The sequence below is a fragment of the Bacillus sp. BB51/4 genome, assembly GCF_008368845.1.
Classification (GTDB): Bacteria; Bacillota; Bacilli; order Bacillales; family Bacillaceae_G; genus Bacillus_A; species Bacillus_A wiedmannii.
The window spans coordinates 57,672-115,342 of the sequence record NZ_QOSC01000013.1 but is presented as its reverse complement, the minus strand read 5'-3'; the positions used below and the strand labels follow the sequence as shown (position 1 = coordinate 115,342).

57 protein-coding genes, 2 pseudogenes and 2 other annotated features (2 of these 61 cut by a window edge) are annotated in these 57,671 nt (G+C 34.1%); of the genes and pseudogenes, 12 read left to right on the top strand and 47 right to left on the bottom strand.

The genetic code is table 11. The features are described from left to right. Together DN392_RS17765 and DN392_RS17760 are read left to right on the top strand one after the other, a co-directional pair. A protein-coding gene (locus DN392_RS17765; protein WP_000426319.1) for a DUF4257 domain-containing protein crosses the window boundary here: on the top strand, window positions 1–107 show its 3' end. The gene continues 241 nt to the left of window position 1, outside the view; the window shows 107 of its 348 coding nt (coding positions 242–348); its start codon lies beyond the left edge, outside the window; it ends in the stop codon at window positions 105–107. Window positions 108–191: 84 nt separating this feature from the next. Next, window positions 192–416 (top strand): hypothetical protein, encoded by a 225-nt coding sequence (locus tag DN392_RS17760; protein WP_000162604.1) that lies wholly within the window; start codon window positions 192–194, stop codon window positions 414–416. Between the two features lie 164 nt (window positions 417–580). On the opposite strand, the gene DN392_RS17755 is transcribed toward DN392_RS17760, so the two are convergent. The 3 genes from DN392_RS17755 to DN392_RS17745 all read right to left on the bottom strand — a co-directional run bounded on the left by DN392_RS17755 (window position 581) and on the right by DN392_RS17745 (window position 3,602). Continuing rightward, complete coding sequence (locus DN392_RS17755) at window positions 581–943, bottom strand: DUF805 domain-containing protein (RefSeq protein ID WP_061671837.1); 363 nt, start codon at window positions 941–943, stop codon at window positions 581–583. Between the two features lie 498 nt (window positions 944–1,441). After that, window positions 1,442–2,617, bottom strand: coding sequence for an MFS transporter (locus DN392_RS17750; protein ID WP_016134213.1), 1,176 nt, complete (start codon window positions 2,615–2,617; stop codon window positions 1,442–1,444). A gap of 49 nt (window positions 2,618–2,666) precedes the next feature. Continuing rightward, a complete protein-coding gene (locus DN392_RS17745; RefSeq protein ID WP_048566543.1) occupies window positions 2,667–3,602 on the bottom strand; it encodes an aldo/keto reductase in 936 nt (311 codons plus the stop codon). A 107-nt stretch (window positions 3,603–3,709) separates the two neighbouring features. Between DN392_RS17745 and DN392_RS17740 the strand changes: the two genes are divergently transcribed. Continuing rightward, window positions 3,710–4,018, top strand: coding sequence for an ArsR/SmtB family transcription factor (locus tag DN392_RS17740; protein ID WP_001259916.1), 309 nt, complete (start codon window positions 3,710–3,712; stop codon window positions 4,016–4,018). A 283-nt stretch (window positions 4,019–4,301) separates the two neighbouring features. On the opposite strand, the gene galT is transcribed toward DN392_RS17740, so the two are convergent. The 4 genes from galT to DN392_RS17720 all read right to left on the bottom strand — a co-directional run bounded on the left by galT (window position 4,302) and on the right by DN392_RS17720 (window position 9,508). Next, complete coding sequence (gene galT / locus DN392_RS17735; RefSeq protein ID WP_064056293.1) at window positions 4,302–5,786, bottom strand: UDP-glucose--hexose-1-phosphate uridylyltransferase; 1,485 nt, start codon at window positions 5,784–5,786, stop codon at window positions 4,302–4,304. A gap of 213 nt (window positions 5,787–5,999) precedes the next feature. Then, window positions 6,000–6,950, bottom strand: a complete 951-nt coding sequence (locus tag DN392_RS17730; RefSeq protein WP_061671835.1) for a serine protease — start codon at window positions 6,948–6,950, stop codon at window positions 6,000–6,002. A gap of 274 nt (window positions 6,951–7,224) precedes the next feature. Then, on the bottom strand, window positions 7,225–7,512 hold the full coding sequence (locus DN392_RS17725) for an AbrB/MazE/SpoVT family DNA-binding domain-containing protein (protein WP_061671834.1): 288 nt from the start codon (window positions 7,510–7,512) through the stop codon (window positions 7,225–7,227). 115 nt (window positions 7,513–7,627) lie between these two features. After that, entirely contained in the window at window positions 7,628–9,508 is a 1,881-nt protein-coding gene (locus tag DN392_RS17720) for an ABC transporter permease (protein ID WP_061671833.1), read from the bottom strand. 270 nt (window positions 9,509–9,778) lie between these two features. Between DN392_RS17720 and nadE the strand changes: the two genes are divergently transcribed. Beyond that, window positions 9,779–10,597: an ammonia-dependent NAD(+) synthetase gene (gene nadE / locus DN392_RS17715; protein ID WP_000174908.1), complete on the top strand. Its 819-nt coding sequence runs from the start codon at window positions 9,779–9,781 to the stop codon at window positions 10,595–10,597. 10 nt (window positions 10,598–10,607) lie between these two features. Here nadE and DN392_RS17710 read toward each other — a convergent pair. From DN392_RS17710 to DN392_RS17695, 4 genes and pseudogenes are all read right to left on the bottom strand, one after another. Beyond that, window positions 10,608–11,006, bottom strand: a pseudogene (locus DN392_RS17710) (NUDIX hydrolase); the annotation flags it as partial. Between the two features lie 30 nt (window positions 11,007–11,036). Further along, window positions 11,037–11,235 (bottom strand): annotated as a pseudogene (locus tag DN392_RS17705) (DUF4083 domain-containing protein). 99 nt (window positions 11,236–11,334) lie between these two features. Continuing rightward, complete coding sequence (locus DN392_RS17700) at window positions 11,335–12,495, bottom strand: transglutaminase domain-containing protein (protein ID WP_064470646.1); 1,161 nt, start codon at window positions 12,493–12,495, stop codon at window positions 11,335–11,337. A 145-nt stretch (window positions 12,496–12,640) separates the two neighbouring features. Next, window positions 12,641–13,393 carry a YwqG family protein gene (locus tag DN392_RS17695; RefSeq protein WP_061671831.1) on the bottom strand — a complete coding sequence of 251 codons (753 nt, stop codon included), beginning with the start codon at window positions 13,391–13,393 and terminating at the stop codon, window positions 12,641–12,643. Window positions 13,394–13,617: 224 nt separating this feature from the next. On the opposite strand from DN392_RS17695, the gene DN392_RS17690 reads away from it, so the two are divergent. Next, the gene (locus DN392_RS17690; protein ID WP_000540427.1) at window positions 13,618–13,764 is read left to right on the top strand and encodes a YjcZ family sporulation protein; all 147 of its coding nucleotides are present in this window, start codon (window positions 13,618–13,620) and stop codon (window positions 13,762–13,764) included. 87 nt (window positions 13,765–13,851) lie between these two features. Continuing rightward, the gene (locus DN392_RS17685) at window positions 13,852–14,817 is read left to right on the top strand and encodes a patatin-like phospholipase family protein (RefSeq protein WP_064056288.1); all 966 of its coding nucleotides are present in this window, start codon (window positions 13,852–13,854) and stop codon (window positions 14,815–14,817) included. Between the two features lie 111 nt (window positions 14,818–14,928). Here the strand turns inward: DN392_RS17685 and DN392_RS17680 are convergent, their stop codons facing one another. Both DN392_RS17680 and DN392_RS17675 read right to left on the bottom strand, forming a co-directional pair. Continuing rightward, window positions 14,929–15,096 carry a DUF3933 family protein gene (locus DN392_RS17680; RefSeq protein WP_000816376.1) on the bottom strand — a complete coding sequence of 56 codons (168 nt, stop codon included), beginning with the start codon at window positions 15,094–15,096 and terminating at the stop codon, window positions 14,929–14,931. A 12-nt stretch (window positions 15,097–15,108) separates the two neighbouring features. Continuing rightward, window positions 15,109–16,551, bottom strand: coding sequence for an aminotransferase-like domain-containing protein (locus tag DN392_RS17675; RefSeq protein WP_064449101.1), 1,443 nt, complete (start codon window positions 16,549–16,551; stop codon window positions 15,109–15,111). A gap of 118 nt (window positions 16,552–16,669) precedes the next feature. On the opposite strand from DN392_RS17675, the gene DN392_RS17670 reads away from it, so the two are divergent. Continuing rightward, a complete protein-coding gene (locus tag DN392_RS17670) occupies window positions 16,670–17,284 on the top strand; it encodes a LysE/ArgO family amino acid transporter (protein ID WP_001287309.1) in 615 nt (204 codons plus the stop codon). 53 nt (window positions 17,285–17,337) lie between these two features. Here the strand turns inward: DN392_RS17670 and DN392_RS17665 are convergent, their stop codons facing one another. The 22 genes from DN392_RS17665 to DN392_RS17555 form a co-directional block, all read right to left on the bottom strand. After that, window positions 17,338–18,567: a bacillibactin exporter BcbE gene (locus DN392_RS17665; RefSeq protein WP_000913348.1), complete on the bottom strand. Its 1,230-nt coding sequence runs from the start codon at window positions 18,565–18,567 to the stop codon at window positions 17,338–17,340. Window positions 18,568–18,804: 237 nt separating this feature from the next. Further along, the gene (locus DN392_RS17660) at window positions 18,805–19,011 is read right to left on the bottom strand and encodes an alpha/beta-type small acid-soluble spore protein (RefSeq protein WP_000113545.1); all 207 of its coding nucleotides are present in this window, start codon (window positions 19,009–19,011) and stop codon (window positions 18,805–18,807) included. Between the two features lie 126 nt (window positions 19,012–19,137). Beyond that, window positions 19,138–19,980, bottom strand: a complete 843-nt coding sequence (gene asbF, locus DN392_RS17655) for a petrobactin biosynthesis 3-dehydroshikimate dehydratase AsbF (RefSeq protein WP_000877692.1) — start codon at window positions 19,978–19,980, stop codon at window positions 19,138–19,140. Between the two features lie 37 nt (window positions 19,981–20,017). Then, window positions 20,018–21,001 (bottom strand): petrobactin biosynthesis protein AsbE, encoded by a 984-nt coding sequence (gene asbE, locus DN392_RS17650; RefSeq protein WP_000200724.1) that lies wholly within the window; start codon window positions 20,999–21,001, stop codon window positions 20,018–20,020. 44 nt (window positions 21,002–21,045) lie between these two features. Further along, window positions 21,046–21,300 carry a petrobactin biosynthesis protein AsbD gene (asbD, locus tag DN392_RS17645; protein ID WP_000818071.1) on the bottom strand — a complete coding sequence of 85 codons (255 nt, stop codon included), beginning with the start codon at window positions 21,298–21,300 and terminating at the stop codon, window positions 21,046–21,048. Beyond that, window positions 21,297–22,535: a 3,4-dihydroxybenzoic acid-AMP ligase AsbC gene (gene asbC / locus DN392_RS17640; protein WP_000909560.1), complete on the bottom strand. Its 1,239-nt coding sequence runs from the start codon at window positions 22,533–22,535 to the stop codon at window positions 21,297–21,299. The genes asbD and asbC overlap by 4 nt, the downstream gene beginning before the upstream one ends. Beyond that, a complete protein-coding gene (locus DN392_RS17635) occupies window positions 22,522–24,360 on the bottom strand; it encodes an IucA/IucC family protein (RefSeq protein WP_142292467.1) in 1,839 nt (612 codons plus the stop codon). Before DN392_RS17635 ends, asbC begins: the two co-directional genes overlap by 14 nt. A 60-nt stretch (window positions 24,361–24,420) precedes the next feature. Further along, a complete protein-coding gene (locus tag DN392_RS17630) occupies window positions 24,421–26,229 on the bottom strand; it encodes an IucA/IucC family protein (protein WP_048566548.1) in 1,809 nt (602 codons plus the stop codon). 298 nt (window positions 26,230–26,527) lie between these two features. Then, window positions 26,528–27,049, bottom strand: coding sequence for a GNAT family N-acetyltransferase (locus tag DN392_RS17625; RefSeq protein ID WP_000402429.1), 522 nt, complete (start codon window positions 27,047–27,049; stop codon window positions 26,528–26,530). 96 nt (window positions 27,050–27,145) lie between these two features. Further along, complete coding sequence (locus tag DN392_RS17620; RefSeq protein ID WP_000119501.1) at window positions 27,146–27,826, bottom strand: MgtC/SapB family protein; 681 nt, start codon at window positions 27,824–27,826, stop codon at window positions 27,146–27,148. Between the two features lie 159 nt (window positions 27,827–27,985). Further along, window positions 27,986–28,642, bottom strand: coding sequence for a YkyA family protein (locus tag DN392_RS17615; RefSeq protein WP_000873561.1), 657 nt, complete (start codon window positions 28,640–28,642; stop codon window positions 27,986–27,988). Window positions 28,643–28,656: 14 nt separating this feature from the next. Beyond that, a complete protein-coding gene (locus tag DN392_RS17610) occupies window positions 28,657–29,478 on the bottom strand; it encodes a peptidoglycan-N-acetylglucosamine deacetylase (protein ID WP_000409393.1) in 822 nt (273 codons plus the stop codon). A gap of 101 nt (window positions 29,479–29,579) precedes the next feature. Continuing rightward, a complete protein-coding gene (locus DN392_RS17605; RefSeq protein ID WP_088321518.1) occupies window positions 29,580–30,941 on the bottom strand; it encodes a sensor histidine kinase in 1,362 nt (453 codons plus the stop codon). Then, window positions 30,938–31,627, bottom strand: a complete 690-nt coding sequence (locus DN392_RS17600) for a response regulator transcription factor (protein ID WP_001142161.1) — start codon at window positions 31,625–31,627, stop codon at window positions 30,938–30,940. The genes DN392_RS17605 and DN392_RS17600 overlap by 4 nt, the downstream gene beginning before the upstream one ends. Window positions 31,628–31,640: 13 nt before the next feature. Further along, window positions 31,641–32,888, bottom strand: coding sequence for a hypothetical protein (locus DN392_RS17595; RefSeq protein WP_001174816.1), 1,248 nt, complete (start codon window positions 32,886–32,888; stop codon window positions 31,641–31,643). A gap of 164 nt (window positions 32,889–33,052) precedes the next feature. Beyond that, complete coding sequence (locus tag DN392_RS17585; RefSeq protein WP_000093638.1) at window positions 33,053–34,054, bottom strand: LCP family protein; 1,002 nt, start codon at window positions 34,052–34,054, stop codon at window positions 33,053–33,055. Between the two features lie 283 nt (window positions 34,055–34,337). After that, complete coding sequence (locus DN392_RS17580; protein ID WP_048566550.1) at window positions 34,338–36,641, bottom strand: glycoside hydrolase; 2,304 nt, start codon at window positions 36,639–36,641, stop codon at window positions 34,338–34,340. A 210-nt stretch (window positions 36,642–36,851) separates the two neighbouring features. Next, window positions 36,852–37,061: a DUF6366 family protein gene (locus DN392_RS17575; protein WP_000712287.1), complete on the bottom strand. Its 210-nt coding sequence runs from the start codon at window positions 37,059–37,061 to the stop codon at window positions 36,852–36,854. 113 nt (window positions 37,062–37,174) lie between these two features. Further along, a complete protein-coding gene (gene thrB / locus DN392_RS17570) occupies window positions 37,175–38,068 on the bottom strand; it encodes a homoserine kinase (protein WP_000612661.1) in 894 nt (297 codons plus the stop codon). Further along, a complete protein-coding gene (thrC, locus tag DN392_RS17565) occupies window positions 38,065–39,123 on the bottom strand; it encodes a threonine synthase (protein ID WP_000276441.1) in 1,059 nt (352 codons plus the stop codon). Before thrC ends, thrB begins: the two co-directional genes overlap by 4 nt. Beyond that, the gene (locus DN392_RS17560) at window positions 39,116–40,411 is read right to left on the bottom strand and encodes a homoserine dehydrogenase (protein ID WP_048566552.1); all 1,296 of its coding nucleotides are present in this window, start codon (window positions 40,409–40,411) and stop codon (window positions 39,116–39,118) included. The genes thrC and DN392_RS17560 overlap by 8 nt, the downstream gene beginning before the upstream one ends. Before the next feature lie 151 nt (window positions 40,412–40,562). Then, window positions 40,563–40,794, bottom strand: a binding site (T-box leader). 115 nt (window positions 40,795–40,909) lie between these two features. Next, window positions 40,910–41,141: a binding site (T-box leader), on the bottom strand. A 235-nt stretch (window positions 41,142–41,376) separates the two neighbouring features. Further along, the gene (locus DN392_RS17555; RefSeq protein WP_000510736.1) at window positions 41,377–42,015 is read right to left on the bottom strand and encodes a pyridoxamine 5'-phosphate oxidase family protein; all 639 of its coding nucleotides are present in this window, start codon (window positions 42,013–42,015) and stop codon (window positions 41,377–41,379) included. Between the two features lie 82 nt (window positions 42,016–42,097). Between DN392_RS17555 and DN392_RS17550 the strand changes: the two genes are divergently transcribed. Then, window positions 42,098–42,706 (top strand): NUDIX hydrolase, encoded by a 609-nt coding sequence (locus tag DN392_RS17550; RefSeq protein ID WP_088321519.1) that lies wholly within the window; start codon window positions 42,098–42,100, stop codon window positions 42,704–42,706. 88 nt (window positions 42,707–42,794) lie between these two features. On the opposite strand, the gene DN392_RS17545 is transcribed toward DN392_RS17550, so the two are convergent. The 4 genes from DN392_RS17545 to DN392_RS17530 all read right to left on the bottom strand — a co-directional run bounded on the left by DN392_RS17545 (window position 42,795) and on the right by DN392_RS17530 (window position 46,282). After that, on the bottom strand, window positions 42,795–43,622 hold the full coding sequence (locus DN392_RS17545; protein ID WP_088321520.1) for a peptidoglycan-N-acetylglucosamine deacetylase: 828 nt from the start codon (window positions 43,620–43,622) through the stop codon (window positions 42,795–42,797). A gap of 117 nt (window positions 43,623–43,739) precedes the next feature. Next, window positions 43,740–44,612, bottom strand: coding sequence for an aminoglycoside 6-adenylyltransferase (locus tag DN392_RS17540; RefSeq protein WP_088321521.1), 873 nt, complete (start codon window positions 44,610–44,612; stop codon window positions 43,740–43,742). 131 nt (window positions 44,613–44,743) lie between these two features. Next, the gene (locus DN392_RS17535; protein ID WP_088321522.1) at window positions 44,744–45,415 is read right to left on the bottom strand and encodes an O-methyltransferase; all 672 of its coding nucleotides are present in this window, start codon (window positions 45,413–45,415) and stop codon (window positions 44,744–44,746) included. Window positions 45,416–45,562: 147 nt separating this feature from the next. Further along, window positions 45,563–46,282 carry a 3-ketoacyl-ACP reductase gene (locus DN392_RS17530; protein WP_000818988.1) on the bottom strand — a complete coding sequence of 240 codons (720 nt, stop codon included), beginning with the start codon at window positions 46,280–46,282 and terminating at the stop codon, window positions 45,563–45,565. A gap of 195 nt (window positions 46,283–46,477) precedes the next feature. On the opposite strand from DN392_RS17530, the gene DN392_RS17525 reads away from it, so the two are divergent. Continuing rightward, window positions 46,478–47,065, top strand: a complete 588-nt coding sequence (locus tag DN392_RS17525; RefSeq protein ID WP_061671822.1) for a DUF3139 domain-containing protein — start codon at window positions 46,478–46,480, stop codon at window positions 47,063–47,065. A gap of 23 nt (window positions 47,066–47,088) precedes the next feature. On the opposite strand, the gene hitS is transcribed toward DN392_RS17525, so the two are convergent. The 3 genes from hitS to DN392_RS17510 form a co-directional block, all read right to left on the bottom strand. Continuing rightward, on the bottom strand, window positions 47,089–48,162 hold the full coding sequence (gene hitS, locus DN392_RS17520) for an envelope stress sensor histidine kinase HitS (protein WP_001231636.1): 1,074 nt from the start codon (window positions 48,160–48,162) through the stop codon (window positions 47,089–47,091). Continuing rightward, window positions 48,159–48,836, bottom strand: a complete 678-nt coding sequence (gene hitR / locus DN392_RS17515) for a response regulator transcription factor (RefSeq protein WP_218824843.1) — start codon at window positions 48,834–48,836, stop codon at window positions 48,159–48,161. The genes hitS and hitR overlap by 4 nt, the downstream gene beginning before the upstream one ends. Window positions 48,837–48,924: 88 nt before the next feature. After that, the gene (locus DN392_RS17510) at window positions 48,925–50,685 is read right to left on the bottom strand and encodes an ABC transporter ATP-binding protein (RefSeq protein ID WP_048566554.1); all 1,761 of its coding nucleotides are present in this window, start codon (window positions 50,683–50,685) and stop codon (window positions 48,925–48,927) included. Window positions 50,686–50,925: 240 nt separating this feature from the next. On the opposite strand from DN392_RS17510, the gene DN392_RS17505 reads away from it, so the two are divergent. Then, window positions 50,926–51,690 (top strand): alpha/beta fold hydrolase, encoded by a 765-nt coding sequence (locus DN392_RS17505; RefSeq protein WP_001194295.1) that lies wholly within the window; start codon window positions 50,926–50,928, stop codon window positions 51,688–51,690. A 98-nt stretch (window positions 51,691–51,788) separates the two neighbouring features. On the opposite strand, the gene entFM is transcribed toward DN392_RS17505, so the two are convergent. Continuing rightward, the gene (gene entFM, locus DN392_RS17500; protein WP_000755541.1) at window positions 51,789–53,069 is read right to left on the bottom strand and encodes an enterotoxin EntFM; all 1,281 of its coding nucleotides are present in this window, start codon (window positions 53,067–53,069) and stop codon (window positions 51,789–51,791) included. Window positions 53,070–53,768: 699 nt separating this feature from the next. Between entFM and DN392_RS17495 the strand changes: the two genes are divergently transcribed. Next, entirely contained in the window at window positions 53,769–53,939 is a 171-nt protein-coding gene (locus DN392_RS17495) for a hypothetical protein (protein WP_000789341.1), read from the top strand. Window positions 53,940–53,980: 41 nt separating this feature from the next. Here DN392_RS17495 and DN392_RS17490 read toward each other — a convergent pair whose 3' ends face one another. Together DN392_RS17490 and DN392_RS17485 are read right to left on the bottom strand one after the other, a co-directional pair. After that, window positions 53,981–54,583 carry a nitroreductase family protein gene (locus tag DN392_RS17490; RefSeq protein ID WP_002108512.1) on the bottom strand — a complete coding sequence of 201 codons (603 nt, stop codon included), beginning with the start codon at window positions 54,581–54,583 and terminating at the stop codon, window positions 53,981–53,983. A gap of 235 nt (window positions 54,584–54,818) precedes the next feature. Beyond that, window positions 54,819–55,772: a D-alanyl-D-alanine carboxypeptidase family protein gene (locus DN392_RS17485; protein ID WP_000825872.1), complete on the bottom strand. Its 954-nt coding sequence runs from the start codon at window positions 55,770–55,772 to the stop codon at window positions 54,819–54,821. Between the two features lie 208 nt (window positions 55,773–55,980). Between DN392_RS17485 and DN392_RS17480 the strand changes: the two genes are divergently transcribed. Next, window positions 55,981–56,982: a S66 family peptidase gene (locus tag DN392_RS17480; protein ID WP_033658875.1), complete on the top strand. Its 1,002-nt coding sequence runs from the start codon at window positions 55,981–55,983 to the stop codon at window positions 56,980–56,982. Window positions 56,983–57,074: 92 nt separating this feature from the next. Here DN392_RS17480 and DN392_RS17475 read toward each other — a convergent pair whose 3' ends face one another. Together DN392_RS17475 and DN392_RS17470 are read right to left on the bottom strand one after the other, a co-directional pair. Beyond that, window positions 57,075–57,521, bottom strand: a complete 447-nt coding sequence (locus DN392_RS17475) for a DUF6376 family protein (RefSeq protein ID WP_000695207.1) — start codon at window positions 57,519–57,521, stop codon at window positions 57,075–57,077. 90 nt (window positions 57,522–57,611) lie between these two features. Beyond that, window positions 57,612–57,671, bottom strand: partial view of a hypothetical protein gene (locus tag DN392_RS17470; RefSeq protein WP_000459113.1) — the final stretch only. 162 nt of this gene lie beyond the right edge of the window; only the last 60 of its 222 coding nucleotides appear in the window; its start codon lies off the right edge, out of view; the stop codon is at window positions 57,612–57,614.

Sequence of the window (57,671 nt, the reverse complement as noted above, 5' to 3'; positions counted from 1 at the left end):
AGACTTTCTTACTGCACCAAGCGCTTGGTGGTGAGCAGGCTAAAAATTCACAAATTGGGAAAGCTGATGAGAAGATTCAAGAAATTGACAAATTATTACGACGTTAGTCTATACTTTCTTTAAAAATTATTGCTATAATAAACAATAAATATTTTCTATTGCGTCGTTTGTCAGAAGAAAGGGTGTTTCGTATGACAAAAAAGAAAATAGAAGATTTCTTAACAAACACTGAAAAAGAGGAACTGCTAGAAAACTATAAATGTTTACGAGAAGCCCGCACAAAAAGCGAAGCTAATTATTTTGGTGAAGCAGTAGACCATCTATTAAATAAAGCAAAACAACGAATTATTAAAGATGCAGGCATACATGATGAAAATGCAGCAACAGTTCAATCAAAGAGAAAAGCACTGTTTTAGTTACATTAGCTAAAACAGTGCTTTTTATTTAGAATTTTTTCTTCTTGCCATGCTATATTCTCTCTGCCTTTATTCTTCCCATTTTTACAGTTTCAAAAGTCATATAGGCCTAGAGATCCACTTAATAATATTAGCCCGTGCAAACCATTTTAATAATAGGTTTATTAAATCGCTTCTTTTAAATCTGAATGCGGATTTGGTCCGTATTGATTGTCACTTTCTTCACTTTCAATGATAAAAAATACAAGTAAAACAACGCTACCAAACGGTACGAAATTTAATAGTTGCCACCATCCTGTTTTCCCAATATCATGCAATCGTCGTGCACCAACCGAAAAACTTGGTATAATCATTACTAACATAAATAGCAACGCAATAATAGCAACTAACACCTCTGAAAATGATGATAAAAATAACAGTAACCAAAAAATTACGATATTCGATAAACTAAAAGTCCAGTACTCTTTTCGCGTAGCTCTACCACTAAAATTCCCATAATTCTTTAGAGCTTTCAAATACCATTGCATTTAAACCTCTCCCTTTTATCCCCAATAAAATTAAAACATGCAATTATTAACAGATAAGTAGAAATATAACACAGCATTTATGTAAAATCCATATCCTAATCTAAATTATCCTCTATTAAAATAGTTTTTTCTTTCAGCATTTTTCACATTACTTTCACATCTATTTCACAAATATAAGTAGTCCTATATGTTAAACTACATATATCCTTTTCCAAGGAACTATATGCCGATATATAAATCCCTATCTTTGTAGGGATTTTTATTTTTGGATTCTCCATAACTTTGTTACAATGCCTATACACTATTTCTCTACTTTCTGTAGCTTCTGCACTTAAAAACTACTTCGTGTATTATTACTCTTCTAATATTGATTTAATATATTTCATATTTGGTTTTCAACTGACATTTTCATTGCTACACTAACTGCACTTCTTGTACTCGTTTTATTTGATGTCACCTCAACCGAAGAAATACAGCTATTTTTTATTTGAACAGGCTTTATGACGCAATTCCTGTTTCATGATTTTCAGTAAGTTTTTCACTTTTTCTAAACAATAATAAAGCAACTACATATAGGAAAGCAGTAAAACTACCTACAAATATAAAATTGTGAGATGCAGCAAATAGCAGTCCTGCTATTGCCGCTCCTATCATTTGACCAATATACATCGAAGCATTAGCAAGAGCTGCTCCTGTTCCTCTTGCTACACTGGACATGTTTTGTAAGTGCCTCATCATCAATACAAACAAAATTCCTGTCACAAAAAATAAAACAAAGAATAATAACTCCACAAATATAATGTTCTTTACATGAGGAAGTAATACATATAGCACTGCTGTAAATAGAATGCCGCCATAGAAAGAAAGGTTATAACCAATTTTATTTACGATTCTAGGACCAAAAATATTCCCAGTTAAATTCCCTAATCCTAATATGAGCATAGCTGTTCCTATTTCATGAATTTGTAAGCCAAATTGAATGGAAAGCCATACGCCAAAGAATGAAAATGCAGCAAAATTACCAGTTTGAAAAACAAAATATGCAAAATAAGAAAGTGAAACCTTTGAATCTGTAAGTAATTGTTTATAGCGTTTTAAGATATTTGTTTTATTTCCACCTATATGAACCGGTTGTATTTCTGGTAATACTACATAAATAAGAATGACAAGTAGTGCTGATAATATACCAATGACGAAGAATGGTGTAGTATAGTGTATCATTGCTAAATACGACCCTACTGGTAGACCTAAAATTTGAGAGATTGATAACCCTGCTGTTGCAATCCCAATCGCCTTTACAATTTGCTCCTTCTCTATAAGGAGCGGAATAGATGCCCACACTTGTGGAGATACAAAGGCTGCACTTACACCTGCTAAAAATCTAAATGCTAGCATCCATAGAAAACCCGGTGCCATTCCACATAAAAACGTACTTAACGCAAAAAAACTCATTCCTATTACCATCACTTTTTTTCTGTTTAAGCCATCTGATATAGGACCAGCAATAAGTGCAAATCCAGCGTATCCTAAAGCATATGAACTTACCATCCACCCTGACAACTCAGTTGAAACATGATATACCTGTTGTAATGTCGGTAAAAGTGGTGAAATTAAGAAAGTATCTGTACCAATCATAAACATTATCGTAAAGAATACAGCTAGTACTCTTTTCATTTAAATCTTCTCCTTTTATATAAAAAGAGGGAACTACCCCTCTTTTTAACTAAGCTTCTAAAATAGATTCAATCTCTTTCATAACCTTTTCATTCAATGAAACTTCCACCGCTCTTACACTTTCTCTTATTTGCTCCGCTCGTTTCCCACCAGGAATAACAGTATCAATTCCTTTTTTGTTTAGAAGCCACGCTAAAGCTAAATGCGATACTTCAAGATTCATTTCTTTAGCTAAGCCTTTTAACATTTCTACTTTCTTAAAGTTACTTTTGTATGTATTTTCTTCAAAGAGATTTACACTTTGACGCCAATCCCCTTCGTTCAATTTAAAATCTTCTGTATATTTTCCACCTAGTATCCCAAAGGCAAGAGGCCCATACGGAATAAATGAAATACTTGTTTCTATACAATACGGCAAAAGTTCTTCCCCAGCATTACGATCTAACATATTATATGGTGATTGTACAACATCTATATGTCCGTGCTGATTCGCTTCTTTTAATCGCTCTACATTAACGTTAGATATTCCAATTGAACGAATTTTCCCTTCTTCTTTTAGGCGATTAAGCTCTCCAATTGAATCTATGTAACTTGTTTCAGGATTTGTAAAATGTAAATAATATAAATCAATATAATCAGTCTGTAATCTTCTTAAGCTATTTTCCACAGCATTTCTTAAATAGCTTGGTTCATTATTAATATAAACTTCTCCATTTAATAACGGCTGTATTCCACCTTTTGTAGCAAGTACAACTTCGTGGCGTTTTCCTTTCAATACTTCCCCTACCAATTCCTCTGATCTACCGAATCCGTATGAATCTGCTGTATCAAAAAATGTAATCCCTTGCTGAATAGCTTCTTCAATTAATTGTTTTCCTTCTCCCTCATTCACATCAGCATATAAATTATGTCCCCCTACAGCGTTTGTTCCTAGCCCCAACTTTGAAATATTAAGTCCTGCCTTTTGCAATTTTATATACTTCATTTTTTCTCCCCCTATATTTCTATTGTTCGAATATATTCGAACAATAGAAATATACCACTTTGTATGTTATAGTGCAAATATATGAACTTATACAAGCAGGTGAAAAAATGCGTACTCTCTATCATCCAAATCGAGAAGAAATTCAATTCTCTTCTGTCTTATACGCACTTAGCGATCAAATTCGTTTACAAATTGTAACTATGCTACTAGAGAAAAATGAACAATCTTGTGGTGCGTTAAACATTCCAATTGCGAAATCAACTTTATCTCACCATTTCAAGGTTTTACGTGAATCCGGTGTTATGTATACACGCCTTGAAGGCACACAACGTTTCATTTCAATTCGTGAAGATGACTTAAATGCTAGATTCCCCGGTTTATTAGATGTCGTAATACATGCGACAGAACCATACTAAAAAAACATCCCACATGAATATGGGATGTTTTTTTAGTTTTTCTATTCTTTTCATACAGTAAAACTTTAATCAATGAGGACCTTGTTCATCACACACTAGGAATACATGCGTTTAATTCTTTTTTACTTTAATAATTTGATTACATTTTATACACACCATTAATATAGGGCCACCTACCTGTTTCAATTCCTGTAGTTGCTTATGCTCACACTCCTCCATATTATTACCTCCCTTATCATATAATTAGGTCATTTTGTAATTACTATAACTACTAAGTCCATTCCTAATTTAAGGTCTGAATAAAACGTTTAAATGCCGATATCCCTTCGTCATCTCGTTTAAAAACACCAGCATCTTCAAGCGCCTGTATAAATTTCCGTCCCACTTCTTCTCTTATAATCTCCTGTACATTGTGTTCATGTATCCGATTGTCATATTTGATTTTTAATTGTTCTGCCCATCGTATATGAGGCGTTGGAATATCACTTGGAATGTTAAGTAAGAATTTTTCCACTTCCTGAAGTTCTGTTTTTAAACGCGCCGGAAGTACAGCTAACCCCATTACTTCAATCAGTCCGATATTTTCCTTTTTAATATGTTGTATTTCCGCATGAGGGTGGAAAATACCTAGCGGATGTTCTTCACTTATACGATTATTCCGCAAAACAAGATCCAATTCGTACATACTATTCCGGTAACGAGCAATCGGAGTTATCGTATTATGCGGAACATCATTCGTAAATGCAAATATATTAACAGATGGATCACTATATCCCTTCCACCTCTCTAATATGTACTCCCCTGCATTTACTATTTGTTCTATGTCTTTACTTCTTAAGCGAATAACTGACATAGGCCATTTAATAATAGAACATTGCATTTCTCGAAAGTTAGTTAGTTCAAAAATTAGGTCGTTTGATGCATTTGCCATAGCAAATTCATAGTTTCCACCTTGATAGTGGTCATGTGTTAGAATGGACCCTCCTACAATTGGCAAATCTGCATTGGAACCAAGGAAATAATGTGGGAATTTTTCTACGAATTTTAACAAACGTAAAAATGTTTGACGGTCAATTTTCATATCCCGGTGTTCTGAGGACAATACAATACAGTGTTCATTAAAGTATATATACGGAGAATACTGTAGAAACCAGCTTTCATCTGTAAGGTTCATACGAATCATACGATGATTCGATCGTGCAGGGTGTCCAATTCTGCCCCTATATCCTTCATTCTCTATACAGAGTAAACATTTTGGATAATTTGTACTTTCCAACACTCTTTCTCTAGCAATTTGTTTCGGGTCTTTTTCCGGTTTTGATAAGTTAATCGTTATATCAATGGCACCATATTCCGTATTTACTTTATAATTTATATTTTTGGCAATTTGCTTCATTTGGATATAGTCGCTGTTTTTACTTAATTCATAGAAATAATCTGTCGCAGCCTTCGGACTTTGTTCGTATTTTTCAGAAAATAATGTATTGATAACTGACGGTTTGGACATAAAAACATCCATAATTGCACTTGCTAAAATCTCCTTCTCGTCCAGTACTCCCTCAATGACTTTATGCATGCAAGCATATTCAATTAACTCTTCCAATAACTCCGAAATTGCTTTCTTTGCGGGCGCTGACGCTTCCACTACAAAATCATCTAAACGAAGTAAGGAAAGGATTTTATTCCTTGCATATATTGCATCTTCTTGTTCAATCAATTGAATTTCAATTGCACGATCAATTAACTGCTGAATAGCTTGATATATCATCAGTGTATACCTCCTCTAGCCTTATAGCGGTTTATGTTGTTGCGATGCCAGTTCCATGCACCTTTTATAATTTTATGGACAGACGTACGGCATAACCACCAGCCTAATATACATTTCGTAAAAAAAAATTAAATACTAGATTCCCCAGTACATGCAACAAAACCATACCAAAAAACATCTCCTATGAATAGGAGATGTTTTTTTTAGTATTTGCTATTCTTTTAATAAATCTATTAATCCATTACCTTCAGATGTACGTTCATACCCTAAAGGTACAGTTCTTTTAATAAGTTGTGCATATATTTCTGGCTCTGATAACTTTCTACCATATTCTCTCTCACACTGCTTAATGAGCAATGCCAGCGCTCCAGCAACATGCGGTGTTGCCATAGAAGTACCACTTAATACCGCATATTTTCCTTCGGGATACGTAGATAATATTTCATCACCTGGCGCCACTAAATCAATTTCTTGATTCGAATTACTAAAACATGCGATTTTCCGTTCTAAATTGACAGCACCGACTTCAATTACTTCTGAGTACGCACCTGGGAAGTCCAGTTCCTCCGTGTTATCATTACAATCTCCATTATTCCCAGCAGCACATACGACGAGAACATCTTGTCTTACCGCATTTTGAATTGCTTCATGTAATTCTAGAACGTCTTGCGGGCCACCAAGTGACATTGAAATGACCCTAACTCTTTCTTTATTAGGTCCTCTCCAATTTACAGCATAATGAATCGCCTCAATAATTTGCTCATAACTTCCAGAACCATCTCCCGCTAAAACCTTTAACACTAACATTTTAGCAAGTGGTGCGACTCCTAAAACACCAACACCATTTTCAGTCGCTGCAATTGTCCCCGCTACATGAGTACCGTGTCCGTTATTATCAAGATAAATATTTGGATCCCCTTCGTAATCTTCCGTGAAATTTCTTCCACCGATAATGCGATCCTTTAAATCTATATGATTCACATCACAACCTGTATCTAATACGGCAACAACAATATCTTTTCCTTTCCCACTCTTCTCCCATACTTGTGGAGCATGAATGAGTTGTACACCTGGTGGAATTTCATTTACTTGTTCAACCACCTTATTTACTGTAAAAGGAATCAATTGTATACCTTTTTGTTTATTCGCTGTACTACTATTCATCGTAATCCCTCCTGAAAATATATTATTTTCATTTCAGACCACTTTTGAAAAGGTTTAAATGTAACATTCGTTTTATTCGTTTCGTTTTCCTTCCTTAAAAATATTTCTCAATATAGCTTACTAATTTTATACTACTCTTTTATTAATCTCATAATTTTTATTCACCAAAAATCCAATTGGTACAACCAATAACAAAAATAAAAGGACCAATTTAATGGTCCTTTCATAGTTTTTAAAGAATGATATGAAATTTTAAAAATAAAATAAATTAAGACTAAGCCTCACTCTTATTTAAAAACTTCTCTATTTCTTTTATTAAATATTTCGCTCCATCTATACTAACAGTAATGTTTCCATTTGCTAATGATATGTTTTGATTTGAAACATCACCCGTTATTTGACAAGCATTGTAAGGTTGATATTTTTGTAAAATGACTTTATCTTCTTCTACGAAAATTTCAAGTGGTGATTTGATTTGTATTCCTAATACTTCTCGTAACTCTTTAGGAATAACAATTCGTCCTAATTCGTCTACTTTTCGAATAATTCCTGTTGCTTTCATATTACTCCCCCCTTACTTTCTATTAATTTTTCCACCTCGCTCTTTCCATTTTATCACTTTTTGGTAATACTTGTATCTTTTTAGAAAATTTTGTACTCAAGTTAAAAATACACATTTAACGAATACGTAATCTCTCTTTCAATTGTTTTAAATAACGAGATCGTATCAATAAGAAATATACAACTTGAATTCCTACGAAAACACTTAATACAATCGCATTTTCTTTAAATAATGAGTACTCAAACATCTGTCCCAGTGCAGTTAACGCTACTGCCCCGTGTAATGTTGCAACACCTATTGGAACGAAGAATAATAGTGCTAATCGAATTGTAACTACTTTCGATAATTCTCCGCTCGTTAAACCTACTTTTCTAATCATTTCAAACAAACGAGTATCATCCTCTAAATCAGAAAACAAACGGAAGTAAAGGAAGCTTCCTGCACATACGAAAAATACTATACCAATAAAGAAACCTACAAATAAAATTGGTCCTGCTATTTGTAAACTTTGGTTTTGTTCGTACTCTTCTGCACTAAATGTTGCATGTTCTTCATAAGTCTTTATCTGATGCGTAAGTTCTTTACCAACTTCAATTTCATCTTTCGTTCCCTCTGTTTTGTACACATAATCTTTTTCCTCTTTAAATCCATCTTGTAATGCATCATATTGATTTTTAGAGATTACATAAACGTTACCTCTTAGTATTTTACTTAATGAAGAAGTATTAACTTTTTTCACTTTTAAAGATTCATTCAAATGTGGTAAAGTAATTTCTTTTCTTTCTTTCATCGGTGGGCCTGGTATATCGACTGATAAAAATAAAGCTTCTTTATTTGCTACAGTTTGAAATGGTTCTCCTGTTAACTTCGCATACTCCTTATAATCTGATTCTTTTATGAAAATAGCACTTCTTAAAGACTGCTCCTCTGCCCTTTTCGTTGAAATAGTAGCTTTAGACGCTGTTATACTATGCTTCTTTAATCCTTCATCAATCATCTTCAAATGCTGTGATTCATTACTATTTCCTTGCTTGGAGTGGTAATGAAACGCAATTGGTCTTTCCATAATTTCTTTCGTCATTGATGCGAAACCAACTAATGTACCTATTGCTGAAAATGCTACAGTTGAAATAATAGTTACAATAAAGAACATTCTGGCGTTGTCTCTCATACGGTAAGCTAAATCTGATAACGTAACAATATTTGTCTGTGTCCAATAGAAACGTTTACTTTTTTTACATAGTCTAATAATAAAGACACTCAACTGCTTGTACAGCAAATACGTACCAATAATGACTACCGTTGTAACAGGAATCATCATGACAAATACCATTGCGCCGTGTGACAGAAGCGCTCCTGCATATCCCGCACTAAGCAATATGACTGCTAATATAGAAGAAATAATGGAAGCTTTCGGTTCCGGCTTCGCTTCTGCTGATCCTCTAAACAATTTCATAATTTTATTTTTCCGAATCATTCCTGCACTAAACAATGAAATGATCATAAATAATACGAAAAACATAATACTCGTTACAACAATGGCTTTCATTGGTATGTAATAAGCTAAGGAAATATCTAATTTTAATATCATCGGAGCTACAAATATTAACATTCCGGAAAATAGCATTCCTGCAAGTATTCCAAAAATAATTGCCCCTATCCCAATCATAATATTTTCAAAGAAGATAAGACGCTTTAATTGATATTTCGTCATACCTAACATCATTAAAATTCCTAATTCACGCTTTCTCGTTTTTAAAAACATTCCCATCGAATATAAAATAAAGAAAAATGTAAATAAGTAAATAATGGACTGTGCAAAAGACATACTTACGAATACGTACTGTCCCAATTCTCCAGCACTTAATGCGGGATGAAACGCAAAAAATGAATACACAAAAAAGGCCATAATGGCAAATGCACTACTTAAAAAATATGCTGAATATGTTCGTCTATTTCTCGTTACATTCCGATAAGCAAGTTCTCTAATGTTCATATTCCTTCTCCGCCCTTCTACTAACTATGTTCTTATATTAGTAAAGTACGGAAATACCTTCCATCGATTCAAATGACAAAAACCTTACATTATTGAAAGGTTTCAAAAAAATTGCTTAAACGAAGCAGTTTCATTATAATGACTACATTCATATTCATACACGCATCCTATTGTATATTCGTTAGTTTTGCGAAATAATAAAGGATAGAAGTATGTACCAATATACATATAAACTTATTTACCGCTTTAATACGAATAGGAGGAAACATAATGACATTACAAGAACAGATTATGACAGCATTACATGTTCAGCCTGTAATTGATCCGAAAGCAGAAATCCGTAAACGTGTTGATTTCTTAAAAGATTATGTAAAAAAAACGGGTGCGAAAGGATTTGTACTTGGAATTAGTGGCGGACAAGACTCTACATTAGCTGGACGTTTAGCTCAACTTGCAGTGGAGGAAATTCGTAATGAAGGTGGTAACGCAACGTTTATCGCTGTGCGCCTACCTTATAAAGTGCAAAAAGATGAAGATGATGCGCAATTAGCATTACAATTTATTCAAGCGGATCAATCTGTTGCATTTGATATCGCTTCAACAGTTGATGCTTTCTCAAATCAATACGAAAACTTATTGGGTGAATCATTAACTGATTTCAATAAAGGTAACGTGAAAGCACGTATTCGTATGGTTACGCAGTACGCAATCGGCGGTCAACAAGGATTACTTGTGATTGGAACAGATCACGCTGCAGAGGCTGTAACGGGCTTCTTCACAAAATTCGGAGATGGTGGTGCAGACCTATTACCATTAACTGGATTAACAAAACGTCAAGGACGCGCTCTATTACAAGAATTAGGTGCGGACGAGCGACTTTACTTAAAAATGCCAACAGCTGATTTATTAGATGAAAAACCAGGTCAAGCTGATGAAACAGAGTTAGGTATTACGTATGATCAATTAGATGACTATTTAGAAGGTAAAGCAGTTCCAGCTGATGTTGCTGAGAAGATTGAGAAGCGTTACAAAGTAAGTGAACATAAGAGACAAGTTCCAGCATCAATGTTTGATGATTGGTGGAAATAAATACAATATTAAAAAAGAAGCTAATTTTGTTTAGCGGGAAAAACTTCAAATCCAACGTTTCATCACCGTCTACTTTTTTCTCTCCTCCGATAATTGAGAATGAAAAGAATATTAAAATGGACTGGGCTCTGTCTCCATTTGGATATGTTTGAAAATATTTTGTATACACTCCGATAAGCTCATTTATTTCTACATCATAACCTGTTTCTTCCTTTATTTCTCGAACCGCAGTTTCTGCGGCAGATTCCCCGATTTCCATTGCACCGCCAGGAAATCCCCAAGCGTTAAAATCACCTCTTTTTTGCAGTAATACTTCTCCATGTTCATTCAACACACAACCACCCGCAAAGTTTATGAGAACACAGTCGTGCCCTACTTTTTCACGTAATTCTTTTATATAATTAGCCATCCGCTTCTCCTTTTCATACATCTTCTATCGCTATTTCTTATCTTTTTCAAGCAATTCAACCATTCGATCTAGCTTCTGATTCATATGCATCACTTGTTGTTTTTTTTGCAGCGCTGCTTTGCAATAATCTTCTAAGGAACAAAGTAAATGATAGGAAAAACAAAACGATAAGTCCGATTACTAAACAAGTATATATCAATGTAAAAATATTACTTTCGAACAAATTCATTCAAATCCCACATCCTTCCTTTTTATATTTTATCACACAATTCTGTTTTTTAAAGTGATACATAATAAAAAGAGCACCTTTCCAAGATGCTCTTCTTAATTAATAAGTAAATGTAATTGTCGCTAATGAATAATCTGCCATTGCACTATATGGTGCTACTTGATAAGATACACGTTTGGCACCTTTTGGCCAATTTATTTCATTTAACACTTTTTTTATATCTTGCATTGTTCCATCCATAGACTGCTTATATCGTACTTCTACTTTTTCTGGCTTAGAAGCGAATTGTTGCTGTAATTTCCCCTTAAATTCACTATAATTATCTGCCCCGTATTGTGCAGACAAATATTTTAAATTTGTTTCTTTTAACATTTGTTTATACGCAGCAGTCTTTGAACTACCCGTTTTTATTTTGTTTGTTAATTCATTAAAGTAACTTGCAGTTGCCGCTGGATATTTACTACGATCCCATTCATGATCTTTACTTAATTGCTCGTCAGACATATTAAAATATGAATATGTTACACGCCCAGCTTTATCTGGTACTGGATCATCGAATGTCGTATCAATGTGGTACCATTTGTTTTCAATGTTTACTAAATTCCATGCATGAGCTTGTCCATTTCCTGTACCTGTTACAATATGATTTTGGATCCCCGCTTCTTGTAGCAATTCATATGTTAATAACGTATATCCTTGGCAAACGGCAGAACGATTCGCTAATGCTTCATATGCTGTATACGCTTTATAAGACGTATCATACGATACATGTTTTACAACGTAATCGTGAATCGCTTTTACTTTCTCATGCTCATCCATTCCTGGTTTTACAATTGAACCAATAATTGCTTTTGCCTGAGATTTCACATATTGTGTTTGCTCTTTTGATTCACGGTACTTAACTTGCAGTGTAAACGTATAGTTTCCTGGTAACCCTTTAATAGAATATTTAGTAGACGCCACATTATATTTTACATACTCATCTGCATCTACAATTTTATTAAACTCGCCATACAATTGGTCCATAACATTTCTAGCATTTCTATCTTTCGTTTTATATGTGATTGTAATATTTTCTTCTCGATTATCAACCTGTTTTTTTAATTCTTTTCGGAAATCATTTAATAGCTTTGCATCTGTTTGTGTTGTCGCTACAGTCGGATTCGTAGCTGCATAAGATACCGTTGACGCGTGTAAGCCTCCCATTACTATAGTTGAACAAAGTAGGGTAGCTGTCACATACTTACTTGTCTTTCTCATCTCGTCACTCCTTACATTCTATTACTATACGAAAAAGTATCGTATAGTTTCAGAGTATACAATACTTTTTCGTATAGGTCATATGAGATTATGCATATTTAACATTGTAAAAAGGTTGTTCTTTTTACAAGAACAACCTTTTTCATTAACAAGTTTGTAATACACAACACGTATTTTCAAAACGTCGATTTTTTAAGTCTTCATTTCCAATACAGAAATAAAGCATTCCTAAATCTCCCCACATCATATTACAATTTTTAGTATCTGAATCGATTTGGAATAAAAGCGTCATTTGCTGCGGGTCTATCCCCATATATTCTCCTGTCTCATATAATACTTCCTCTTGTACAGAGAATGGCTCACCAAACATTTGATGGTTATCGTAGTTGTCTGGGATTAGTTCTTCAAGTAATTGTAAGAAACGGTCTGAATCAGCCTCATCTTCAATGAAAAGCTCTGGCAATTTATATATCAGTTCAAAAGTAGTTGCACACTGGTTATAATTTGTTTGCAATTCATCTGCCCTTCGTAATTGCTCTACAGGAACTTCATAATAAAGTACACGCCCCGCTTCAGTTGGATTCACATCTTCTTCAAAGTAATTTTCAATGCTGAAAAAATATAACATCCCTGTCTTAGGAAGATTGTGATCCATACCAACATTTTGTAAATCATTTAAATTAAATTGAGCGATAAACTGTAATGGATTTCCTTTGTGCATCGGGTATTCAAATGTAGCTGGCAAGTCAGGAACTCCTCCCATTTTCGAACTACCTACCGCAACTGTTTCCTCCTGCTTTGGCACAACTTTTACACAAGGAAATACAGTATTAATGAGTTCTTCTTTTAAATGTGTCAGCCCATATTTATCAATTAATACTTCAATTTGTTTATTCATAAATTCTCCTTATATTTACATACTTATTTGTATCATCGCACAAAAATTATACTCCATTCTTTGTAAAAACAACAAGCCTCCAAAAAAACGGGCTCTTCCTCCATACGCGAACAAGTTAAAAAAAGCATAGTATACATTGTTCCTACAAACACGATAGTTCATTATTTCTTCCAGTACATTTTCCCCTCGTTCATTTTTATTTTTAATTTAAGGAGGAATTCCACATGGGTTACGGATATAGTTGCAGCGGTTACGGTTACGGCGGTAGTTGTGGTGGATGTGGTTATGGAGGTTTCGCTTTATTAATCGTTTTATTTATCCTTCTAATCATCATCGGAGCTAGCTGTTGGGGCGGCTTTGTAGGCTGCTAGTAAATTTAAAAACTATTGTAAAGAAGCACGTACAATACGTGCTTTTTTGCCATTTTCAAATCTTTTATTCGAAAGGAAGTATGATTGATGAAGATTGATGGTGTTTTTGAAGGAGGCGGTGTACGCGGGATTGCACATGTAGGGGCAATTTGCGCGTTAGCTGAAAAAGGCTATGAATGGGAACGTGTAGCTGGAACATCAGCTGGTTCCATTATCGCTGCGCTCCTAGCAGCAGGATATTCTTGTTCAGAGTTAAAAACGATTATAACTGATATCGATTATAATAAATTTACGAAGAGAACCTTTATTGACAGAATCCCCTTAATCGGAAAAGGATTAAGCGCATGGACTACTCTTGGTATTTACTCTAATATATTTATAGAAGAATGGATTGAAGAATTACTTCGCAAAAAAGGAGTTCACTTATTTACAGATTTACCTGATTTAAATAAGCTTAAAATTATCGCTTCTGATATAAGTAATGGTAAAATGGTTATCTTTCCTGATGACTTACCAAACTACGGATTTTTAAATTATCGCTTCTCTATTGCTAAAGCTGTAAGAATGAGTAGTACAATCCCCTTCTTCTTTGAACCGGTAAAATGGAGAACCCCTAAATGGAAGCAACCTTGTTATATGATTGATGGAGGGATTTTAAGCAATTACCCTATTTGGATTTTCGACTCACCTTCCTCTCCTCGCTGGCCAACATTTGGATTTCATTTCGTAAAAGATGAGATTCAAGCTGACCCTGCCCATTATAACGAGCCTATCTCCATGTTCAAAGGACTTTTTAAAACGATGATGCAAGCCCATGATTTACGTCATTTAGATAAGGAATCAAAAGCAAGAACGATTACAATTCCAACAGGATCCATTACAAGTACAAACTTTGAGTTAACAAAGGAAGAAAAAGAGTGGCTTTACAATTCTGGTTATAACGCCGCAAATAAGTTTTTACAATCTTGGAACTTCAGACAATATATTGATGACTATAGAAACGGAAATCAGGACCGAAAAACAAATCGGTATTTCCGTCAACTTGACTCATAATACTATTATTTTTCATACGAGAACACGTAACGCTTTCAAAAAAAATAAGCCTAGTAATATCATAGATTACTAGGCTTATTTACTTCCTGCTGCATCATTATTATTCGTTGCTTAAGGATACGTTAACCCTTCAGCTTCTTCCGCAGTAATAACTGTGTATCGATTTCCCGTTCGTAATCCTAACAATTCTGCTTTTTCAATTGCATCCTGCTTCGACTCCGCATAAGCAGCTAAATATTTTTCTCCATTGATAATTTGGCAAATTACGTATTGTTTCATTATTTTCTCCTCTTACTTTTTCATTAGTTGTGCAAGTTTTTTGATACCTATTTCAATTTCTTCTAACGTTGCGTATGAATATGATAGACGCAAAAATTGGTTTGCACTTCTATCATACAAAGTACCTGGATTTAATAAAATCTTTTCTTTCAAAGCTTTGTCGAATAAGCTACGGTTCGAAACGGGTACATTCATATGTAACCAAATATAAAAACCACCTGTCGGTTCATACCATGTTGCTATATCACGACAATATTTCTCTAACATTTGCAACATAAAATCTCTACGTTTTTTCAACTTAGTTCTTACAAACTGTAAATGTTCATCATACAATCCATCTGCAAACCATTCCGCTGCAATTTGCTGGGATATAGAACTTGAACCATAATCTGTTTGCATTTTTATGTCTGCCAATCTTTGAATGACTGGCTCAGATCCAACAATCCATCCAATTCTTAACCCTGGACTAATAACTTTAGACATACTCCCAATATGTAGTACAATTCCGTTTTTATCATATGCTTTTAAAGGCTTTGAAACAGGCTCATCAAACCATAAGTCTTGGTACACCGCGTCTTCTATAATTGGCAAACCAATTTCGTTACATATTTCCATCACTTCTATTCGTTTCTTCGCATTCATACTAAAGTTCGTCGGATTATGAAAAGACGGGATTGTATATAAAATAGATGCATTAAATTGCTTCTTATATTTCGTAATATATGATGAATGTAAACCGTTCTCATCCATTGGTATACCAATTAAACGCATTCCTGCTGATTGAAAAACATTAAGAGAATATAAATAAGATGGTTTTTCTAATAAGATGGATGCCCCTTTTGGAAGAAGCCCCATAGAAATAAGTTGCAACGCTTGAATTGCTCCTGAAACAATTAATATAGAATCAGGAGTTACATCTATACCATGTCCTTTTAAATAGTCCGCAATTTTCTTCCTTAAATAGAAATTCCCTTTCGGTTCTTCATACCCAAGTATCATGCTCGACTTTAAAAGCTTATTCATAATAACTTTCATCTTTTTTTCAGGTAAAAGACTTGGCGCGAGCTCACCTGTTCCTAAACGAATTACATGCGGATAAAATTCAGCTTGATTAATCTCTTGAATAGCAGGCAGATTCGGATAATGAAGTCCCGTTTCTACATAAGACTGCCAATTAGGCGGGGGCGCGTACGTTGAAGCATTCTCATTATTATTTACAACAATTGTTCCTTTCCTGCCATTCCCTTCAATGTATCCCTTTGCCACTAGTTCATCGAAAGCCATTACAATTGTACTCCGGTTCACACCGAATGTATGTGCCAAATCTCTTTGTGAAGGTAATTTCGTTCCAACAGTCCATTCTCCATTAACGATTCTTTCTTTTATATACGTTTCTATTTGTTTATACAGAGGAGTCGCTAGAGACATATTCGGTTTCCAAACGAATCTTTCCATCATATCACCTTATATTCTTTTTGGTTGGTAACCTCTCCAACCATATGGATGGATACAAATTTTCATTTCTTCTATACAATATACACTATCATACTGAATTAAAATAGGAGGTAATATGATGAGTGAAGCAATTATTCATGGTATCATTCTTGCATTTGGTCTTATCATTCCATTAGGTGTCCAAAATGTTTTCGTCTTTAACCAAGGTGCGAGCCAACCAAACATTTGGAGGGCAGCCCCTGTAGTATTAACTGCCTCTATATGTGATACGTTACTCATATTGATTGCGGTGCAGGGTGTCTCCCTTGTACTCCTTACTTTTTCTTGGCTAACTAACACGTTATATATAATTGGATTTTTCTTTCTCCTATATATGGGCTTTGTTATTTGGAGAAGTAACCCTTCCAACGATATAAAACAAGAAAACAGCATGCCATTAAAAAAGCAAATCCTTTTCGCTGCATCGGTTTCGTTATTAAATCCACATGCAATTTTAGATACAATCGGTGTAATCGGAACAAATTCTATTCAATACATAGGAAGTGAAAAATGGGCTTTCACACTTGCAACTATTATCGTTTCTTGGATTTGGTTTATAAGCTTAGCCTTAGCAGGGAAATTTCTAAAAAGAATGGACTCAACTGGAAAGACAATCGTATTATTAAACAAGTTTTCGGGTCTCATCATTTGGGGTGTCGCGCTTTATATGTTAAAACAAGTTATGTATTCTTAATAAACGAAAGAGAATTGCATGTTCCTTAAAACACCATGCAATTCTCTTACAAATTATGAAGTAGGTTCCGTTTTCTGTTTTACCGTCTTTGCATCTTTTTCTGGTTTAATCCAAATCATTGCTATAACAGCACCGATACCAGCGAAAATACTTGTTACATAAAACACTTCATGGTCAGCACCTTTCATGAAAAAAGAGTATAGAGGTGGTCCAGCTGCTACACCAATAAATCGCATGGAACTATAAAATGACGTAACTGTCCCCCTTTGCTCCTTTTCAATTCCTTGTGTAATTAGGGCGTCTAAACATGGGAGTGCCATACCAATTCCTATCCCCATAATAACGAGACAAAGAAGTAGTAAATAAATCCCTTTTATAAATAAAGGAATGATGACTGATGCAGCTGCCATTAAAAAACCAATATAAATACAATTCTTCATTACATTTTGATTATCTCCAATTTTTTTACCCGCCATATATGAACTAAGTGACAATACAAGTAACGGGATAGCAAGTACACAACCTTTCCATATACCATGTATGTCATACTTTGATTCCAGTATCGTCGACAAATAAAAGAGAATTCCGAATAAAATAAGCATAATAATTGCACCTAATACAAAAATGGCAATTAACCATCTTCCCTTTTCTCGAAACGTAGAGATAATAGATTTTATAAACTCTTTAAGTGGTGGCACTTCTCCTTCTTGTTTCTTTGCCTTTACTAGAACAAGTAATAAAACAATTGATACTATGCATAAAACTGGAATTGCCCAAAATGGTAAGAACCATACAATGGCAGCAAGAGCAGATCCTAAAATAGGGCTCAGCACTTTTCCAAATGTATTGGATGTTTCAATGATTCCTAAACCTGTACTAACTTGTTTTTCATCTTTATATAAATCACCAACACAAGGTATAACAACTGGCATTGCACCAGCTGCACCAATACCTTGAATCGCTCTACCAATCAGTATCCAAGTGTAGGGATTATCAACTTTCCATGATACCCAACCTGTTACCGCTCCGCCTATAGCCGCAATCAGCAAACTCGGAACCATTATCATCTTTCGTCCCCATCTATCTGATAAATAACCAGCAATCGGTATAAGTAAAATGGCTACAATAGAGTAAATTGTAATAATCATGGATACTTGAAACGATGAAATATGTAATTTCTTTTCAATAGTCGGCAGAATTGGAATAAGCATTGAATTCCCTAATGTCATAACAAGTGGAACTGATGCAAGCGCAATTAAACAACAGTTTTCTTTTTTTAACATGTTGGCTTCGGAACCCTTTCATCGTATATTTCTGACCATATAATAGCCCTGCTGGAACGTAATTTTTCATTCCACCAGGGCTATTACATCTTTACTACTTCCCATTCACAACAAAAGAAATTGGGGAAAATATAGTATTATTCCTATTCTTTGAATCCAGTTCGCAATATATTCATACCAATTAATTGAAAAAAAAAGAAAGGAAGAATCCTTCCTTTCTCCTATAACCTTCTACAATTAGCGAGTATATCCGCCACCAAGTTGTTGTTCTGCCATCGCTACTAGACGTTTTGTAATTTCACCGCCTACAGAACCGTTTGCACGTGAAGAAGTATCAGCGCCAAGTTGTACACCAAATTCTTGTGCAATTTCATATTTCATTTGATCTAAAGCTGCTTGTGCTCCATGTGATGCTAATTGATTAGAGTTACGATTTCTAGCCATTACCAATCACCTCCTTATTTATATATAAATTGTGTTAAATTTTAATTTAAATACATGGTAATTTTTGGTTATTTGTATTTTAAAAAAAAGAGTCTCTACAATGAGAGACTCTTACATCATTTTATATTAAGAAGTTACTACTTCTAAATTTCTATTTGTTAATACTTTCATTTCTTCTTTTAATATATCTTTCGCATTATGTCCAAACCATTCGAGTGAAGCAAAATGGTCAGTATCTCTCACTTCCTGAATAATCTCATCATAATTTACCACACCTTCAAATAATGGAACCATACCAATTCGACTTCCCGCTGCTGCATATACATTATTTGGTTCAAACACATGCAAATAATCTGCTGACGATATATTCTTAAAATGGTAATGTTGTATCCACGGCTTTAGTCGATGGAAGCTGTCTATTGGATCTGCACCAGACTCCCATATATGAAGAAAATCAAGGTTTATTTTCAAATTCGGATGATCTACTTCTCCTAATAATTCCAAAGTAGAAGGCAGCGTATCCGTTAACGTATTTGGATGTGTTTCTAAAAGTACATACATATTATGCTGAGCAAATACTTCACAAATCATGCGAATACGATTCACATACTCTTTTCTCTCCTGTTCCGAGAAATCTTCGCTACCTTTTTGTCCAGCAAACGTACGAATTTTGTTTGTTTTAAACCAAATAGCTAATATTGCAAGTTGTTCACATTTCTCTATCGTTTTTTCAAAATCTGCCGATAATGATATGTCTAAGTAATCACTTATCATCGTAATTTCCAAGCTTTTATCCTTTAAACAATTCAATTCTCGTTCTGTCGTTTCATACTCTTGCATATACAAATTTTGTGCATGAGTCCCCCACAATTCAATTCCTTCAAAACCGTTTTCATATGCAAACTGAACAATATCAGTAAATGAAATTAATTGATGACGAAAGGAAATAGTACATAATGAATATTTCATAGGTTTGAACTCCCTTATCTTAAATTCAGTTAGGTTTTTAAAATGCTAAGACAGACTCGTTTGTTTTCATTTCTTTCCATGATACAAACTGTCTCTCTAATTCAGCCTTAATTTGCAGTTCAATTGCATTCATTTCATCCAACTTTTCAACAATTGATAATAACATGCCTTTATTATTCGTCATCGCCATTTTAATTGCTCGATACTGTACATTTGTAAATCCTTGTACAATATCCTCTACCCGATCACACCAATAATCAAACTCTTGCTCCGAATATTGCAACGTTTCACGGAAGTATGCAAAGGCATGTTCATAACTATATTTACGAATTGCAAGTACTGGTATTTGCTTCACTGCCGCTACAAGACCCGAAAGCGAATAACCTTCTTCTTCATTTGCCATTTTTATAATTAAATTTTTCAATTCCATAGTCAGTTCATTGTCCTTTCTTTTGAAAGTTTCTATGAAATAACTCGCTACCATTTCTTCTGTTGGCTCCTGAATTTCTTCTACATCAATGAAATATCCTCCACCAAATGGATTATCTTGAACAGAGTGAAGCACTTTTTCTCTTTCCATATTCCCTTCCCAGCGAAAATCAGGATCTAGCATGAACCACTCTTCTTCTTTCTCTGTCTTCGATATCATTAAATAATGTGGAAATGGTTTTTGATGAAATTTATTTTCCCTCTCTGGTAATAGAGACATATCAACCATTACAATGACATAACGATTTTCAGGCTTGTTTTCTACTAATTCTAAAAATATTTCTACATTGCTATTTTTATCTTTTGCATGATCGTACCATTCGTTCACTTTCATACCGTACAATTTTTCATACCATAGTAAGTAATTATCATGGTTAATGTTTTCAGAGTGATACGAAATAATTCCGCCTTCTGTTATATCAAAATCGCCGTCCCATAATCCAAAATAAAATGGACGAAAATCAATATCGCTACGCCTTTTTATAATTTCACAAAAACAACTCACTAAACAGTGCACTTTAATTGAAGTCATACTCTCATCCACTTTCCTAAAGGTTAGTTATTCACATTTACTTCTTATACCGGCTGTAACTCCTCCATAAAATCAAGCAAAGATCCTACAGTAAGAAATGCCTTTGGATCTAATTCATCCTCCGGAACGCATAACTTTAAATCCATTTCTATGTATACAATGAGCTGTAACATCATTACCGAATCTATATATAAATCTTGATTTAAGCGCATCGTTTCTTCTAAATGCGTAACGTTTTTGAGCTCCATTTTCCCTGTCATAATTTTCAAAACTTCATTTTTTAATGTTTCACGTTTCATGCTGTAACCTCTCCCATCTCTAGTAACTTTCTACTTACTTTTCCAGTTTTATTTTTCGGAATTTCAGTTACACTTTCAATCTCATGTGGAACTTTATAAGATGGTAAATACTGCATACACCATTCTCTTATTCGCACTGGATCAATATGAGAGATTACTTTCGCTTTAACAATTTCGCCCATCACAGGATGTTTCCCTCGATATACAATGGCCTCTTGAACACCTTCTAATCGAAGTATTGTTTCTTCTACCTCTATCGGAAAGACTTTCAATCCTGAAACGTTAATCACATCGTCCATGCGTCCCATAAAATGAAGGCCACGCTCAGATTTATACCCCAAATCTTTCGTGAAAATTTTCTTATCATTCATTTTCACTACGATTTCTTCAGGCATATTTTCATCTGAACCCATGCTTATACTCGCATGAGGTAGCGGATTTCCTAAATCTAAATGGCTTTTCATATCATGACATATACTAATACAACCCGCTTCAGAACAACCGTATTGCTGCATCATATATGTTGTCGTTTCTTTTAGTTTATAAAACAATGCTTCTGGCAAAGGCGCTCCGGATGTCATAATTTTATGAAACTGAAACGTTCTTTGCGGGAAACTCCCCATAATATGTAACATAAGTGGTACTGCATATATGATATGTTTTTCTGTATTGCGAACTATATTTAATGCGAATTTAGGATTTTTATTCGTAATGATGATAGGTTTGCTTCCCCGCGTAATTGCGGATAACGTACCACATATTAATCCGTATGAATGTGAAACAGGAGCCATAACGACCGGCACTTCATCTATTTCACAGTTTAAAGCTTCATTATAAGCAGTAATTTCTGTGTCCACTTCCGTCCATGCTCTACGAATCAGTTTCGGTTCTCCTGTTGTACCAGAACTATATTGCAATAAAGAGGGCTCTTCTAGTAAAGCTTTCACTACTTCTAATTTCGTAAAATCGCCATATTCTCCATATAAAATCCCGATACAATTTGCACGCTTTGCCATTTCAATAGCCGTTTCTTTTGGCGTATCTTCATGTATAAGCAATACTGAGGATTTCTTTTCTTTTAAGAAAAACACAAGCGTAATAATATCGAATGGATCTTTCAGACAAAGCGCAAATCTATTTCCTTCTGCTTCTTGAAATTGTTCCATTTCCTCATAAACTTGTAATCTCAAATCAAAATCACTTTTGCTATACTCTTGTTTATTAACGATTAGCATAATTTCCCCCTGTAACAACTGATTTTTGTTTCATAAGTTGGCTTGCTCTATACAATGGATTTGGAACTTCATGAACAAGCGATTCCACATCCATATATAATCGTCGCTTCGTTAATTGCTCAGCATAGAATGTAGGAGTGTATAGCTGAATACTTTCAAATCTATCTTTCAAGTGTGGATATTTTCTAAAATGATTTTCAATTTCTTCGACAACTATCATCCAAAAAATTTCTTCTTTCCAATCATATTCGTCTGCAAGTACGAAAGCTAATTCTCCTACATTAAATAAGAACAGTGCATCTAATACCATCTCTTGTAAACATTCAATACGATTCATTTCAAAGAAATCATTCATTTTTCCATTCACATACGTTTTATGCATTTTAGTAAAGTCTGGACATTTATTCATTTCTTTTAAGAATAGACGATAAAACTCAAGTCCTTCATGGAAATCCTTTAATGCAATACGGACAGGTAGCCCTTCTTTATGAACTAAAATCATATTTTGTCCGTGTGATTCTAATGCGATTCCATGCTCTACAACAAGATGTATAACTGGTATGATCGCTTTTTGAATCAGTAATCGTAGCCAATTTTCTATCCCATATTTGTTTAACCATGCATCAATAACTGGTGTCCCATCTTTCTCTTTTGCATATAAGCCGTTAAAGGGAACCGCATCCTCTTTCTCATTTAAATATTTATGAACGCTTTCACGCCAAATGCATCCTAACGAACCATATGTGGCTTTCTTATTTGTATCATACGTTACACTCGAAAATTCCTTTAGCAAAATAATGCGCGATTCATTCCTTAAATAAGAATCCTGACTTACGACATCACTTAACCAATTCGATATAGCTGGTGCACTCACAACTGAATATGGTTTCAGCGTACGGAGTGTTGAAGTGTTAAGTATGTTCAGCGATAACTTTACATATGGTCTCTTTGGATTCGTAACATTTCTTAACGTCCTCATCGATTGTTGCGCGCAATAATCATCCGCCGATTGTCCTAAATAAATTATATTTTTATCCTGTATATGGTCAGCGTAATTTGGAATGATGAAGTTCTCCCACTGCCAAGGATGAACAGGTATGAACACGTACTGTTTTGGATTACATTCCGCACTGTGAATTCGTTCCATATACGTTTCTAATGTATGCGCGCCTATCTCACCTTTTAAAATATTGTCATAGATTACTTCATTTTCATAACCTACAGCCGCATATTTCTTATGCGCTGCAATCCATATAATTTTTATTGGTCTCATAAATTCATATCCATATTGAAAATTGTCACGATATTGAAACCCAATGCGTGCTTTATAACTAGGATGATATGGATGGCCGTCTATTAAATGACTTTCAAACTCATCGTAAGATTTTTGAGTGTATTCTTCTTTATTATTTCTTTCAAATTGAGCAATCGTGTCTTTAAATATCGTTTGTTCTAATTCATGAATAAAAGAATCTAATTTCGTTTGTTCTACGTTAACAATCCGAAAAACTTCTTCCAAAAATTGAGAGACTGAGTGTATTTCTTGTTTTCCCTCTTGAACTCTTATTACTAATGAATCTATAGAGATACGTCCAAATGTCATTCGTTCTCTTCCGTAACATTCGTACGTGACACTTTTGTTGTCCTCATCAAGTCCTTGTATAAGAAAAAGAATTTGTTCTTCATTTTCTATGCGAATTGGCGTAATAATCCCCTCATAAATTAACGACTCTACTAATTGACGTAACACTCTTCTTCGTACTGAAATGTAATCTTCTGATTCAAGCGCTTTCAATATTCTCGTATGATACATGTCCACTCTCATAACTCCCTCCGCCTTACGAAAAAATACCATTATTTGTATTACGTGAAATTTTAACGTTATTTATGAACGAACAGCCACTTCTCTAACGAGCGGATTCTGTACCTGTACGTAAATTGCCTGTTCTAAAGGATTACTTAACTCATCGACATCGAAAAATCTCGTTAATAAATTTGCTTTACATGCCAACTTATCCTCTTCTAACAATTCTCTTAAAAAGGTAGAAGGTTCACGGTTATACGGAAGGAACGATTCAAGTACAGATCTTAATTCAGAGAGAAGAAATTCCTCCTTAATTAATCCTGCTGTGCCAAAACCGTTAATGAGACCAAACATATGATTAAAAATTAAGTAGTAACGAAATCTCTCATCTACAATATAATCGTCATATAGATTTCCAGTACGTTCTCCAATGCCAGCCAACTCATTATTAAGCATCTCTTTCATTGAATTACAGAAATAAAACCCTTGATTATCACGGAAATAATATTTGACCGGATAACCATCCTTTAGCTGAACAACGCTATTTTGCTGATGCGCTTCTAATGCAACACCATAACGTAAGTACATCCATACCATTGGCTTTAAAGAAATATTCATATATCGTCTAAACCAATCTAAACTTACTTCTTCACAGCTTCTACCTTCTAAATCTGCTAGTCGATGAATAATATTCGATAAACGAGTACGTTCCCCAGGTATAGTATCTTGAACTAATCCAGCAATTAAAGTAGCGTCATTTGCATGTTCACCATAAAAAGGGTTCTCTCGTATAATTACTTCAAATCCAGATTCTTTTGCCCCGTAATTTAATGTAATAAATGCTGGATCACAAATAAAATCAAAACCTGGAAACTTATCTAACACTTCACCAATTGCTGTATTTAGCATTTCCTTTCCTTCAAGACCACTCTCTAGTTCCTTCAATTTATTAATACGCATTGAATTTGTTACTTTTACTGGGAATGAAAACTTAAGCATATATTTTGATTGGGGATGATATAACGTCCTAAGTGATGATGTTGCCATATAATACTTACCGACAGGACCGATATATTCAAGTACTCCTTGCTCTATCCAATCCTGTACGTATGATTGGTGTAATAGCCATTCTGCCTGAAGCGGATGAATTGGAAGTAATGAATATTCATCTTCATTACAATACTTCGATATAAATTCTTTACAAACCATCTCATCATTACATAGCTCTTCTTTTAGAATTACTGTTGTAGAATCTAATAATAATGATTTTTCCTTTACTATACTTTTATGTGCCCTAAAATAATGAAGCTGACATTCTCCTTTTAATTCTGGAGAATACATTGCACTTTTCCATTCCAAAATACCTTGTCTACTCTTTGGGGTTGGATGCGTTAAATGTCCAAATAATAAAGATTGCTCTGCCTCTATAAAAGTTGTATGGAAACCGTATAATGCAGATGTATCTTCTATTCTCTCCTTTGTAAATTCTTCAATATTTTGACAACTACAAATAACTCGAAGCATAAGTTCAGCAGGATTCGTCCCTTCTCCGTAGTTGATAGACATCTCTTTTATTAAGAATGTAATAACAGTAACGTAATCTGCTTTTATAACATTCTTATTTTCTCCCATTTGATAATAAAATTGTTCTCCAAACAAATGGCGATCTGTTGCTGATTTATATATAACTTCTCCATACAAAGTAATGTGTTGTGCCGATAGCCGACAATATAAATATGTGGGGACTATATCTCTATTCAACGTATTACTGAAGATACTTTTCATTTTTTCATCCTCTGTAATCCATTCTCCACTCCCTGTTTCTCTTAAATAACAGTTTAAAAAACTTTGTAATGTTGCATGTTCTGCGATTTGTTTCGCATGCTGCATATTGGTCCTCCTCTTTATATTAAAGCTATCGAAATTTTATATAATAAACAACAATTGAATATCGTTATCAATTATGATTCTAATTGATAATGATATTCAATTCAATAGTATATTTCAGAATTTTTTTATCTAATTTAATTTTTCTTGTTTTCTATCTTTTCTTTAATCTAGTTAAAAATTCACGTAAAAAATACTCAATTTCAAACTACATACTTACTATTTTTCATTAGTAATCCATCCAAAATAGTTAAACAAAAGAGGTATACCTTAATTGGCATACCTCTTTCAAAGAATAAGTTTACATAATAATATTATTTATATCTCTCCAACAATAGGCTGTCTCTTCTACCTGTACTCGCTCTAAAAATTTTGTATCAATTTTTTCTGGATTAAATTTTTCATAAAAATTTTTAGAAGGATTATTCGTAACAACCCATACTAAAAGTGATTGCATATCATTATTTATACATTCTGATAATAGAGATTGAAATAACTTTTGTCCTATTTTCATTCCTTGATACTCTTGTAAAAGGTAGATTGCATATAATTCCCCATCACAATTATATGCACCACTTCTTTCCACTCCCCCGTCAATAAATCCGATTATTGTTTCATCTGACGTCTCTGCTACAAATCTATATTGGTATGTATCTTCTTGTTGAAAAATGTTTTCCCATTGTTTTTCTCGTTGCTCATATGTTATATTTTCTAAAAATTCGTCAGCAAATATCCCTTTATACGTTGTTTTCCAGCTATCAACATGCACCTTTGCTATACCTCGTATATCATCTTTTATCGCTCTTCTAATATGTATTTCCATCATTTCTCCCCCTTGTTATTCATCATTATATCAATTTTTTTCCTTAAAAATCCAAATAAAAAAAGAGTGAATCCACTTCACTCTTTTTTATCACAATTATCTACTTTCCACTTCAACTGAAACAACACGATCAATCTCTTTCAAGGAACTATATAACTCTGTTGTATATAAATCTTCTGGAGCTAAAATAACCATTTCCAATTGCTGAAATGCTCCACCATCTATATCTTTAATTTTTACGCGTTTCACATGCATACCTAAATTTTTAATTTGCTTAAATATACCATCTAACTCATGATGCTCTTTTACAGTAATTTTTATAGATAAATCTTTTTGTCTTAATGAATACGGACCTGCAATTTTCACAAGTTGTGGAAGTACGTTAATTGCTAAAATAATTAAAATCATTGCAACCGTCGCTTGTAAATAAAAGCCTGCCCCAATTGCTATACCTAAAGCTGAAGCAGCCCACACCATAGAAGCTGTCGTTAATCCAGAAATAACATCATTACTTCTTCGTAAAATAACACCTGCCCCAAGAAAACCAATCCCACTCACAATTTGAGCAGCTAGACGCATTGGATCCATATTTGTATGCCCTGGAACAGAATATACATGTACGGCTTCAATTGAAACCATCGTAATTAAACAACTTGCTACAGAAATAACCATACTTGTTTTCACACCAAGCGGTTTATTCTTTAGCTGCCTATCTATCCCGATGAATAATCCTAAAAAGAGCGCTAAACCTAATTTGAGTAAAAATTCATATGACATATTTCCATTCTCCTTACTTTACAATGTTTCCCTTGGAATAATTCACTATAACTCTTTTATGATATCAATTCCAGTCTTTTCTATTCATTCAACGTAAAAAACCGAAAAAACATTTGTAACGATGTTTCTCCGGCTTTTTATTATGCTTAAGATTCTTCTTTATTTCTGATTTTTAATCTTAATCTCTGCATCTTTGTAGAATGCTAATTTACTGTCATTATACTCTTTTGTAAAATTGTTAAATTGCTCTTTTGATTTTTGTGCTTCCACAGTTAATTCATTAACAGCCTTAACTTTTTCACCAATCTCTTTTAATTTCGTTTCTTTTACTTTTAATTTTTCATACAGTTCTTTTTCAGTCGCTAACGCCTTCGTATAATTTTCATTCATCTTTTGGAATGCATCATAACGGTTTTGATACGACTCTCCTACTGCTTTCGCTTGTTTTTGTAACTTCTTATCTTCAAGCTTCTCTATATTTCCTTGAACAGATTTTGTTTCTTTCTGAGCTTTTTCTAGCATTTCTTTCTCAGTTTTTAATACTTTTTCACGGTCATCTACATTTGCAGTAGCTTGCTCTATCTTCTTCATAACAGTGTCATTATGATCTTTACCTTCTTGTAAAATTTGAGAATATAGTTCTTGACCTTCATTCTCTAATTTCTCTAACTTCTTCGCTTCATCAACTAATGATTTTTCTTGTGTCGCTGCTGTTTCAAAAGCTGTATATAGATTTTCTTCTGGTTTTTCACCGAAACAACCTGTTAATAGTCCTACTGACAGTGCTCCAACTACTGCTACTTTTCCATACTTCAACGTTCATTCCTCCATTACATACGGTTATCATGCCAGAAATTCACTGGGAAGTGACTCTCTTCATGATAAGCTTCAAACTCATAACCCTTTTCTTTTAACCCTTTTAAAATTGCTGGCACAGCAGCAACTGATTGTGGGTGAATGTCATGCATTAAAATAACTTCCTGTGGTTTTGTTGCATTTGTTATTACATTTTGAGCAATTTGTGCTGCCGCTGCATCAACTTGCATTTTGTTATATTTCCAATCTAATGAATCAATTGTCCAATCCCATACTTTAAAACCGCCCTCTACTACTTTATTTCGAAGACCTTCATTTAATCCAGGCATCGAACCGTATGGTGGACGTGTTAATTTAGGTGATTTTCCAATAATATTTGCGATTAAGCTTTGATCTTCTTTCATTTCATTTACATACTCGCCATTTTTATATAACTTTGCAAAATTATGTGTCATACTATGCATACCTACATAATGACCCTCTGCATTTTCACGTTTCACTAAATCCGGAAATCCTTTTACATTCGCTCCAATTAAAAAGAACGTCGCCTTCGCATCATGCTGTTTTAACATATTTAACAATTCAGCCGTATATTTCCCTGGGCCATCATCAAATGTAAGATAAGCAACTTTTCTTTCTTTTCCATTAAAACGACTTGGTGCCGTTTTATTCATTTCTACTTTCGGTTGTTCACTTGCAAGCTGTACTACGTTTTCTTGTTTTGCAACAGCCTTTGCTGGTGAAGTAATGGATTGAAACATGAAATACCCTATAGCTACTGCTGCAATCGCTATTAATCCGAATACTACTCGTTTAACTTTAAAAGCTTTTTCCATTCTATCGAATTCCTCTCCCTATTAATCTTATATATAAATCACCCAATATAATTATACATCTATTTATTTTATTACACTATATAAACAGACATATATATGTATTATAATGGGAGTTTTATTAAAATGGTTGTTCCTATTCCTTCTTTACTTATAAAACTAAGTGTGCCTCCATGAAGCTCTACCATTTTTTTAACGATAGTTAAACCGAGACCAGCACCTGTAGCATGGTTATTAATCTGGTAAAATGACTGTTCTATATATGGTAAATGCTCTTTAGCAATTCCAATCCCTTCGTCTTTCACCTTGATCACTACTTGTCCTTCATTGTTAGTCGCTTCAATGTGTATTGTACCTTTTTCATGTGAATATTTAATAGCATTTTGAACAATATTCAAGAAAATTTGCTTTAGCCTATTTCGATCTCCCATCAATTCAATTCTTTCTATCGTATTAATAAATTGAATTTGTTTCTCTTCAGCGTTAGGAGTTAATTGCCAAATCGTCTCCTCTAGTATATCGTATATTTGCACCTTTTGTTTATATAAATTGAAATGATTTGATTGTAATCTTGAAAAATCTAGCAATTCTTCTACTAAATGAATCAATCGGTCTGTCTCACCTGAAATAATTCCCATGCCTTGCTTTATCTCTTCTTCTGTTAAATGATCTACCATTTTTAACGTCTCACTCCAACCTTTAATTCCAGTTAAAGGCGTTCGTATTTCATGAGAAATAGAAGCAATGAATTCATTTTTCATCTGTTCCGCTTTTTCTATTTTATTAGACATATGATTTAAACTATGTGCCAACTCACCTAATTCACCTGGATAATCCTCTTTAATTTTCTTCTTTAATGTACCTTCTGCAATTTGTGAAGAAGCATGAATAATAGATTCGATAGGTTTAACAAACGAATTCGCTAATCGTCTACTGATTAAGAATACGATACCAGAAATGACAATTCCAACTGAAATAGTAAACATAATAATTTCAATAATCTTTGCATTTACATTCGTTAAAACAGTTGTATATTTCAAAGCACCGATCGTTTGTCCTTGATGAATAAGTGGACTAATCACTTCCAATTGTTTCACATTGTCTTTCGTAGCAGTCACTTGATGATACATTTCTCCTTCTAGTAACGAATATGGAATAACTACTTTACCTTCTACCTTTTGTCCACTTGACGATTGTATAATCGTACCATGCCGATCAATTAATTGTAATTCGGTTCCTTCTAACTGAAAGCTCTCAATTATATCCCCGCTGTATTCTTGCAATCGAATAAAGTATAGTGAATTGTATTCAGAGAAAAATCGCGTACTTGTCTTCGCATGAGATTCTATATATTGCACAATACCATTATAATAATATCGATAAATGGAGACTGAAAATACGACTTCAAATAATACAAGCATAAGTATAATGACCGTCATAAAATATAAAGTCACTTTTCTTTTCATCTTATACTTTCCTTCCACACATATCCTTTTCCCCACACAGTAAGAATAAATTCAGGTTCTGATGGATTACATTCTATCTTTTGGCGTAACCGCCTCATATTTACATCTACTACTTTCGTCTCACCTACATAATTCGTTCCCCAAATCATATTTAAAATTTCATCACGTGAAACCGGCTTTGAAGCCTGATTCATCAAATACTGTAATATCATATACTCTGTAGGGGTTAAATCAACTAATTGTCCACTTTTATATAATCTTTCTTCTATAACATTTAACGAAAACGGGCCAGATATGATTGTATTCGCTTTTTCATCATGTACTTCTATTCTTCTTAGTAACGATTGTATACGTGCAGTTAGTTCCACTGGACTAAACGGCTTTGCGATATAATCATCTGCACCAATTCCTAGTCCTTGTACTTTATCTTCATTTTGTACGCGTGCGGTTAACATAATAATACCTATTTTTTTATTTTCTTCCCGGACGGATTTACAAACTTGAAAACCATCAATTCCTGGTAACATTACATCAAGCAATGCTACATCAACAGTATGTTCACATAAAATCTGTAACGCCTCTTCTCCCGTACTAGCTTCTAACACATAAAATCCAGCACGTTTCAAATTCAAGACGATAAAACTACGAATAGGCATTTCATCTTCTAAAACTAAAATTGTTGGCATAATTTCCACCTCCCTACTCTTGTTGATAATCCGCTAGCGGTTTTACATATGCTTTCACTTTTTCAAAATGTGGTTGTTTCGGTACAGCATATACGTGAGAAGCTGTTTTAACTGCTGCTTCGTATCCTTTTATTTTGAACCATTCTTTCCGCTCAAATATATGGACTTCAAGCCATAATTCTTTTGTACTTGTTTCCAAAAACTTTTGAGAATTTGATTCCTTTTGCTCATCTGGTATCGTAATTTTTCCAATTAACTCTTCAGGAATTTTCACATAATATCCTTTTTCTATATCGATATATCTTTCTTCAATTGGTTTAATTTCAGATTCACTCCACTGTATGTAACGTTCGAATAGCGGACTATCACCATGTGATTTATCTTCCCAACCTTTTGGACGCACTGTACGAACAAATTCAATAATGCCGTCTTCATTTATATCTTTGCTTTCGACTACATAATCATTGAATAAATCTTCTTTCCCATCTATAGGTAGTGGCTCATAATGACCCTTATCAAATTTTGCTACATATGTTATCCCTGAATGAGCACCAACACCTGCGTCAATTACAACCGCCTTTAGTGATTCAGAAATGCGGCCCATTTGTATTCTTTGAATGCTATTTATAAATGGATCGAATGACGCTTCAGATAAAGTCTTAAATTGTTCCATGAACTCAACTGTCAATTTCTCATCTTTTTCATACGTAACAAGACTTATATCTTTCAGTCCATTTTTATTTAAATCCTCTATGAATAACTTCGTATAACTTCGATTATATATTTCCTTCATATCTTCATTTTCTTCCGAAAAAACATACATAACATGTTCTAACGATTCACGACTTACAGAAATTCCGATTAATAACTCTCGCTTCCCATTCCCTGTAAAATCACCGACTTCAACGATATCTACATCTCCACCATCAAATCTGTGCGTGGACTTTACTTTCCATCCATTTCCGACTTCTTCATATACAGCTAAATATACGCTATGATCTTCATTCGGCAATTTATAAAATAAGATGGCTTCTTTCTTATTATCTTGTTTAAAATCCATTGACCAAATCATCTGCTTATCTTTATTAGACATTGGAGTAAGCAATCGATAATTTACAGGCAAATCTTTATCTATTTGCTCTTTTAATTCATTAATCCATTTCTCATTGGCAGGAGCACCCATTAAACTTGTTGGAGCTTCAGACATTTTACATCCAGTCAACATAAAAATGATTCCCATAATGCCTATCCATTTCTGCATATGATATCTTTCCTTATTACAGATTTTTATTATTTTTCTTTACTTTTTGCTTCTCCAATATTCTCATACATATGAGTATAGTTTTTCTAAAATAAAAAATCGTTACAGAAAAGTTACAAATCCATTCCGATAAAAAAAGATTGGCGAAAGCCAATCTTTTTTTATTATTCGTTTCGAACTGGTTTCGGTGTTACACCTAGATGATCATTTATTTTTTTCGAAATATCTTTCACATTTTTTTCATTTGGAATGTAATAATAAATACCTCCGATACGTTTATCCGTACCTTCTATTTGCATTTTTTCCATTTCTAAATTAGATCCTGCCATATTTTTTGTAATCGCAAGCATATCATCGAAAGTTAAGTTCGTTTTCATATTTTTATCAACCGCATCAAGTAAAGAGCCCATTTTGCTAATTGATTGCACAGACATCGCTTTTTTTGCAATTGCTTCTATTACAAGTTGTTGTCTTTGTCCACGCATTGCGTCACTATCAATTTTACGCGTTCTTGCAAGTGCAAGTGCTTGTTCTCCATTTAAATGTTGGAAGCCTTTTTCTAAATGAATCATACCCGCTTGATCTTTACTATCTTGCTCTGTGAAAGTAACAGGTACATCAATATCAATACCACCAAGTGAATCGACAATTTGTACGAATGATTCAAAGTTAAACTTTACATAATAATCAACAGGAACATTTAAAAATCTTTCCACTGTATCTCGTGTACTTTCAACACCACCAAATACGTGTGCGTGTGTAATTTTATCTAATTTCTTTCTAGATGGAATATATACACGTGAATCACGCGGAATACTTACTAATTTAACTGATTTATCATCTTTATTAATTGTTGCTAATAAAAGTGCATCTGTGCGAACAGCTTCACCATATTGACTTTTTCGCATTTCACTACCATCTACACCCATAATTAAAATAGAGATGTTATCCTTTAAAGGCTCAACTTCTTTATCACGTTTTGATGATTTATCAATTTGTGCATACGCATCACTTACAACAGCTTTTGCTTTATTATATATTAATGATCCATATCCTACTCCTCCAAAAATAAGTAGGAAAAATGGAATTAAAATGAACCATTTTATTGACCTTCTTTTAGAACGTTTTTTATTGCTTCTCGTATTTTGTTCTAATTCAGAGCTCATCTTCATTCGCCTCTCTTTCTCTTTCCCTAGTATAATGTATGTCTAGTATTCTTCATATTGAATTTCCTTTCAAACACCTTACATTTTTGTAAGGTTACATAATGAATCCAATATGTATTCCATTTCACATTATACTCTCGTGCTTATTTTTGGCAAGTCACTATTTTCCAACTTTAAATATTTAGCACTTCGCAACATTCAAAATTATAGATTTATAAATTTATTCGTTTCGAATCCTTCAATTTTCACCTGAAAAATTAATAATGCAACAATACATTTCATATTATCTCTCAAGCGGTGTATACATTGTTTTCTTCCCATGATTATTAATGAAAGCGGATTTTGCTTTTAGTTTCGTCTTTTCTATTTCTATCTCTTCATTCGAGAAATTCACAATAATTTTAATATCTTTTCCATAAGAAGCAGATTGAACTAATTTATCTTCTGACAAATATACAAAGTTCATCATTTCTTCTTCTACTGCCTGTTCATGAACGTCATTCCAAACTTTCAGGTGCTGCGTAATTTCTTGTTTATGCTTATTCCACTCTACTTCATCTAAATGGTACAACGGAGGAACATTATACAATAATTCGTATAGCATACGGTTCCCTACCTCATCTTTTACTTTCAAACTTCCCCATTCCCAGTGGTGCGTTGTAATTACAGAATCATTGTATACTAATTTATATAGCGGTACCGAATATACTGGATTTAAATATACTTGTTTATATTCTTCTTTTAACGGTACTTGTTTTGCATATTTTTCTGGAACATTTTGATTCGGTGACCAATATCCGCCCACATAATACGGACTTGTTTTATTTTTCCTCATATCTTCATCGTCCCATTTAATAACCGGCGTTTCAATACCGTGAGCAAATGTAATCGTACTACTTGCAAAGTCATTTCCGCCTTCTGAGCCAACTACCATACCTTTTTCTTGCGCAATATAATCCATTCGTTGCAATCTTGCTTTTAAATCTTGTTCTTGTGTCGTTATATGTTTGGCTGAATAGTCATCATAAATTTCACCTGTTGCATCACAATCAATAAACCATGAATTATATTTAGGTCCATTTTTTAATATCTCGTTCATTCGCTCTTTTACACTAGGAAGAGATAAAGTTGGATTTAACTTTCGCCCTCTACCTAAAAATCCTTGCACTTTTTCTCCATTTTTCTTCGTCACAGTTGCCTCTTCATATAACGATGGATCCTGAAAAGAAGCTGTATTCCAATTTTTATCAGCTTTTTCGTGAATAGAATGATAAGAATCATACGGACCAACTAAATATCCTATTTTCTTAGCTTCTGTCACGAAATCAGGCTGCATATACCCTTGTTCCCAGTTCGGTAACCCAATCCACGCTTTGTCTATTCCTGATTCTTTCATTTCCTTTATAATATCCGTTCCATCTGCGTTACCCCATTTACTTACTTCTTCAATCGCATCACCGAGCGCCGACTTTAATACATGCTTATTTAAGTTATATAACTCCATCTTCGATAAGTGATCTACCCCTTTGTTTAATAACTCACTAGCGCTCTGATCAACCTTTTGAAAAATATCATCTTTATACAATTCCTTCATTGATAATACTTCATTTACATAACGCAAAATAACATTTTTTTGGTACTTATCAATGAAATCTTGTTTACTTACTTGCTCAAACACACTCAGTTCTCCAGGCTCCGAACTATTCTTTTGAATAAGCCCTTTTATATGACTAAATACAGGACTATTTATTTGCTCTCTTATTTTAGGCCAATTTACGTTACTGTCAGACAAACCATTTTGATTCCAAAAATAAAAATGAGCCGCACCATAAAGTTTTTCAATCTCTTTATTTTTTCTAGCCTTTTCTTGTAATGTTTTAAATTCACCTTTTCGAGCAATATTATCCTTATACAGTTTAGCAATACTGACTGCATCATTATTTGTCACATATAATTGAAATCCATATGTTTTATTTTTATTTATACTCGGGAATTCATGTATAAAATCAAATCCTATTTTCGGATCCGAATGAAATTTCAATTCATTATTAAACATATTGTTCGCAATATATACAATGGAATATTTCGAACCATTTAACGCAAAAAACTTCATAGAAAATGATTCAGCAAATGAATATGCATCATCCTTTAAAAACTTCTTCCAATTTTCATCATTACTCGGAATTTGTTTTCCTTCCCATAACGGAAGTGTATAATTTTCAGCTTGTACTTTCGGCCATATAAAACTTTCTGCACCAGTCGATTCCACTTCAATATTTAAGTGATCTTTTTTCTTTTCTAGATTCACTTTTACTTTTTGATCTGGGTATTCCCAAGATGTGCGATCCTTGTCTTTTTTTACATTCGACACCTTCATTTTCGGTAACGGCTGTGATGCCTGTTCCTTTACACCATCATGTTCTACAGTTAACGTGAAAGTCTCTGGATTTACATCGTAAGTGAACTCTTTATACGTCGCTTTCTTTACTTTAGACTCTTGTACAGCCTTGTTACCTTTTACATCACACCCGACCAAAGTCGAAAATGACATCGTTGTAAGAAGACATATTGCTATCATTTTTTTCATCTTCTGCACCTCCACCACTGAATATACAGGGGCTTTGTTACAGGAATGTGGCAAAAAAATAGAACTAGCATAACGGTAGCTCTATTTTGAGTATTATAAATAAGTGTGTATGAACAACTATAATCTGCTTAAAGTATATGTAGTACAATAGTGTTTTTTCATCCCCACTAAATATAAAAGCAAATAATTCGAATCTTTAACACTTATTTTTCAACTAAAAAAATAAGTGTATATAATACACCCTAAAACTAGCACTAAAATTACTAGCGCTGTACCTTTCCAATTCATACCACCCGTCATATCCACTGGACTACCTGATTCAGCTCTGTTGAATCCATCATGTAAAGAACCGGTAGGATTATTTTTCAATTCACTTTGCCTTATACGTTCCCTGTTTTCTTCTGGTGACTCTTTTTTCATACGATCGCCTCCAAATGAATACACGCTTTACTAAATTATACATTATTACTTTTCTTTTATATGAAAACTGAAAAGATATTTACAACAAAAAAAGCTAGCAATGCTAGCTTTTTTTATAGTTCTATATGTTCTTCTTTATTTACAGTAATTCCTCTATGATCGATTTCTAGCTCACACACTTTCATAGACGTAAATACTCTCGCTAATTGCTCAGCAATTTCTTGACGTTTATCATATGGCGTCAATATAAAAATGGATGGACCTGCACCACTAAGCGCTGTGCCGTATGCGCCAAACTCTTTTGCACATTTACGAATTGATGGTAATAGCGGTACGAGTTCTAAACGATACGGCTCGTGAAAATGATCTCTTTCCATCATTTCACCTACAACTTCCCACTTCTTTTGACAAAACGCAGCTACTAATACGTTGCTGATTGCACTAGCCTTAACTGCTTCATGAAATGGAAACACATCTGGTAATACAGATCGGCTTTCCTCTGTATTTAACTCTTCATTTGGAATAAGAGAAATTACACCTAATTCCTTACTTTCAATTCTTACAACCGAAACATTCTTTCCATCAAGTGCTCCGATTACAGTTCCTCCTAATATAGAAGCAGCAACATTATCTGGATGTCCTTCAAAATTTGTAGCAATTTGAACTTTTTGATCAGTCGTTAAGTTCAAATTGCCAAGTTGATTCGCAAGCTCTATCCCTGCTACAATGGCTGATGCACTACTTCCTAGTCCTCTTGTAAGCGGGATATTACTAGTAACTTCTATTATATGGGGTAATAAAGAAGGACTCACTTTACATGCCGTGCTAACGATTAAATTTTTATCGTCTGTCGGAATTGACTCCTCAAAGGAATGAATTACTTGCCATTTATCAGCTTTTTCTTTTACCACCACATCTAAATATAATGACAAAGCTATTCCTACTGAATCAAATCCAGGTCCAACATTCGCTGTACTAGCAGGAACACGAATACTTAATGGTATCACGACATAATCACCCCTTTTATATGCTCTTTAATTTGTTCTATATCATTTGAAACACTTGCAATATCTAATGTATTAGAAGAGATTGCGATATCAGGATCTTTCAACCCATTTCCAGTTAAAACCGCAACAACTGTCTCTCCTTTTTTGATTTTTCCAGATTGAACATGTTTAATAACGCCGGCTAATGAAGCATTTGATCCTGGCTCAGCGAAAACCCCTTCTGTTTTTGCTAATAATCTATACGCATGTAATATTTCTTCATCTGATACCATATCTATTTCACCGTGAGATTGTTCGGCAGCCTCTACAGCATATGACCAACTCGCTGGGTTACCGATGCGAATTGCTGTTGCAATTGTTTCAGGTTCTTCAATGACATGTCCTTTTACAATAGCAGCTGCTCCTTCCGCTTCAAACCCGTGAATTCTTGGCTTCTTATAGCCTTTTTCTTTCTCATATTCACAGAAACCTTTCCAGTACGCTGTAATATTTCCAGCATTTCCAACAGGAATCGCTAAAACATCTGGTGCACTTTGCAACTGGTCACAAATTTCAAATGCTGCTGTTTTCTGCCCTTCAATTCGATAAGGATTCACTGAGTTTACTAGTGTAATCGGCTCTTCAGCAGCAATATTTCTTACAGCCTTAAGTGCATCATCAAAATTTCCTTCTATTGAAATGATTTCAGCTCCATAGGCGACTGCTTGCGCTAATTTTCCATGTGCAATCTTTCCTTCAGGGATTACGATTATACATTTCATTCCAAGGCGTGCCGCGTATGCTGCGGCCGATGCCGAAGTATTACCTGTGGATGCACAAATAATTGCCTCCGAACCTTCTTCTTTCGCCTTCGCAACAGCCATTACCATACCACGATCTTTAAAAGAACCTGTCGGATTCGCTCCTTCATACTTACCGTATAACTGAATTCCTAATTGTTTTGATATATTTAATAACGGAATAAGCGGTGTATTTCCTTCCATTAAGCTCACATCAGGTGTATTTTCATTCACCGGTAAATAAGAAGCATACTGTTTTAATAATCCTTTATACATATTGTTTTTCCTCCTCAATAATGTAATAACTGTTTATTTCACTTGCGACATCTTCTATCGCTCCTAGTACTCGTTCGAATTGATACTTTGAAGTTTGATGTGTCACAACAACGACTTCTGCAAGTTCACGATTTAAAGGTAATTGAATAACTTCTTTTAAACTTACAGAATAATTAACGAAACATTCTGTTATTTTTTGTAACATCCCAGGTTCATCTCGTAATGAAATACGTAAGAAATATTTCGAAACGACTTCTTCATCTCCTTGTAACTCGTATGGCTCTGGTTCTTTTAACGCACTTTTATTTTTCGGAACTTGATTCATATTTTTAACGATTGAAATAATATCACTTACAACAGCAGAACCAGTCGGTAACTTCCCAGCTCCAGGTCCGTAAAACATTACTTCCCCTACTGCTTGACCGTGAACATACACTGCATTAAATTCATTATTTACATTCGATAATGGATGATGACTTGGTAAAAGAGTCGGTTCTACACTTAAATGAATGGCTGACCCTTGTTTCTCTGCTTTACCAATTAATTTCATAGTAAATCCTAACTTTTCAGCCATTTGTAAATCTTCTTTTTCGACCTTTCGAATCCCTCTTACTTGCACATCATCTAAAGAAACATTCATCGAAAAACCTAAGTTTGCAAGAATGGCTACCTTTCTCGCCGCATCTAACCCATCTACATCCGCTGTTGGATCCGATTCTGCGAAACCTAATTTTTGTGCTTCTTGTAATGCCTCTTCATACGACCATCCCTTTTGACTCATCTTTGTTAACATATAATTTGTTGTGCCATTTACGATTCCCATTATTTTTTCAATTTGATCTGAAGCTAATCCGTCTGTTAATCCCCTTAACACCGGAATACCGCCCGCTACACTTGCTTCATAACATAGATCACAATCATTTTCGTTCGCCAGGTGGAGAAGTTCCGCACCGTATACAGCCATTAAATCTTTATTTGCTGTTACGACATGTTTCTTATTTCGTAAAGCCTTAACAATGTGCTGCTTCGCTTCTTCAATTCCGCCCATTACCTCTACTACAATATCAATATTTGAATCATTTAGAACTTCATCGACATGACTTGTTACTACAATTCCATCAATACAAACATCACGTTCTTTTTCTAAGTCACGTACAACGACTGTCTTTACCTTCACTTCATACCCTGTATCAAGTGCAATTTTTTTATAATGTTCTTTCAAAATATGGACAACACCACTTCCGACCGTACCTAAGCCTAACACCCCAACATTAATAACGTTATTCATCTTCTAATCTCCTCCTACAATTTTATTTTTTATCTTTATCAATCACCTTGCTCTGCTTTTTAATCATGCAGGTGGTGGTTATTTCCGTACGTACAAATCGTTTCATTTTACTGCACCTCCTTTCAAAGTAAAAAAACACACTCATCCCTAGGAAAGGGACGAATGTGTTTTCGTGGTTCCACCCTTGTTCCAATCCAGACTTATTTCCTTCTAGATTGCTCAAGTTCAGATAACGGCTGATTCCGTCAATAATTACTAGATTACTCGTTCACTATTGAAGTTCAAAGGTGGTAAAACCATTTCTCGTGTTAGGAAGCTCACACCCTTGGCTCCCCTCTCTGTAAACCGTAAAAATGATTTCATGTCCTTATCGTTACTTTTTCGTTCATGTTTATTTGTTAACTCATTATACTCGCATAAAAAACAAAATCAATACTATTTTTTGATTATTTTTAATTTTCAATCTTCACATCCATAAAAAAACACACTCATCCCTAGGAAAGGGACGAATGTGTTTTCGTGGTTCCACCCTTGTTCCAACCTAGACATATTTCTCCCTAGATTGCTCAAGTTCAGATAACGGCTGATTCCGTCAATAATTACTAGATTACTCGTTCACTATTGAAGTTCAAAGGTGGTAAAACCATTTCTCGTGTTAGGAAGCTTACACCCTTGACTTCCCTCTCTGTAAACCGTAAAAATGATTTCGTGTCCTTATCGTTACTTTTTCGTTCATGTCTATTTGTTAACTTATTATAGTTATCAACTTTTCAAAAAGCAAGCCTATTTTTACTAAAAATTTTCAAAATCATTTTTTATTGTATTTCAAAATAACATTATGCAACTACCACTTGATTTACCTATTTTGTTATTTCTCCAGTTTGTAAATCAACGATTCTTATATGAATATCACATTCTAAAATGTGTACATATTCACCTTACAAAACTATATCTATAAAGTTTTTTCAATACAATCTTTTCGTATAGCTTTCTTCTAAAGAGCGTGCAACATCTTCTTCAGAAGTATTTACTTTCGCATGCTCCAGCAACATTTTTGCTGCTGAAGGTAACTCTTTTTTATTCAACCATGATTCTGGATCCCACATCTTAGATCGGATAAAAGCTTTTGCACAATGAATATAACACTCTTCTATTTCAACGACAATTCCAAGTAACGGATTGCGTCCATTCGCCTGCATTTCTTGCAATATCTCTTCGTCGTTTGTAATATACGCTCGGCCGTTTATCCGGAGCGTCTCCCCAAGGCCTGGAATAAAAAAGAGTAACCCTACGTGCGGATTTGAAATAATATTCAAAATGGAATCTATACGACGGTTACCTGGTCTTTCTGGAATGATAATTTGATTATTATTTAATACGTATACAAATCCAGGTGCGTCACCTCTCGGCGAAGCATCGCACTCTCCTAATTTATTTGCAGTAGACAATACTAGAAAAGGAGATTTTGACAAAAAATCTATGCAATGGTGGTCTAATGATGAAATAACTTTCTTTAACGCTCGCTCACTTGGTTGCCCCAATATTTTCCGTAATTCTTCCTCTGTTGAAATAATCGATTTTATTTCTTTACTCTCTATCCCCACTATTAACCACTCCGTTTTTCTTTATTTTCCCAAAATTCAATACAAATATTGTATAATAAAATTTGCAGAAAGGGGAATTTAAATGACAGAGTGGTTAACAATATTTGATCCTGAAAGAAATACACTTGGGAAGAAATTGCGTGATGAAGTGCATCGTGACGGTGATTGGCACGAAACATTTCATTGTTGGTTTGTAGAAAAAGATGATGAAGATATGTTCTTATATTTCCAATTACGCTCTAAAAATAAAAAAGAAGCTCCGGGTATATGGGATATTACTTCAGCCGGACATATTATGCATGATGAAGATGTACAAATTGGTGGTCTTCGTGAAATTAAAGAAGAACTGGGGCTTTCTTTTCAAACGACTGAGTTAGCATACAAAGGCATCTTTAAAATAGATTATGAAATTTCAAATCTTACAGATCGCGAGTTTTGTCATATGTATTTTCACAATGTCATCAATCCACTTCCATTCGCACCAGGTGAAGAAGTAGACGATGTGATGAAAGTACATGCAACTTCTTTTCTACAACTACTAAAAAGAGAGATTTCATCTTTTACAGCTATTTCTGTTTTAAGCAATAAACCGATAACGATAACATTTGAAGATATTTATCCATATGATGTTGCATACTATGAATTTGTTATAGAGCAAGGAAAAGACTTACTAGAAAATAATAATTTATAAATAAGATAGGGCTCCCATTTTAAAGTACTTAGGAGTCCTATTCTTAATAGTGGATGATTGACAATACCCGACTAATTTAAACTCCACTTTATTTTCTCTCTTTCGATGTTTGGAACATACTTGGCAGCGTTACAAAACGTGCCCCTTTCGTTTTTAACTGCGGAATAATTTTGTCTAGCGCCTCTACAGATCCTTGTAAATGCCCACCTGGAGTCGAATGCTGAAGTATGACACTGCCAGGAAATGAATTCCCTAACACATTATTTGTAATTGTGTCCGCACCTACACCTTTCCAATCAACTGTATCAACACTCCACTGTACAATCATAAAGTTTTGCTCTGTTGCCCACTTCAATTGATTTTCAAGTATTTCACCGTATGGCGGACGTATAAACTTAGGAGCATAACCAGCTAAACGATTTAATATTTCTTCTGTTTTTATAATTTGATTACGGTACTCAGTATCATCTACTTTCGCTAAATTTGGATGACTATACGTATGATTACCAATTACATGCCCCTCACTCGCAATACGCTTTACTACGTTCGGATACTTTTCTGCGTTTTCACCAAGTAAGAAAAAAGTAGCTTTTACATTATAGTGTTTTAACTTATCTAAAATTTTCGGCGTAAATTCTAAATCTGGTCCATCATCAAATGTAAGAGCGACTTCCGCTTTATTGTACGGTCCTGAAAATGCGTACGCATATTTTTCGACCCACGAAAATGGTGTCCACGATCCACGCTCATATGCTTTCATTTGTACTGTATAGTTTTGAGGGATATATGTGTATGGCAATGAGCTCATATAGTCTCCATAATAAAATGAGTGATATGGCATATAGGCGTAAGAAACATCTCGTTCTAGTCCCCATTCATATGGGGCAAACATTTCTGACGAATAAAAATAATACATGATAAAAACCTCCCTAAAATTTCATATGTGATTCATCTGCACTTTGTTAGAGAAATTATTATTCATGAACAAAAATAAGACTGTCCGTAATTAGGACAGTCTTACTACTTTGCAATATTAATAAATCGATGTACTATCTTTCGGCAATGCTTTCACATGTTTTAAATAGCTTGTCACTCTGTCATCATCACCTTGAGGATATTGATACCCATATGTGTTAGCAATTTCGTTCGCAACTTTTCTAAATAAATCGCCCATTACAAAAAATGACTCCCATATGTTTTCATATTCAGCATTCGAATAGGTCCGTTTAAAATGCTCCCACATATCTTTTTCAATATATTGCTCGAAATGCTTTCCAAACTTACCTGTATTAACTGTAAAGTCTGTTTTCATACCAATATGCCATTCTAGCATTACAATGAACATATCTCGTACTGGACCATCGAGCATCCCTTTCGCATAAGAAAGTTCTTCTCTCCATAGTCCTTTCCCTACATTCGTACTACACCACCAAAATTCATTACAGCAATCTAAAAACTCTTTTTCTGTAGGCTTTTGTATTAAGTAATCCCTATCGCTTGCTGGTGGAAATTCATCAATACAATTATCTTTATCCAGAAGCAGTTCACTTAAACTATCTTGTCCAACAAACTTATTTATCAAATCACATGGAACTAGCATTAAATCAATTCGATTTCCATCCATAAACTGCATTAAATACGGAAATTTCCCGTCTTCATCTGCTGGAACTAATGACATTTCTTCTGGCATTTGTACAATCATTATTTCTCCAAATATACGTATCCAATTATGATTAGACGTAAAAGAGCGTATATCTTTTACAACATACATAATATCATAGTCTTGAAAACAATCTTTTTTCACATGTGGATTTACACGTGACCCATTCATGATGACAACTCGAATTCTTTCATCCTCTTTTGCTGTATTAATAATTAAGTCTAACATTTCTTTTTCAGTTCTCATCTATTCCTAACCTCCAATGTTTATATAAACTTATATTTCCAAGTATGTTGGAGGTCCACGAGGTAGCTGCGTTGTACACCATACATGTTATAATTTTTGAAATTTCTTTTTCATCTTTTTATCTCCTTTCATCATTCTTTTACGACTGCCATTACAAACCCATCGTATCCTTTACTTCCGACAGTTTGAAGCGCAGTAGCACTTACACGTGGCTCTGCAGCTATTAATTCATAGAAGCGACGTATCCCTTGTACGCGAGGATCGTTACTCGTATTGTCAATAACTTCTCCTTCACGTACTACGTTATCACCAATAATTATAGTACCAGGGCGTGATAGTTTCAGTGCCCATTCAAAATAGTTAGGGTTATTTTGTTTATCAGCATCTATGAAAATAAAATCAAATGGTTTATAATTCTCATTTTCGATTTGCTGTAAAGAATCTAAAGCTAATCCTGTTCGCACTTCAATTATATCATTCAAATTGGCACGCTCAATATTGCTACGTGCAATTTCAGCATGCTTTTCATTTGCCTCCAATGTAACAACTCTGCCTCCCAATGGCAATCCCCTTGCAAGCCATACCGTGCTATATCCGCCTAGAGTACCAATTTCCAAAATGTTTCGAGCTCCTTGAATTTGTACTAATAGTTGCAAAAACTTCCCTTGCGTTGGCGATACATCATGTGCTGGTAAATTAGCTGCAGCGTTTGCTTGAAGTACTTCTTCTAATGTAGAATCTTTCGGTATTAATACATCACTCACATATTGATCAACAGCCGTCCATTTCTCAATCATACTCATGAAAATACCATCCCTTCAATTTTTCAATGCTTTTCTACTATTCACTTTTGATTATAACGAAAATTCTGTCTTATATACAAAAAATAAAGAAGGGACATCCACTCCATTACAGAATAAATATCCCTTCTTTGCTTATAATTTTAACCCTTATGGATTAGTAGACCAAAGTCCAGCTGATTTAATAAATGTACGTTTATTTAATTTCAGCTGCGCTACGATAAACTCTGCAATATCTTCTGCTTGCATTACTTTATCCGGATTTCCATCAGTTAATCCTAAATCTACAGCCATGTCAGTTGCTACTGTACTTGGAGTTAAAGCAGTTACACGAATGTTATGTTTACGAACTTCCATCGCTAACGATTCTGTTAAGCCAAGAACACCAAATTTAGAAGCACTATATGCACTTGTTACAGGTGCACCTTTTTGTCCTGCTGTAGATGAAATATTAATAATATCACCAGATTGTTGTTCAATCATACTTGGTAAAGCTGCACGAGTTGCATAGTACACACCCATTAAGTTTACTTGAATGATTTTTTCCCAATCAGCAACGTCTAGTTCTAAAAACTTACCGAATTTAGAAATACCAGCGTTATTAATTAAAATATCGATAGATCCTAAACCGGTTTTTAACGTTTCAATTGCAGTCGTTACCTCTTCATATGAAGATACATCAGCAGTCGCAATAACAGCTTTTACGCCTTCTGCTTCTACTTCTTTCGCTACAGCTTTTAAGTTTTCTTCTGAACGAGCTAAAAGACCTACGTTTACGCCTTCTTTCGCTAATGCAATCGCTACAGCACGACCAATCCCTCTACCTGCTCCTGTAATTAAAGCATTTTTGCCTTGTAATAATTCTGCCAAGTATAACACTCCTTAATCGTCTCAGTTGTTTATTATTATATTAAAAGTGTAACTATATTTATGTAAAAAGGCAATGATGCACTTTCATGTGCGTAGGTTACCTGTGGGTAACTATAATATTTTTTATAAGTCTCACATGTTTTATCATCATTCATGTAAAATAAAAATAAATCCAGCATAGGGGAGTGTATGTGTATGAAAAGAAAAAAATGGTTCTTGTCACTAACTGCAGTCGGACTATGTATCATATTTTTTGCGATGTACTTTATATTTGGTAATCCACTACATTATAAAGTAATAGAAAAAGATACTAGCAATTATCTCCATACTATAAAAAACTATAAGCAAGAAGAAATACAAAGCATAACTGGAAAATATACTCCCATTTATAATATCGGCTATTATGCAGAGGTAGTATATAAAGACGAACCCTATTTTACATACTCTTATACATACGATAATAATAATAAAATAATACAAGACAATGGCATTTTAGGAAGACATACTGAATCATTTGAGCATCTTAATTTAAATTGGTCACTGTTCGACCAATTAATAAGAGGTATTCATACAAACTTACAAGAAAGAGGTTTAAGTGAAAAAAAGGATTATTCTATACGAAGCGTTCAATTCATTGATATCGATGATGATAAAAACGGTGCAGAAGCATATGTTAACTTTAAGAAAGATACAAAATCAGATTATTCATACCGTATGAATAACGAAGGAAAGGCTTATCAATATAGTTGCAGTAACGGGGAATGTATTTTTAAAGAGAAATAGTGTTAGAAGATATCCTCCTAACACTATTTTCCTTCATTATTCGGAATACACACAATAAATTCTGCGCCATTCCCTTCCTCACTCTCGACTTTTATTTCTCCTTGATGAAGGTCGAGTACTTTTTTTACGATGGCCAAACCTAAGCCACTTCCTCCATAAGTACGATTTCGTGAAGTGTCCGCTTTATAAAAACGTTCAAAAATATGTTGTTTCTGTTCTTCGGATATACCAATTCCCGAATCGCGAATACGTACTTCCACTACTTTCTCATGTTTTTGTAACTGGATTGTAATTGTGCCACCACTTGGCGTAAATTTAATACTATTATGAATTAAATTAATCCACACTTGACTCATACTTTCTTGGTCAGCAATAACATTTACTTTTTCTAAATCCAGTTCTAATTCAATTTCTTTTTCAGCCCAGAGCGGTTCACTATTTAATACAATTTGCTTTAACTGTTGATCTAATCGATACGCCACTCTTTCTGGTGTATACTCTTCCGCCTCTAAAAGAGTTAGTTTCAGTAAATTTTGACTTAGTTTAGATAATCTCGTCGTTTCCGTTTCAATAATGGTAAGATAATGCTTTCGTTTTTCCTCGGAAAGATTGTTATCTTGTAGTGCTCTAGCAAAACCTTTTATAGATGTTAATGGTGACTGTATTTCATGAGAAACATTCGATACAAATTCCTGACGCATTTTCTCCATCGCATTTAGTTCATCTGTCATATCGTTTATACTTTTTACGAGCACACCAATTTCTCCATCATACTTTTCTTCATTATGTATTTTTACGGAAAAGTCTCCTTTTGTAATTTTTTGTATCGGTTCAATTATAGTCCAGATCATTGCCTCTCGTTTTGGTCTCATTAATATCCCAATCAATGTCCAAATAAGAACAATAAATACAAAACCGACCATATAGCTAATTAGAAAGGCCACAAACGACGATACGTTTACTTCAAAAGCATTCAATATACTAGTTGCTACATAAAATGCGATAGACCAAATTATAGTGAGAAAAGAAAAGAGCGCTATTATCGCTCCCGTTACTTTCAACATCTTCAACTTACTCATTCTTTTTCTTTTTCTCATTTACTTACCTCTAAGCGATACCCTAAGCCTCTTATCGTTTTAATACTGAACTTCGACTTCTCTTCTTGAAACTTCTCACGTAGCCGATTAATATGAACGTCTAGTGTACGTTCATTCCCTTCAAAATCATATCCCCATACATCTTCAATTAATTGCTCTCTCGAACAAGTTCTTCCTACTTTAGAACCTAGAGTAAAGAGCAATTCGAATTCTTTTAGCGGTAATGTAACTATTTGTTCTCCAATTGTAACTTCAAATGTTTTACGATTTAACAGTACATTTCCAACTTGAATCGATTGCGATACTGTAATTTGGTAACGTTTCAGTAGTGCCTTTACTCTCACTACTAGTTCTATCGGATCAAATGGTTTTACAAGATAATCATCCGTGCCAAGGTAAAATCCTTTTACTTTTTGGGACGTCTCCCCTTTAGCAGTTAGTATCAAAATCGGAATATCATAGTACTTCCTTAATTCAAAACATACATCAAATCCATCCATATTCGGCATCATGATATCAAGAATAACCATATCAACTTTTACTTCGTCTATTTTCTTAAGTGCATCTAGTCCATCAATTGCCTCATATGTTTGAAAACCTTCTCGTTCTAAAAATACAGAAACAAGTTCTCTAATATGCGGATCGTCGTCCACTATTAAAATGTTAGGTATCAAAGAAACCATTTCCCTTCTAATTAGCATCCTTTATAAAGCTTTTAAAAATGAATAATCAGTGGAGTACATACCCCACTGATTATTCATTTTATAATGCACCCTCTTTAATTTTCAATTGTTGCGTTGCAAATTCACGATACATATCATGTGTCTGTAATAATTCATCATGTGTACCGCTTCCTGTAAGATTCCCTTTTTCTATAAAGATAATTTTATCTGCATCTACAACAGTAGAAAGTCTATGTGCAATAACTAACGTTGTTCTGCCTTTCATTAAGTTATTTAATGCCTTTTGAACGACAGACTCGGATTTACTATCTAGACTAGAAGTTGCTTCATCTAACATAAGAATTTGTGGATTTCGAAGTAACGCTCGAGCAATCGCAATTCGTTGTCTTTGCCCTCCAGAAAGCTTCACACCACGTTCTCCAACTTCTGTTGCGTATCCGTTTGGCAAATCATGAATAAATGCATCAACATATGCCATTGCTGCTACTTTTTCAATTTCTTCATCTGTCACTTCGCCCTCAACACCGTAACAAATATTATCACGAATCGTTCCATCAATTAACGGACTATCTTGTGAAACGTAACCAATTTGACGTCGCCATGACTGTAGTGAATAATTCTTAATTGAGTCTTTTCCTAATTTAATGGCACCGCTAGTTGGCTCGTAAAAACGTTCTAACAGTGAGAATAACGTCGTTTTCCCACTACCACTTGGTCCTACAATTGCTGTTACTTTACCTGATTCAATTGTGAAATCAATATTCTTTAAAACTTGCTCTTCTTCGTTATACTCGAAATATACATTTTCAAGAACGATTGGCTGCTTAGCATTTGTGACTTTCACACCAGTTTCATGATCTTCTACTTCATATTCTAAAATTGTATTAATTCTTTCCGTTGCACCAATTGCCTTTTGGAATTGTGTAAAGAACATAGATAATTGACTCATCGGCATTATAATTTGAACTAAATATAAAATAAACGCTACTAGTTCTCCTGTAGTTAATGCACCGCTAGAAACTCGCATTCCACCATATCCTACGATAATAACAAGCAATGCCATTAAAACAAACGACATAACTGGTGAAATTAACGCTTGCACTTTTCCCTCTTTCAAACCAAATTGCAATAGCTTTTCAATACCTTTATTTCCAGTTTCATATTCCTTTTTTTCTGTGTTCGAAGATTTCACTAAACGAATTTCTGATAACACTTGTGTTAATACACTAGTAAAAGAAGCCGTTTCATCTTGAAGTGCTTTTGAAATCTTATACATTTTTCGTCCAAGTGGAACTAAAATGAGTACTGATAACGGAATAACCGTTAAAAGTAAAAGTGTCATTTTCCAGTCTAAAACAAATAATACAATTAATGATCCAACAATTGAAATACCGCCTGTTAATAAATTTGACAAATGCTCAGAAATTAATGTTTTCACAACTCCTGTATCATTTGTCATACGGCTAATTGTATCGCCTGTTCTATTTTGATCATAATAAGTTACCGGTAAAATAAGCACCTTTTTCCACAAACGTTCTCTCAGTCCAGCTACAATCTTCTGCCCAATATAATTTAGTAAATAGATAGACAATCCTGCGGCTATAGTTTGCATAATAAAGAATGCAATTAGCCCAACAATTTGTCCTGTACTAATTGACGAAAGTGAAAAATTATCTACTAACCCTTTCGTTAACATCGGTATAAATAAACTAGCTCCCGTAGAAAGCAAACTCATTAATAAAGCAAAAGCAAGAATCCCTTTCGGAGGATTTGTATCTTGAATAAGGCGTAAAAACTGCCTCCAGCTCCCTTTTTTCTCTATCTCATTTCTAACTTCCATTTTTGTTCATCTCCTCATGTTAAACCAAACTGTTCTTTCTAAAAATAGAATACAATACAAATGTAAACTGAATGTAAACACACTTTTTCTATTTTTACAAAATATACATGCAAACGCATCTTTACAACAGATGTAAACATCTGATATTATTACCTAGTACTAAATATTATTCTATGCGAATTATAGATAACCAATTTACAATACTATATAAATCTCCCGTTATTGAAAGGAGTATCCTTTTTGCAAACAAATATACATTCCGAAAAGGAAACAATCATTTTTATTCATGGCTTAGTCGGCAATCGTCGTGCCTTCAAAAAAGAGCATAAACGATTTTCAGCCACCTATAACATTATAACTTACGACTTATTAGGTCATGGCGATGATAAAGGTGCAGATATCGAATTTTCATTACAGCGCCTCGTAGATCAATTATTGAATTTATATGAAAAAGAAGGCATTCAAAAAGCTCATATTTGCGCTCTAAGTTACGGCTGTTATATCTCTACAATTTTTGCACAAATGCATCCAGAAAAAGTATTGAGCATTTGTCACATTGGTGGACATTATAATAATCCATCCCTTTTATATAACGTATTTCAAAAGTTCTGGGAGAAGCGAGGAGACGAGTACTCTAAATGGCTCTCTCAATACGCAAATACCATTTTCCCAAGTGGCATGCTAAAAGCAAATCCGTTCGCAGTCATTTCAAGAAATATTTATTACCGTTTCGGATTGCAATTGCATTCATCAATTATTGCCCAATCATTACGGCATCGTTTAGAATTCGATTTAAAATCTAAATTGAAATCACTTCCCCACCCTATTCTATGGGTAATGGGTGAACATGATCATCTCTATAAATCTTGTCTTTTTGATTTGAAATCCATTCTTCCTAACGTTTTATATAAAGAAATACCGCTTGCAGGACATGCAGCAAACTTATTTCGCCCGAACTACTTCCATGACCTATACGCTCGATTTTTAAATGGGAAGTTACAGTAAAAACTACTACATTCCCAATTTATTCAACTATAAAAAGGCTTCCCAAGTTTCCCTGGAAAGCCTTTTCTCTATACGAAAAGTATATAAACTACTTTTTCTTAGTATGCTTTTGTGTAACCTAACATGTGCTTGCTCCAGTAAGAGTTACTTACAGAACTAATACGTACACCAGTTGCATCCGTTTCTGCACTAATGAACTGACCGTTTCCTAAGTAAACACCCATGTGAGAAGGACCTGATTTATAAGTATTTTGGAAGTATACTAAATCACCTGGTTGTGGATTGCTAGTTTTTGTTTTAGAGCTCCAGTATCCAGCAACTGTTTGACGAGCGCCTTTATGACCAGTTTGATTTAATACGTAGTGAATGAATCCACTGCAATCAAAACCAGCAGGTGTTGTACCAGCAGTTCTGTATGGTGAACCATTTAAAGATCTAGCGAATCCAGCGATTGAAGATGTATCTCCACCTGTTGTTGGTTTTTGTACGTCTTTACCTGGTTGTTGAACGTTATTTGTAACGTTATTGTTATTTGTAACGTTGTTTACTCCGCCTTTTACAAACTTAACGAAGTCTGCACTTACGTAACCTGTACGGCCGTTATGGTTAATTTTGTACCAACCATTTTCAGCGCCAGTAACGTTTAATACTTTACCTTGTGTTACGCCACCGATTACAGCGTTGTATGTAGCTGGGCCTGTACGTACTTTTAAAGCACCAGTGTTAACAACATAAGAACCACCAGTTTGAACTGTAGTAGTATTGTTGTTTGTAGTTGGTTGTTGTGTTTCGTTAGATACAGCAGAACCACCTTTTGTTACGAAGTCTTTGCTTACGTATCCAGTTCCACCATTGAAGTTGATTTTAAACCAATCTTGTACTTCACCTACAACTTGTACTGTTTTACCTTTATTTACAGAGCCTAATACTGTATGAGATGTACTTGGGCCTGTACGTACGTTAAGTGAAGAAACGTTTACTGTGTAAGTACCAGTTCCTTGTTGAACAGTAGTTCCTGTTTTACCACCAGTCGTTACGAAGTCACCACTTACATAACCAGTTTGACCGTTTACAGTTACTTTGAACCAACCGTTTTCTTGTCCAATTACTTGTAGTACTTGACCTGATTTCACTTTAGAAATAACGTTATGTCCTGTACCAGCACCTGAACGTACATTTAATACATCAGCTGTTACCGTGTATTTTAATTCAGAAGTTGTTTCTACCTTTTTTGTTTCAGTTACAGTCGTTTGAGTTTGAGTTTGTCCATTAATTTCTTTTAGCGCTTCATTTGAAACTTGTGCCTGAGCAGAATCCATACCTGGAACTGCAACACCTACTACTGAAGCTGCTGCTAAACCTGCAATTACTTTTTTCATAAGTTGTCTTTACTTCCTTTCCCTACTATCCTCTTTAAAAAACTTATAAACTTAATACTTTACAATATTATTAAAGTAAAATATTCATTAAGTTCCATTTTTTAACAAGAGTTTTATTTTTCACACAGAGTTCATTTTAAATGAATGAAGTGTATTCCGTGTGAACTTCATGTGAACTTTACCATTAAACTTATTGTTTTTGCAATGCTTTTTTCAATTCTCTTATGTATTTCATTGAAAATTCGACATTCCATTCATTATCTTAATATACATTGTCTATCCACTTTGAAAAACCCTATTCATCTAATCCAATGCAAAGAATATATTTCCTAGTAAAGCTCCTCCCATGAAGCATACTCTTATCATGACAAAAAATACTTTTTTTATCAATAGTATAATATTTTTAGAAAACTATTTTTGATACTATCTATCACTTATAAAAGATTTGACGATTTGTAAGATTTAACTTCAAAAATTCTGTTCTAATTTGGCGAAAACACACACACCACTACCTACTTTTCACCAACTATGGAATTTATAGGATATTTATATTATCATATATATAGTGGTATTTTAATCAATACAAATTTTATTTACCCTACACTGAAACCTATCGAACTTTTACAGGGCGGTACATTGAATTTTAAGATGGAAGTCTTATTGCCTGCAAATATTGGGATTAAAGAAGGAGGTATATTTATGAAAAACATAATAGATGATCCTATAAATAAAAATATAGAATTATACTATGCTTTTTTTCAATTCGTTTCAATTATTACCTTACAAAAAATATCAACTATTGAAACACGTAAAAACGAATTAAAAGATCAGATGAAAAATTCCTATCAAAAAAATCCTTATTACTTATAAAAGGTGAACAGGTTGTATCCCTGTTCACCTTTTATCTCGCATTATTTATAAATTTTCACACGATTTTCTAAAGGTTGGTATTCTTTTTCACCTGCAGTTACCACCGGTTTACCAAACGGCATTTGCGCAGTAAGTTTCCAGTTTCCTGGAACTTCCCATTCTTTTCTCACTTCTTCATCAATTAATGGATTGTAATGCTGCAATGTAGCACCAAATCCTTCAATTTCTAAAGCTGTCCAAATTGCAAATTGTAACATTCCTGAGGATTGCTGTGACCACGTTGGGAAATTCTCTTTGTATAATGCAAAGTTTTCTTGCAGTTCTTCCACTACTTGACTGTCTTCAAAGTATAAAACCGTTCCATAACCACTTTTAAATGCATTCATTTTTTCTTCGGTAGATGCAAAGTTATTTTCAGGTACAATTTTTCGTAACGTTTCTTTCGTAATATCCCATAACTTATCATGTTGTTCTCCTAGCAAGACGACAACGCGGGCGCTCTGAGAGTTAAAAGCTGAAGGTGTATGTTTTACAGCATGATAAATCACTTCTTGAATTTTTTCATCAGAAACTACTTGCTCTTTACTAATCGCGTAAATAGATCTTCTGTCTTCAATTGCTGAGTAAAAATCTTTTGCCATCATAATTCCCTCCAATTTTCATTTGAGGCTTTTTCATATGTATACATCATGTTCCGCCTCTTAAAACTTATCATTAATAAGCTTCTAACTTTATACTATCAACAAACAATAATAAACTCAAATAATAACACTCACATTTTTTACCTTTTTACTTCCTAATACTAACAATAAAAAGGTTAGTATTAGGAAGTAACAACAAATTGCCTTTCTGATATGATGATCCAACTCAGTATTTCACTTAATTAACTAAGCCAAATGCATAAGACATTAGCTTGTTCGTCTCTGTAAAACGCTTCGTTTTACCTTTCGTTCCCATTACAACAGTAATAATACGAGTATCACCTTGTTTTGCTGTACCCGTAAAACAATACCCCGCGCTATCTGTAAATCCTGTTTTTAATCCGTCTATTCCTTCTATATATAAAGCTTTATTATTTTTGTTTAACATATCATTTGTACTTACAACATTAATATTATTAAATGCTAACTGACTTTGACGTAAGTGAGTCACTTCTAATATTTCTGGATAGTCTTTTATTAAATGATACGCCAAGTTTGCTACATCAGCAGCCGTCATCTTCGTCTCACTTCCATCAGGTTCTTGTAGTCCTGACGCATTTGCGAATTTAGCATAATCCGACATTTTTAACTGCTTTGCTTTTTCATTCATAAGCTGAACGAAATCTTTCTCTGTTTTTGCCATATGTTCTGCTAAAGCTACAGCCGAATTATTTGCTGATTCAATCATTAATGCATGGTACAAATCTTTAACAGTTAATGTGTCATTCACTTGGACTGGGATTCTCGCACCCTCTGTTTGTGCCGCTTTCGCACTCATTTTCACTGGATCTTCCCAGCGAACTTTCCCATTATGTACATTTTCTAATAGAAGGTACGCTGTCATCATCTTAGACATACTTGCTGGCGCAAAAGCTTCATTTTCATTATGTTGATAAATAATATCTCCATTACTCGCATCGATAATCATAGCTGCTTTTGCATCAATTTCCGGTGGTATGTACTTTGGTGGCACTACTTTTTCAGTTAATCCTGTTTCAGGTAATTCTGCCACTTGTAAAGGTGGTCCCTCTGCACTTGCTGTACTCTTTTGAGTTCCTTGGAATAAGAACCAACATACCCCTAAAATAAAAACTAATAGGATCGTTATCCTTCCCCATTTTAACCGCTTCATTTCAAAACTCCTTTAGCAAACCTTTTATACACTCACACTCAACCATAACAACTTTCCCTTTATATCGTCAAGGTAAAAAGCATATTTATTCATCTATAGCAATTATTATTTCAATGCATTTATGTTACAATAAAAACACTGAAATATAAGAATATTCATCGATAAATCCTCATAAATAAAATTTTTAAAATAGAAGGGATTCATGCAAATGATACTTCCAAAATCATTAAAATACGGAGACACAATTGGGATCTACTCACCTTCTTCACCAGTAACCTACACTTCTCCCAAAAGATTCGAACGCGCAAAATCTTACTTACTTCAAAAAGGATTTCATATATTAGAAGGTTCACTAACAGGTCGATATGATTATTATCGTTCTGGAAGCATACAAGAACGTGCAGAGGAACTAAATGACTTGATAAGAAACCCTGATGTTTCTTGTATCATGTCAACTATTGGCGGTATGAATTCTAATTCATTATTACCTTATATTGACTATGATGCTTTTCAAAATAATCCCAAAATAATGATTGGCTATTCAGATGCAACCGCTTTATTACTAGGGATTTATGCTAAAACAGGAATTCCTACATTTTACGGTCCGGCGCTCGTTCCCTCTTTTGGAGAGTGTGAGCCTTTTGTAGATTATACATACAAATATTTTGTAGAAACATTACTACATGATCAAATGCTTCCTTACAACATAAAACAACCTTTATTTTGGTCAGATGAATTTATTAATTGGGAAGAGAAGACGAAAGAAAAAGAACTTAGACCAAACAATTGGATTTCTGTAACAAATGGACAAGCTACTGGACGTATTATTGGAGGGAACTTAAATACAATAGAAGGAATTTGGGGTAGTCCTTATATGCCATGTATTCAAGATGGGGATATTTTATTTATTGAGGATAGTTCAAAAGATGCAGCTACTATTGAAAGAAGCTTTTCATTACTTAAAGTTAACGGCGTATTTGATAAAGTTTCAGGTATTATTCTTGGAAAACATGAGCAGTTTGATGATTGTGGTACAAATCGCAAACCTTATGAAATATTATTAGAAGTAATGCAAAATCAAAGAATTCCTTTATTAGCTGACTTTGATTGTTGTCATACCCATCCGATGATCACTATGCCGATAGGTGTTCAAGTGAACATGGATGCAACTAATAAAACAATACATATTTTAGAAAAATGGAAGATATAAAAAAACACTTATATTATTAGGAAGAAAATATTATAAACTTTTCCATTAGAAAACATAAAAAAGCTCCGTTCATCACAAAACGGAGCTTTTTATTATTGTCCTAAATTTTGAACCTTCTCTTTCAAATCACGAACTTGATCAATCGTCTGCATAAGCTCAGAGTTTTTAAATTGCTCTACATCCACTTTTCCTTCTTCTATCTTCGTCATTGCCGTATCAATTAATGTATTTAACTTTTCGTTATATCCGACGATTTGCTGATGAAGATCCTTTGCTACATCAGGTGGTGTTAATTCATTGAAAGCGGGTATATCTTGTTTAATTTCACTAAGCTTCGTTTCTAACTCTTTTCGAGCTTCGCTATCATTAACAGCCTTTTCAGCTAATGCTGGTGCATCATTTGCAAATGCACTTATTTCATTTACATAGTCTGTCGCTTTTTGAGCATAATCTATGGAGTTCTTTCCTTGCTCTACTAGTGAACATCCCATTAAACCAATTGAAACTATAAACACTAATAAAATTGATTTGATTTTCATTTTAGACTCCCTTCGCCTTTATAATTGTCTGCAATTTTCTCTATGCATAACTTCTAGCTAAATTACTTATAACCTTTTTCAAATAGCTATTTACCCTCTTACATGCCCTATTATCGTTACAACATCTATTTCTATATTTACGCTAATAAT

Bases quoted from the DNA above. Each gene is read 5' to 3' on its own strand.
- DN392_RS17525 (WP_061671822.1), top strand. From the start codon at position 46,478: ATGAAAAGAAAAAAATGGTTCTTGTCACTAACTGCAGTCGGACTATGT.
- DN392_RS17545 (WP_088321520.1), bottom strand. From the start codon at position 43,622: ATGTATTATTTTTATTCGTCAGAAATGTTTGCCCCATATGAATGGGGA.
- entFM (WP_000755541.1), bottom strand. From the start codon at position 53,069: ATGAAAAAAGTAATTGCAGGTTTAGCAGCAGCTTCAGTAGTAGGTGTT.
- DN392_RS17485 (WP_000825872.1), bottom strand. From the start codon at position 55,772: ATGAAGCGGTTAAAATGGGGAAGGATAACGATCCTATTAGTTTTTATT.
- DN392_RS17745 (WP_048566543.1), bottom strand. From the start codon at position 3,602: ATGAAGTATATAAAATTGCAAAAGGCAGGACTTAATATTTCAAAGTTG.
- DN392_RS17695 (WP_061671831.1), bottom strand. From the start codon at position 13,393: ATGAATAAACAAATTGAAGTATTAATTGATAAATATGGGCTGACACAT.
- DN392_RS17540 (WP_088321521.1), bottom strand. From the start codon at position 44,612: ATGAGAACTGAAAAAGAAATGTTAGACTTAATTATTAATACAGCAAAA.
- DN392_RS17580 (WP_048566550.1), bottom strand. From the start codon at position 36,641: ATGAAAAAAATGATAGCAATATGTCTTCTTACAACGATGTCATTTTCG.
- DN392_RS17600 (WP_001142161.1), bottom strand. From the start codon at position 31,627: ATGCCAACAATTTTAGTTTTAGAAGATGAAATGCCTATTCGTAGTTTT.
- DN392_RS17620 (WP_000119501.1), bottom strand. From the start codon at position 27,826: ATGTCATATGAATTTTTACTCAAATTAGGTTTAGCGCTCTTTTTAGGA.
- DN392_RS17700 (WP_064470646.1), bottom strand. From the start codon at position 12,495: ATGAGAAAGACAAGTAAGTATGTGACAGCTACCCTACTTTGTTCAACT.
- DN392_RS17595 (WP_001174816.1), bottom strand. From the start codon at position 32,888: ATGCAGAAATGGATAGGCATTATGGGAATCATTTTTATGTTGACTGGA.
- DN392_RS17610 (WP_000409393.1), bottom strand. From the start codon at position 29,478: ATGGAAAAAGCTTTTAAAGTTAAACGAGTAGTATTCGGATTAATAGCG.
- DN392_RS17550 (WP_088321519.1), top strand. From the start codon at position 42,098: ATGACAGAGTGGTTAACAATATTTGATCCTGAAAGAAATACACTTGGG.
- DN392_RS17585 (WP_000093638.1), bottom strand. From the start codon at position 34,054: ATGAGCTCTGAATTAGAACAAAATACGAGAAGCAATAAAAAACGTTCT.
- DN392_RS17660 (WP_000113545.1), bottom strand. From the start codon at position 19,011: ATGGCTAGAAATCGTAACTCTAATCAATTAGCATCACATGGAGCACAA.
- asbC (WP_000909560.1), bottom strand. From the start codon at position 22,535: ATGCTAATCGTTAATAAACAAGAGTATAGCAAAAGTGATTTTGATTTG.
- DN392_RS17635 (WP_142292467.1), bottom strand. From the start codon at position 24,360: ATGAGAGTGGACATGTATCATACGAGAATATTGAAAGCGCTTGAATCA.
- DN392_RS17625 (WP_000402429.1), bottom strand. From the start codon at position 27,049: ATGGAAATACATATTAGAAGAGCGATAAAAGATGATATACGAGGTATA.
- DN392_RS17690 (WP_000540427.1), top strand. From the start codon at position 13,618: ATGGGTTACGGATATAGTTGCAGCGGTTACGGTTACGGCGGTAGTTGT.
- DN392_RS17480 (WP_033658875.1), top strand. From the start codon at position 55,981: ATGATACTTCCAAAATCATTAAAATACGGAGACACAATTGGGATCTAC.
- thrC (WP_000276441.1), bottom strand. From the start codon at position 39,123: ATGTATAAAGGATTATTAAAACAGTATGCTTCTTATTTACCGGTGAAT.
- asbE (WP_000200724.1), bottom strand. From the start codon at position 21,001: ATGACTTCAATTAAAGTGCACTGTTTAGTGAGTTGTTTTTGTGAAATT.
- DN392_RS17490 (WP_002108512.1), bottom strand. From the start codon at position 54,583: ATGATGGCAAAAGATTTTTACTCAGCAATTGAAGACAGAAGATCTATT.
- DN392_RS17720 (WP_061671833.1), bottom strand. From the start codon at position 9,508: ATGAACATTAGAGAACTTGCTTATCGGAATGTAACGAGAAATAGACGA.
- DN392_RS17755 (WP_061671837.1), bottom strand. From the start codon at position 943: ATGCAATGGTATTTGAAAGCTCTAAAGAATTATGGGAATTTTAGTGGT.
- DN392_RS17495 (WP_000789341.1), top strand. From the start codon at position 53,769: ATGAAAAACATAATAGATGATCCTATAAATAAAAATATAGAATTATAC.
- hitS (WP_001231636.1), bottom strand. From the start codon at position 48,162: ATGAGAAAAAGAAAAAGAATGAGTAAGTTGAAGATGTTGAAAGTAACG.
- DN392_RS17670 (WP_001287309.1), top strand. From the start codon at position 16,670: ATGAGTGAAGCAATTATTCATGGTATCATTCTTGCATTTGGTCTTATC.
- DN392_RS17560 (WP_048566552.1), bottom strand. From the start codon at position 40,411: ATGAATAACGTTATTAATGTTGGGGTGTTAGGCTTAGGTACGGTCGGA.
- DN392_RS17575 (WP_000712287.1), bottom strand. From the start codon at position 37,061: ATGAAAAAAGAGTCACCAGAAGAAAACAGGGAACGTATAAGGCAAAGT.
- DN392_RS17730 (WP_061671835.1), bottom strand. From the start codon at position 6,950: ATGAATAGTAGTACAGCGAATAAACAAAAAGGTATACAATTGATTCCT.
- DN392_RS17760 (WP_000162604.1), top strand. From the start codon at position 192: ATGACAAAAAAGAAAATAGAAGATTTCTTAACAAACACTGAAAAAGAG.
- DN392_RS17675 (WP_064449101.1), bottom strand. From the start codon at position 16,551: ATGGAAAGATTCGTTTGGAAACCGAATATGTCTCTAGCGACTCCTCTG.
- asbD (WP_000818071.1), bottom strand. From the start codon at position 21,300: ATGAAACGTGAAACATTAAAAAATGAAGTTTTGAAAATTATGACAGGG.
- nadE (WP_000174908.1), top strand. From the start codon at position 9,779: ATGACATTACAAGAACAGATTATGACAGCATTACATGTTCAGCCTGTA.
- asbF (WP_000877692.1), bottom strand. From the start codon at position 19,980: ATGAAATATTCATTATGTACTATTTCCTTTCGTCATCAATTAATTTCA.
- galT (WP_064056293.1), bottom strand. From the start codon at position 5,786: ATGATATATCAAGCTATTCAGCAGTTAATTGATCGTGCAATTGAAATT.
- DN392_RS17725 (WP_061671834.1), bottom strand. From the start codon at position 7,512: ATGAAAGCAACAGGAATTATTCGAAAAGTAGACGAATTAGGACGAATT.
- DN392_RS17665 (WP_000913348.1), bottom strand. From the start codon at position 18,567: ATGTTAAAAAAAGAAAACTGTTGTTTAATTGCGCTTGCATCAGTTCCA.
- DN392_RS17630 (WP_048566548.1), bottom strand. From the start codon at position 26,229: ATGCAGCATGCGAAACAAATCGCAGAACATGCAACATTACAAAGTTTT.
- DN392_RS17535 (WP_088321522.1), bottom strand. From the start codon at position 45,415: ATGAGTATGATTGAGAAATGGACGGCTGTTGATCAATATGTGAGTGAT.
- DN392_RS17680 (WP_000816376.1), bottom strand. From the start codon at position 15,096: ATGAAACAATACGTAATTTGCCAAATTATCAATGGAGAAAAATATTTA.
- DN392_RS17605 (WP_088321518.1), bottom strand. From the start codon at position 30,941: ATGAAAAGAAAAGTGACTTTATATTTTATGACGGTCATTATACTTATG.
- DN392_RS17740 (WP_001259916.1), top strand. From the start codon at position 3,710: ATGCGTACTCTCTATCATCCAAATCGAGAAGAAATTCAATTCTCTTCT.
- DN392_RS17475 (WP_000695207.1), bottom strand. From the start codon at position 57,521: ATGAAAATCAAATCAATTTTATTAGTGTTTATAGTTTCAATTGGTTTA.
- DN392_RS17750 (WP_016134213.1), bottom strand. From the start codon at position 2,617: ATGAAAAGAGTACTAGCTGTATTCTTTACGATAATGTTTATGATTGGT.
- DN392_RS17510 (WP_048566554.1), bottom strand. From the start codon at position 50,685: ATGGAAGTTAGAAATGAGATAGAGAAAAAAGGGAGCTGGAGGCAGTTT.
- DN392_RS17685 (WP_064056288.1), top strand. From the start codon at position 13,852: ATGAAGATTGATGGTGTTTTTGAAGGAGGCGGTGTACGCGGGATTGCA.